This window comes from Paenibacillus agri, from assembly GCF_013359945.1.
Lineage (GTDB): Bacteria > Bacillota > Bacilli > Paenibacillales > Paenibacillaceae > Paenibacillus_AQ > Paenibacillus_AQ agri.
This window is the reverse complement of sequence record NZ_JABWCS010000210.1, coordinates 115,343-172,181: the sequence shown is the minus strand read 5'-3', so window position 1 is coordinate 172,181 and position 56,839 is coordinate 115,343. Positions and strand designations below refer to the sequence as shown.

Below are 56,839 nucleotides of genomic sequence, written 5' to 3'. Positions count from 1 at the left end.
AGTGGGACCCTGTTTTTGCTGGATTATTTCTGGAATATTCCCGGGCAAAATAACAAACTTATACAAACGGATTATCCCACTACAACGGGATAATCCGTTTTCTCGTAAGGAGGGACTATCCGTTTTTGCAAAGATAGGAAAGGTTCGTGCCTATTTTGTGAAATTATGCACTTAAAGGTGACAATAAACGCCTACATTCATTGAAGGATTGATAGAGGACCGTTATAATTAATAAGTCCGGATTTTAATTAAAAAATAAGGGAGAATTTTATGAAACGCGCAGATGTATGGCTGATTTCCATCGTTCTGGTGGCTGCGCTCGCTTTTCTCGTACCGCGTTGGTTTTCAAGTGACGAGAGTAAAGGTGGGATTGGCGACAACCTAGTGGCCAATGTGACGGTGGACGGAAAGTTATTTAAAACAGTTAAGCTTACTAAAGAAGAGCAAACCATTGATATCCGCACAGATCGGGGCTACAACATTTTGAAGGTGCATGACTATGGCATTGAAATGTATGATGCCGATTGCCCGGATAAAGTATGTCTCGGTTTTGGAAGGATTACCCGGACCAAGCAAACGATTGTCTGCCTGCCGCACCGGGTGCTGGTGGAGATCGCTAGTGTGTCGGGGGAGGATGAAGTAGATGGGTATGTCCAGTAGTGAATCAGCTACGGCGCTGAAAAGAACAGTCATTATCGCGATTTTTGCTGCAGTGGCTGTAGTGCTGAGTCTGGTTGAGGCCCAAATTCCATTGTCAGGAATGGGTATGGTACCCGGTGCCAAGCTAGGTCTGGCGAATATCATGATATTGACCTGTATTTTCTTTTTGCGCGGGCGCGATGCCTTCCTGCTCGTTGTCCTGAAGACACTGCTTACGGCATTTATTTTAGGCACTTTTTCCAGTTTATTGTTCAGCCTGTTCGGATCGCTGTTCAGTTTCGTAGTGATGTATCTGCTGATGCTGATTGGCGGAAAGCAGCTGAGCCTTATCGGAATCAGTATAGCCGGCGGGGTCGCTCACAATATCGGACAGCTGCTGGCAGCGTCGATGGTCTTTGCTTCACTGAAAATATTTTACTATTTGCCGATGCTGCTCATTACAGGGGTGGTTACAGGGGTGGCTGTAGGATTTGCTGTCCGGTATCTGGTCACCTCACTGTCTAAAATCTCGTTGTTCGAAGAGTTTCTGGACGATCCGGGAGACGCAGCGAAAGGATGACTAACATGAAGGAAGCGCATGAAGAACAAGCTAACGGAGCGAAAGCGGGACAAGTGGTGATCGAGCTGGAGGGTGTCTCATTCGGCTATGGTCCGGAGCATCCGATTCTGCAAGACATATCGTTCACCATTCCCCAAGGACAGTGGGTAAGCGTCGTCGGCCCTAACGGCTGCGGCAAATCCTCGCTGGTGAAGCTCTTTAATGCTCTGCTGCCTGCAGGGGCGGGAGAAATTACCGTCTGCGGGATGAAGCTTGAAGAGGCATCGATCGGTCCTATCCGGCAGAGCATCGGCATGATCTTCCAGAATCCCGATAACCAGTTTGTCGGGGCTACTGTAGAAGAAGATATTCTCTTTGGCCTGGAAGGACTCTGTCTATCCCACGAAGAGATGGAGAATCGTCTGCAGATCTATTCGGAGCGCTTAGGGATTGCTCATCTGCTGGCCAAGCATCCCGGGGAACTGTCGGGAGGCCAGAAGCAGCGTGTCGCCATCGCCTCTATCCTTGCGATGGAGCCAGGCATCGTCATCTTTGACGAGGCCTCTTCTATGTTGGATGAGGGAAGCCGCGACGAATTGCTTAGCATCCTGAAAGGAATGCACGCCGAAGGCAGATACACCCTTCTGATGATTACGCATGATGCGGATGAGATTCTGGCCTCGGAGCGGGTGCTTGCCCTTCACGGAGGCAGCCTGGCTGCGGATGTGACACCAGCCGAGCTGTTTCGCAATGAGGAGCTGCTGGAGAGATGTCATCTGCGCGCGCCATATGCATGGCGGCTGGCAGGCGAGCTGGAGGAGCGCGGGATTCAAGTGGACGTTCCCGGCAGTGAAAAGGAGCTTATAGAGACGTTATGGCCATACAATTACAGCAAGTAAGCTACACCTATGCCGACCGGAGCTTGTGGAAACAGACGGCGCTGCACGACATTGATCTGAGCATTCCGCAAGGCTCTATTGTAGGTATTGCTGGGGCGACAGGCTCCGGCAAGTCTACGCTGCTCCAGTTGTTCAATGGCATCTTGAAGCCTTCGGCGGGCACGGTATCTGTGCTTGATGTCACGCTGCGTGCCGGAGAGAAGTCACCCCGGCTGCTGCCGCTGCGCCGGCGCGTAGGCCTGGTTTTTCAATTCCCGGAGCAGCAGATGTTCGAGGAGACGGTAGAGAAGGATCTCTGCTTCGGCCCGCTGAACTTTGGAATGAGTCCCGAAGATGCAAAAGAACGTGCCCGTAAGGCGATGCTGGACATGGGGCTGGATCTGGACCTTCTGGAGCGCAATCCGTTTAAGCTTAGCGGCGGTCAGATGCGCAAGGCGGCTATCGCCTCTGTGCTGGCGATGGACCCTGATATTATCGTGCTGGATGAACCGACAGCCACCCTTGATCCCATCAGCCGCACAGAGCTGATCTCGCTGCTGGAACGGTTATGCCGTGAGCAGGGCCGGACGGTGGTTATTGTAACTCACCGGATGGATGAGCTGCTGCCTGTAGCAGATAACTGGGTTGTGTTAAAGGAAGGCCGAACAGCTTTTCAGGGGAACGCCAGTGATCTTGCCAAGGACCCGGCCATACTGGAACGCTGCGGTCTTACGGTTCCACAGTCGCTCCGTTACTGGCGCGCAGTCGCTGACCGATTGGGGTTAGAGGACGAGGTGCCTCGACTGACAGCTGAGAGTCTTGCTGAGCTTATTGCCTCACTGCGTACAGAAGGCAAGGGTCTTGACGGGGCTGGCGGAAAGAGGGATGACCATGAATGAGAGGCTACTGCTGGGTCGCAGCATTGAAACGGGATCATGGGTACATAAACTGGACGCCAGGTCCAAAATTACCGGGATGTTGCTTTATGTAGTAGTCATTCTGCTATCCCGTTCCTGGATGGCGATGGCGCTGCTAGCGGTATTCTCGGTGGTGGTCATGGCTTCGACCCGAATTCCGCTGAAGTATTTTCTTAAAGCAGCCAAACCGCTGCGCTATCTGATGCTATTTATTTTTATCGTACAGGTTGTATCCGTAAAAGAAGGAGCAGTGTGGCTGTCCATTGGTTCTTGGGACTTGTACGAAGACGGGCTTCGTCTGGGTGCCTTCTCGGTCATTCGTATGTTCTTCCTGATCACCTTCTCGGCGCTGCTGACCTTCACGACCACTCCCGGCAAGCTTAATCAGGGTCTGGAAGGAATTCTGTCACCGTTCAAAAGGTTTGGGCTATCGCCGGACCGCATCACGCTCATGATCGATATCTCGCTGCGGTTCATTCCTACGATTCTCGATGAATCTCAGATCATAATGAAGGCGCAGGCTTCACGCGGTGCTGATCTGAAGGAACTTCCTTTGAAGGAGAAAGGGCGGATGCTGGTGTCACTGCTTGTTCCCGTTATCGCCAGCGCCTTCCGCCGCGCACAGGATCTGGTCTACTCCATGGAAGCTCGTGGCTTCCGTATGGACGCGCCGCGCAGCCGGTATCACCGTCCGATATGGGGCGGGGCCGATACTGTTTTTATACTAATGTTTGTCGTAATGGGCGTTGCAGTAGCTTGGCTATAGCGCACGTTCTTGGCGGCAATGCATTTATATAGCAAGATCAACTTGGGAGGGAACAACTATGGCACGTTATTTTAATGGCAGAGAGATTGAATTGCTCGCACCAGCCGGCACCTTCGATATTTTTAAGGAAGTCGTTCAGTCTGGCTGCGATGCCGTCTATTTGGGCGGCCCGGTTCTCAATATGAGAATGATGCGCAAGGGATACAATCTGTCGCATGAAGAGATCGTAGAGGCGCTGGATATCGCCCATCGTCTGGACAAAAAAGTATATATCACAGTCAACAACCTGTTTAGCGAAGAGGATGTCGAGGAAGCCCGCGAGTATCTGCGTTTTCTGGATAGCGTTCGACCCGACGCCTTGATCGTACAGGATATGTCGGTGCTGGAATTGATCCGCGAGATGGGGCTCAGCCTAGAGGTTCACTCTTCAGTCATGATGAATGTGCACAACTTAGAGATGATTTACGCGCTGCGTGATCTTGGCGTCACCAGAGTCGTCACTTCACGGGAAATGGATCTGCAAACAGCCAAGCTGCTGGGCCAGCGGAGCGGAATGGAACTGGAATACTTCATGCATGGCGATATGTGTTCTGTGCACGGGGCGAATTGTTACTTCAGCTCCCAGGTGTTCGGGATGAGCAGCAACCGGGGCAAGTGTATGAAGCCGTGTCGTTGGGACTACCGGGTGAAGAAAGACGGTTATGTCTTCCCGGCGGAGTACCCGCTTGCTGTCAAAGATATGTACATGTATGAGCATATTCCTGAGTTAATTGAATCGGGCATCACCTCCTTCAAGATCGAAGGCCGGATGCGTGATAAAGAGTTCATGGTGACGCTGGTGAACAGCTATGGGGATGCGATTGACCGGTACATCGATGATCCTGTAGGTTTTGAACGTACGGTGGATTCGAAGCTGCTGTATCAGAACCGCAAACGTGATTTCTCTACAGCCTATGCTTTCGGCAAACCGGGTCTGTCCAATATTAATCGGCGTTATGAGGGAACCGGCAAGTTCTACAGCACTGGCAAAGTTTTCAGCACCCCAACAGCAGAGCGCGAACTTTCCCAAGAACGCGTAACCTTACTACGGGAGCGGATGGCACAAGCTGGGCAGAAGAGACACTCTAAACCGGAGCTTGCGGTACGCGTCAACAACATGGAGCAGGCGAGAATGGTGCTTGCACAGGGTGTAGACATTCTGCATCTTCCCGGAGATGTATTTGAGCCAGATCGTCCGTTCACGAAGCGTGAGATACAGGAGCTTGGGACATTGAAAGGTGATACGAAAATCTATCTGGGCATGCCGCGTATGATGACCGAGCTGCATTTTGACCAATATGATCAGTTGTTAAACGGTGAACGCCTGCCGATCGACGGACTGCTCGTAACCAATCTTGGAGCCATCCGGCGGTACAAAACGACTGGCTACCCAATGATCGGCGACAGCAATCTGAACGTGTACAATCATCTATCTGCCGGATTCTACGCCGGATATGGTCTGAACAAGCTTACGGTATCGCCGGAGATGACGCTGGAGCATTTCACTACCTTTGCCGCTCGCTGTGAGCAGCCGCTGGAAGTGGTCGTACATGGCACACCGGCGCTGATGTATATGGATCATGATCTCTATGAGAATACAGAAGTTATGGAGCCGATTGCTCAGGAAGACAATCTGTATGTAAGCAATGAAGTACTGGTGCTCAAAACCGACAAAGGCGAGAATCCGGTCTATCGCGACCAGCACGGACGCTGTCATCTATTGTTCGCTAAAGAGCTATGTTACCTGCCGATGCTTCAGGAGATGAGTGGGCTGGGGATTGCCAGCTTCCGAATTGAGGGAGCCACGTATACGGTGGAGCAACTGCGTGACATTATTATTTCGTACCAACATGCGCTACAAGGCTTGAACCAGAACGACGAGCTGCTCGGTGGCCTGAAGCCTGTTTATGCGGGCTATACTTTAGGGGCCTTGCAATTTAATTAAAATTTAAAGTAAACAGGGTTGGGGGAAAATAGCGGTAGTTGACGAGCTGTATTGTTATTTTTTTCACAAAGTATTTATTTTATTCACCGATCATGCCGCTATATAAGTTAAAATTAAAATAATATGTAGCTGCGAGTAATCCCAAGCCTCGGGTTATCAAGCAACAGAAAGTGAGGGAATCATCGATGGAACAAGGAAGCTATATTGGAAGAGAAGCAGTAGCTGCCAAACGCAAACAATACTTTTATCCCTGCACAGCGCATTTTTATCGCGATTCTCCACAGATCGTACGGGGAAACATGCAGTTTGTCTATGATGAGAAGGGGAAGGAATATACGGATTTCTTCGCTGGTGTCTCTGTAGTGGCTTGCGGTCACTGTAATCCGGCGATTACCGAACGGACGATAGCACAGCTTCAGCAGTTGCAGCATACAACAACGATCTATCTAACGCAGCCGGCTGTAGATCTGGCGGAGAGACTGGAGGAAGTGCTGCCAGGTGACTTGCGCCGGACTTTTTTCGTCAACAGCGGATCAGAGGCCAATGAAGGGGCATTGCTCTTAGCCCGGATGCATACCGGACGCAAAGGATTTATTGCCCTGGAAAGCGGCCTGCACGGCCGGACTAACCTGACGATGAGTGTGACAGGACTACCGATGTGGCGGACAGATCGTTATCTTGATGAGGATGTTACGTTCATTGAACGGCCCTATCATCCGGAGTTGACGCTGGATGAGGCGGCAGAGATTTCGCTGAAGAGTCTGGCACGTGTGCTGGAGGAAAAAGGAGACACCATTGCCGCAATGATCGCCGAACCGATCCAGGGCAACGGAGGCATGATTATGCCAGCATCCTGGTACTTCCGCGAGGTGAAGGCACTGCTGGATCAGTACGGTGTGCTGCTGATTGCCGATGAGATTCAGACCGGCTTTGGGCGGACGGGTGCCCTGTTTGCGATGGAGCATTTTGACGTTGTGCCGGATATCATCAGTATGGCCAAAGCGCTTGGCAACGGTGTGCCGGTAGCAGCCTTCGCTACCACGGATGAGATCGCACTTTCGCTGAACCGCCCATCTGCCTCCACCTTTGGTGGGAACCCGGTATCAGCCGTTACAGCCCTTGCTGTGCTTGATTATATCCGTACTGAGGGGCTGCAGGAACGTGCGGCCTCGCTCGGCGCTCATCTTAAGGCAGGTCTTAAGTCGCTGCAAGAACGTTACCCGGCGTTGATCTCTGATGTGCGGGGAACCGGATTTATGCTGGGTGCGGAGCTTACTGGAGTTGATGCCGCTGCTGCCGGGGCCTTAACGGACGACATTTTAGAAGAGATGAAGGACCGTGGTTATCTGATCGGGAAGAACGGAATCGACCGCAATGTATTGGCTTTTCAGCCGCCGCTTATCGTTACAGCCGAAGATATTGATGGTATGATTACAGTATTGGATGAGGTGCTGCGGCAAGTCTCGAAGTAATGTGCAAGCAACGGGTCTGACCCGTGGGCGAAGCCGCATGCAACAGGAAACGAAGAAAGAGGAATCATGCTATGGTGATATTCAATGCTTTTAAGAATGCTGCTCTAAAAATAAAAATGTTCGGCGAATTGGTCATGTTCTCCCACACGCTGTTCTCGCTGCCGTTTGCCATTATCTCAATGGTCTGGGCTGCAGGCGGCTGGCCATCCGGCCGGGTCATGCTCTGGGGACTGATCGCCCTGATCGGCGCCCGCAATGGTGCGAATGCGTTCAACCGGCTGGCAGACCGCGCTTTTGACAAAGCCAATCCGCGCACAGCCCACCGCCATCTGCCACAACGGCTACTGGTGGAGAAGGAAGTCATTCTATTTATCATTATCAACTATGCTATCTTTATTGTGGCTTCAGGGATGCTGAATCTGCTCTGTCTGGTGCTGTCGCCGGTAGCGATTCTGCTAATCTCCTCATACTCGTATACCAAGCGTTTTACGTTCCTTAGCCATCTGTATCTGGGGTTTGTGATCGCCTCGGCTCCAATCGGTGCTTGGTTCGCTGTGACAGGCAATATTGCCTTCACCCCATTTGTCATTGGGACAGTAGTTATGCTGTGGATTGCCGGCTTTGACATTATTTACGGCACGCAGGATATTGAATTTGACCGCCGGCATGGACTATGGTCCATTCCCAGCTTTTTCGGCCTGGAGAATGCGCTGCGCATCGCCCAGGGGCTGCACTTTATCATGATTATGCTGCTGCTCTTCCTGTACGTTTGGCGTGATCTAGGATGGATATATCTAGTTGGGATCGGCATAGCAACAATCTTACTAATGACCGAGCACAAGATTATCAAGCCCTCGAATCGCAAATTGATGAAGGTGGCTTCGTATAATCTGAATCAGGTGATCAGTATGGTGATCTTGTTGTGTACGCTGGTGGATTATTTTTACTTTAACTAAGGCGGAGGGGTAGGGCGTTTATATTCGATACGGGACTCCCCGTAGAAAAAGCTTGCAGGTGAGCGCCCGCTTTCTCCCGCATCAGGTCAAAATGTAAAGGCTCTGTTGGATTGCAGGATATCCATCTAACAGAGTCTTTTATTTGCATATAATTAAATTTAAACTTTACCTGTAAGGTCCGCCTTGCCTATAGTATGCTTAGAGATATTGCATAAATCATCGGTTGTTTGTAATTTATATGAAATCTAAACTAACTTCAGGAATGGGGAAGGACCTTGACGATTGCTTTACTAGTGATTGATATGCAGACCAACTTTTTGGAGGAACAAGTAGAAAAAGCTGTTGTTCATTCTGCCTGTGAATATATTAATCATGTTGCTGGTCTGCTTCGCGAGAACAACCACACTGTCATCCATGTGAAAGATATTGAAGGGGCGGATGAATCTAGCGTTGCTAAACTGGATTTTATCCCCGAGATCGTAATAGGACAGGATGATATTCAAATCAACAAAGAGTATTCTAATGCATTTTGGAAAACAGAGCTGGAAGCCGTATTAAGCGATAAAGGCATTCAGCTGGTTATTGTGTCCGGATTTGCAGCAGAGCATTGCGTACTTTTCACATATAACGGTGCACTCGAACGGGGATTTAAGGCGGCAATATTGCAGAAGGGGATACTTAGCACTCAAAATGCGGCAATCGATCAGACCTACCGACATAGACATGTTGTAGCTTACCCTGTGATTGAGTACTTGGTAAGTCAACAAGCTTCGGTAACAGCAAATTAGTATCCAAAGTAGAGAATTCATGCTAAAACTTTCCACTGACGTTGTGCTCTGTTCATTTATGTGCAATCGGTAATAAAAGAACAACAAACACGGACAACAAAAAGGATACCAGCCCATGTGCATGGGGGTATCCTTTTTGTTGTCCGTGAGGGCGGTGGGGATGAGAACCCCCGCCGCTAGTGGTCGCGCGCTGAGAAGTATTCCAGCAGCGTGACCAGGTTGGTATGCGCCGGGTAGGATGACAGCTGCTGGATAATGACAGCAGCTTGGTCCAGATAATCCCGGCTGACCTGCTCGGCCCGCAGCAGCGCATCGCTGCGGGTGATGAGGCCCAGTACATGGGCAATCTCGGCATCCGAAGAATCGAGGCCGATCATGCGGATGGCCGGGGCCAGCCCAGGGTCCTGCAGGGCGAACAGCACCGGCAGCGTGACTTGGCCATGGCGCAGGTCACTGCCGGCTGGCTTGCCGAGGACCTCAGCAGACTGCGTGAAATCCAGCAGGTCATCCTGGATTTGAAAAGACATGCCCAGCGCTTCACCGAAGTTGTACAGCAGGCTTGCGACCTCTGTTGTGCTCTCGGAAGATAAGGCGCCGACGCGCAGGCATGTAGCCATCAGCAGCGCAGTTTTGTTGCGCGACTTCTCCAGGTATTGCTCCATGGTGAAGTCGTAATCATAGGCATGCTCCAGCTGCTGGTACTCGCCCAGACAGAGCTGGGCTGTGGCAACAGAAGACAGATCATGAACATAACGATTTTTGTCTCCTGTATATTTGCTTAACAGCTCGATGACCCGGGCAGACATGTAATTCCCGATATGTACGGCGGAACCTACGCCGGTGATGACATGCAGGGCAGGTCTTCCGCGCCGAACTTCTGCATCATCAATAATGTCATCATGAATCAAGGAGGCAGCGTGAATGAATTCCGCGGCTGCGGCTAGCTGGAGAGCTCGGCGTCCGGGAAGCTTGCGGCCAAAACGGCTTCCGACGATGACCATCAATGGCCTAAGCCGTTTACCGCCGGACCCGACCAATTGCAGAATGCCTTGGGCAAGCTGCGAATTCTTGGGCACATCCTTGTCACGCGCCACCAGATTCTCGATCTCCCGGTTTATTTCCTTCAGGTCGATGTTCAAGGCCTCATGCAGCTTCATCTTAATGATCCCCACCTGTCAAATGGCTTTGCTCGTGCGTCCCTGTTGTCTTTGTTCCCTGACCAGGAACTCTTCCATTATAACAGCCAGATTCTCTTCCGCGAAGTTTCCATTTGCCCGTCTAATCTGCATTTTTTTGATCGAAGGAGCCAAATAAGCTACGAGATCCAGCTCGCGGGTTTTCACCGCAAATTGTAAGTAAAAGCTGTATAAATAGTCTCCATCCAAAATGTTGCGTGTAAGGTCGGGATGATGTGGTACACATTCCATATGGCGTTTCGCAGCCAGGGTGAGAATGATATAAATACCCAGCAAATGAACTTTGCGGCTGTATTCCAGATCATGGCGTTCCAGTACCGGGAGCAGTTGCTCACATTCCACCGGAGAGAGATGAAGCTGAATTCCGGCGATGGGTGACATGTCAGCCTGTAGCAACCGGAAGGTCTCTTGAGCGAGTTGATTATTCACAAGAATCTCTCCTTCTTGTCGGTTTTGCTGGAAGGAACCATTCCCGATCATCCCTACAAAACCACTCGTAAATAAGTAGAGTAATGTGTCCGTGGACACATTACTCTGAAGAATACACATATTAAGCTGAAAGAACATACAAACTTCACATTTTAACGATATAAATAATTAATATAATGTGAATGCTAATGAAACAAGGAAATTAGCGTCAGTCGGTGAACAGGTACCAGCGCCTTACGAGCGGAATTCTCTTCCACTGCTTCTTGAGCCAAGGCAAGACATAGTAATCCAGACCAAGCGTGCTACCGGAACCGCCGATGCAGGCAACAGCTGCTGCAGCGTACCAGAGCATTTCCGTCGAAGCCATCTTGGATGACCAGATCATAACGGCCATACCTATGGTGGCTATGGAAGAAATAGCAGTGAACAGACCGACGATCAGCATAACACCGAAGACAATCTCGGCGGCAACCATACCGATTTGGAACCATTTTGCCAGGAAAGTATAGCTTCCGTCAGCTTGATAGAACATCAAATCCATGAACCAGTTAGTAATGCTGTGTACAAAGTTTGGAACCGGCAATGCTTGAACGGCTTCTTTGGCGGTGGAAACAGCCGAAGCTGCGGATTGAGCATCCACCGTATCCTTAACGGCATTGACGGCTTCACTTGCTGCGGAAGAAGCATCTACAGCATGCGGTGCGGCAGGAATCAGGAAGATTTTATTAGGATCAACCCATATCTTCTTCAGCTTATCAATACCTTCATACAACCACATGCCACCAAGCAGAACGCGAAGCGGAACGAGCCAGAAGTTCGGCGAACGTTTGGAGAAGTGACCGCCGAGGAAGCTCTTGCGGTTCTCCACATGGAAGAATTCATGCATCATATAAGTCCATACTTTGTTAAAGCCCACAACCTGGGACAGATAGAACATATTGATAGCGTGCTTGGAAAGCATAGCCATGAAGCCGGTAAGCATGAACAGTTTGCCTGGAAGACCAACGTTTGCTACACCGTAGCGGCTACCGATCGATACCATGGTACCATGGAAGCCTGGTTTGTAGGCTTTTTTCGCCGTACCTTTAATGTCAGCTTCAATGTTGCCTGCAACGATTGGAGCTGCTTGCTCAGCATTCTCAACCATCTGCGGAACAGGACGGGTCTCGCCTTCAGGAATGAAGAAGATGTTATCCCCGACAACGTACACGTTCTTGTGATCTACACTTTCGAGATGCTCGTTCGTAACGATACGTTTGCGGCCCTCTTGTTTAACTTCACCTTCGAGGCTACCCACAATTTCAGAGCCTTCAACACCGGCAGTCCAAACTACAGTATGCGCAGCAACAACATTCTTCTCGCCGAGAGCAATGCTGCCTTTGCCTACTTCAGTGATCTTGGCACCGGTAACGATCTCTACGTTCAACCGTTTCAGGTAAGCTGTTGCTTTGGAAATCAGCTTATCTGGAAGAATAGGCAGAATCTTAGGAGCCATATCTGCAACGATCAGCCGAACTTCGGATGGATCGATATAGAATTCTTTGCAAAGCTCTTCGCGGTACTCAGCCATTTCGCCGACCAGCTCAACACCGGTAAATCCTGCACCGATGATTACAAAGGTAAGCATAGAACGGCGTACTGCCGCATTCTTTTCCTTTGCTGCTAGGGTGAACATATCGCGAATCTGGCGTTTAAGCGCAACCGCATCATCATTGGACCAGAAGGAGAAGGTATTCTCCTCTGCACCTGGAATGCCGAAGTAGGTTGGCTTGCTGCCTGTACCGATGACAAGGTAGTCATACGCATAGGTAGCTTTCTCAGATTTAAGCTTTTTACCTTTAAAATCAATATTGCTGATTTCATCCAGTACAACATCGACTTTCAATCCGGCAAAGATTTTTTTGAGATCAATCTTGATCGAATCTTCAGGAGCGCGGTTTGCAGCAACTTCATGTAGTTCAGTCAAGAGAGTGTGGTATGGATTCCGGTCAATAAGCGTAATTTCGATTTCTTTGTTGTTCTTAAATTTTTTTGCCAGTTTTTTAGCCGTGAGTACGCCGCCGTAGCCGCCGCCCAAAATGACTATTTTTTTCAAAAGAAATTCACCTCATTCGTCTGATTGGCTATAAGAGGGAGCTGTCGTTAAATTACTTTGCTCCTTCAAGCGCTTTTGCTGCCAGTGTGTAGTACTCTCCAACGTGGATCGACACACCGGAGATTGCATCTGTTTTGCCTTCGGCATCCAGAGCAGGAGCAGTGCCTTTGTTCTCTACGAAGTAAGCTTCTGCTTTGGCGATCTCTTCGTGCCACTCCGCTTGAGCGCCGCCTTTTTTCATGCCGTACTTGCCATCAATGGAGAATTGTTTCTTGTCATCACCGGCAGCATTTACACCGCTGAAGTTAGCAGCGACAACGTTCCCGTCTGCAACAGTCAGGGCTACAGTGGATTTCCAACCGGACTGAGGGTCCATTTCGCCCTCTGCAGTGTAACCGCCGTCTTTGTAAGGGCCCGCTTCGGAAGGTCCGGCAGCCAGGGCAGCTTTAGCGGCTTCAACCAATTCACCAACGTGAATGGATACACCGGAGATTGCATCTGTTTTGCCTTCAGCGTCAAGGGTAATTGCCGCAGGGTCTTGTTTGTCGATCAAAAATGCTTCAGCTTGTGCAGCTTGCTCGTGCCATTCCGATTGAGCGCCGCCTTTTTTCATACCGTACTTGCCGTCTTCAGAAACTTTCTTCTTCAGATCACCAGCAGTTTTTACATTGAAAGCATTCCAGTCAGCTTTAGTGATTTTTCCACCTTCAACAGTCAGAATAGCGTAGGATTCCCAGCCGGTTTTTTCATCAGCAGGTGCAGTTCCGTAGTAGACGCCGTCTTGATACTTGGCAGTTTCAGCTCCGGCATTTCCGGAATTTGCGGCAGGTGCAGTTGTTTCAGCGGGGGTGTTAGTTGCAGTCGCGGCGTTGTTACTGTTGTTGCTGCCACAGCCCGCAAGCAAACCAAGAATCAGGGCACTCGACAAGATTACAGAAGCTTTTTTCATTTGGTATGACCTCCAAGAAAATAGTTTAAAATATATATATTAAAATGTAAAACATTTTAACGACTTTGGAAGTGATAAAAATCACTTTATAAATGACATTTGTCACTTTAATTTTGGGGTAACTCCCCTGAATGTAACTTTTACATGACATATATCGGTTATGTATAATGAAAAATTTAATGAACTTGTTTCATCTTCGATGGCATTCTAGCACAGAAGCGATACTTAATTATGTGAAAATAATCACTTAAATTTTTAAAAATTAATTTATATATGTAGTATATCAAATTTTAGAAAATATTGAAAGCTATTTTAAAGATTATTATGTGACAAAAGACGACCTCTTTCACCAGGGGGGAAGAGTCAAGGTAGGATTCATGCTGTTAAACGAGGGGTAATAAGGCCTGTGAAGACATGTCCTATATACGTACTTTAATCCAAAAATGAGGAGATGAGCATGCTATGGACAGCAATGTATTTAAAGGGAAATGGAAGCAGCTTAGAGGCGAGGCCAAGAAGCAGTGGGGCAAGCTTACTGATGATGATCTTAATGTCATCGACGGTGAGAAGGATAAGCTGGTAGGCAAGATTCAGGAACGTTATGGACACACGAAGGACGCTGCTGAAGAAGAGTATAGAACCTGGGGACGTTCGTTCCGGGATTGATAGGCAACAATAGTATAGCAGAAGAGCGCAAATCGCATCTGGTTTGCGCTCTTCTGCTGCCGCTGAGAAGGGCTGCTTAGTTAGATGCCGGAGATTGTAGAAATAGCGCCTGTTATTCAATGAATCAGGTGGATTAATATGCTAGTATTACTGGTAGTTTCTAATATTAGGCCAGGAGTGAGGCTATGGAATATTTAAAAATATTTTTCGTGAACACAGCTGTGTTGATCACCGTTGCCTATCTGGCCAATTTATTATACAAGCATCTAATCACGTATGCATCGAAACGCGTAAAGCAGATAAGCTGGGTATTGCTGGCGATTTTCGCCGGATGGATCAGCTCTTTTTTTGGATATAGACTGGATGATCATGTCATCTTTGATTTGAGGTTCGTGCCCATCATTATCACGACAATCGCTTTTCCGCAGCCCTTTCCCCTCATATTGATCGGATTTGGAACGGGTCTGACCCGGCTGACCTTCGGATGGAACGAAGCTGCGCTGGCAGGAATGCTTAATCTATCGATTCTTGGTTTCCTCAGCGCCGGGCTCAGCTGCTGGATTACCCGTTCAAATGCTTCCATAATGAAAAAAGGCCTTATCGTCATTCTGGCAGTGAATGTCATGAACGCATTGAATATCACCATATTTGGTATAATCCCTGCCAGAGAATACATAACTGAAATTATGCCGATCACATTTCCTTCTGGATTGCTTCTCAGTATTTTATTTGCCCTGATCATCTGGGACTTCCAATTGGAGCTTTCCCGTAATGAGCAGATACGGCGTGCCAACGAGCTATTGTCCGCGCAAACAGAGGAACTGCATAAGAATGAAATCGTGCTGGAGGAAAGAGCGAAGCAATTGATGCTGGCCTCGCAATACAAGTCGGAGTTTCTGGCCAATATGTCACATGAACTGAGGACCCCTCTGAATAGCATAATCAATCTCTCGCAATTAATAGAAGAAAATGATAATTCCACTACCAGGGAAGAGATTGCTGAGTACGGCGGCATTATCCATCGTTCTGGCGAAGAACTGATGATGCTTATCAATGATATCCTTGACTTGTCCAAGGTGGAGGCAGGCCGGCTTGATATAATCAAGGAACAGGTGAATGTAAGCGAGATTCCAGAGCTATTGTCTCTTCAGTTCAGTGTGATCGCGAAGCAAAAGGAACTGGAATTTGTGGTCAGTGTAAGTGAAAATCTCGCGCCGACCATCATCTCAGATCCACAGCGGTTGCAGCAAATCTTGCGGAATCTGCTCTCCAATGCGTTTAAATTTACACAGATGGGCAGCGTAATGCTGAGCATCCGAGCGGAACAGCGCTGGGAAGACGGGCAGGATCTGAACTGGATGGTATTTGAGGTCAGGGACAGTGGCATCGGGATTGCCGAAGAGAAGCGAATGATCATTTTCGAAGCCTTCCGGCAGGCGGACGGGACGATCAGCCGAAAATACGGCGGAACAGGGCTAGGGTTGTCCATTAGTCATGATCTTGCCAGACTGCTAGGCGGCTTCATCACTGTTCAGAGCGAGGAGGGGAAGGGCAGTATCTTTTCACTGTATCTGCCTATTTAGGACAAGAGGAATTTCGGGAACGGGGCTCCAATTTTATTTGTGATTTCGCCATATTGACAGGAGATTGATGCGGAGTAGAATGAAGCCAAAGCCGCATCAAAGGAGTGTTATCGTCCCCATGAGCATCATGAGAAACAGGCAACCGGTTCATCGTCCCAAGCGTATTCGCAAAGCCTCTGTTCAGCGCAAGAATTTGCAGATAGCCACATTTGAGGGGATTCCTGCGACGATCTTCCAGGTCCTGCTTCAAGGGCAGTTTCTTACGGGCTTTCTGTTATATTTAGGAGCTACCTCCAGTCAGATCGGTTTTGTACTGGCGCTGACAACGCTGGTCAATATCGGCCAGATCGGTGTTGCGTTCCTGATCCAGAAGCTGCCCAGCCGCAAGTGGGCTATGGTCACTTTTGTTGCCCTTCACCGGATACTGTGGAGTTCTACCGGCCTGGTGCCGTTTATCTTCCCAAAAGAATACTGGGTAATAGCTTTTATAGCGTTATATACAACCGCTTTCATTGCAAATACAGCAGGCTCCGTGTTATGGAGCTCTGTTATCAGTGATCTGGTTCCGCCGAAGGTGCGCGGCCGTTATTTCGGAATCCGTAATACTTTTCTAAACGCTTTGGGCAGTCTGGTGATGTACGGCGGCGGCATCGTTCTGGACCGTTATCCCGGCGGCCATGGTTTTCTCATTTTGTACATTGTGGTATGGATTTTCTCAACGGCTAACATTATTGTCTATCTCTTCTACCCGGATGTGCCGTTCGAGAAATCTGAAGAAAACAAGTTTCTGCCGATGCTCAAAAAACCGCTTCACGACACACTGTTCATGAAGTCTACATTGTTTCTTGCTGGCTGGCTTTTGCTGCAAAACCTTGTTGTTCCACTGTATTCTTATGTGATGCTGCAACTGCTGAATATTAATTATCAAACCATGTCGTTGCTCAATGTATCACAGACGGTGTTCATGATGGCCAGCTTCTATGTCTGGGGAAACTTGAATGCGAAATATAGCAACAAACGCTTGTTGCTTTGGACGCTTCCCATTATTGCTGTTTCCTCGCTGATCTGGGGTCTGCTCTCGGTGCTGCCGATGCTGGTGGTGCTGTTCGCCGCCCATATTGTCTTCGGGGTGGGAGTTGGTGGCTTCAATCAGCTGGCCTTCAACTTTATTATTGGCGATACACCTAAAAAAGAGCGGCCGATGTATATGGCTGTGTATGCAGCGCTTACAGGGATTTCCTCGTTTTTTGGTCCGCTGATTGGCGGTAAGATCTATGAATGGATTGAGGACTGGCCGCACTGGATTCAGGTATTCGGCACGCAGTTAGTTGTCGGATTACTCATGATCGTGCTGGCTGCAACTCTCGGGCGGAAAATTCTTAAAGATGCGTAAAGGTGATATGATTTATGATGATTTTTTTGAAAAAGGAGGCTCTGCGATGTCACGAGTAGCAATGGTGCTGGGAGCCACCGGTTTGGTAGGAAAGGCAGTGACCCAGGAGCTATTGCGCCGGGGAGCCTGGGATGAGATCAGGGTGCTGGTGAGGCGTCCCATCGGGATCAAGCATCCTTTACTCAAGCAGACCATAGTGGACTGGGAGCAGCTGTCCCGTTACAGAGAGCAGTTCAGGGGAGTGCAGGTCATGTTCTGCTGTCTTGGAACGACAATCAAAACCGCAGGCTCACAAAGCAGCTTCGAACGGGTCGATCTTGGGTATCCATTGGAGGCTGCTGCTATAGCAAAGGAAGAGGGAGTGAGGCAGCTGCTGGCCGTCTCCTCGATAGGGGCCGACGCGAAGTCCCGCAATTTCTACAGCCGAACCAAGGGACGTGCTGAAGAGGGACTAATCGCGGCCGGCTTCCATGGTCTGCACCTGTTCCGCCCTTCCCTGTTGCTGGGACAGCGTAAGGAATTCAGGCTTGGGGAGCGGGTGGTAGCTCGCCTAATGACGGCGCTGGATTTTGCCATGGTTGGTAAAGCAGCCAAATACAGGGCTATCCCGGGAGAGACGGTAGCCCGGGCTATGGTGAATATTTCGCTGGCTGGTACCGCTGGTGTACATATCTATCCTAATGATGTGATACATGTAATCGGCAAGAGCTAAAGGCAGGCGGCTTCACGTCTTACGCAGATTGATGTTTGCATTAGATAGAGATCAGGACGTACAATGGGACCATAAATAATCCATGGATATGGGAGGAACACAATTATGAGTAAGAAGCAAGTAGCAACATCCAAAGCGCCTGGTGCAATCGGGCCTTACAGCCAAGCTATCGCTACTGGGAGCTGGGTACACACTTCCGGTCAACTCGGTTTGAATCCAGAGACGGGAGAACTGGCGGAAGGCGTACAGGAACAAACCCGTCAAGCGCTGAACAACGTCAAGGCTATTCTGGAAGAGGCAGGCGCTTCACTGGATCATGTAATTAAGACTACAGTGTTCCTTAAGGATATGAATGATTTTGTAGCGGTGAACGAAGTGTACAGCACGTTCTTCACAGAGCCTTACCCGGCACGCAGCGCGATTGAAGTAGCACGACTGCCGAAAGATGGACTGGTTGAGATCGAAGCGATTGCCCGCAAGAAATAATTCAAATGAAAACTTAAGCAGCGCAGGACAAGCTATTCTGCACTGCTCGTAGCTGACATGAAACGCAATAGGTAGATATAAAAGTCAGGGAGTCGCGGCAGGAATGCTGCGACTCCTTTTTGCTGTTACTCGGCAGTTGCTTGAATAAACGGCAGGCTTCAGTCTTCAAAAAGGATTCGTTGAGGTGATACAAACTATTCTGTTCCCTGCAAGGATATCCCACAGTTTAGGCTGAGTTGATAGGGAATCCTATTGCTCCCAGGTGCGGCTGTGCTTTTTGTCAATAAGAGTAATCGAAAATCCGCTTAGCTCTCCGCTTTCCATGCCAGGATTCCCTGTAACAGGCAGCTTGAATTCGGCATTGTATCTAGTACGGTCATGGGGCAGTAGTTCAAGGGTAGGAAGATGGATAATGGCCCCGGCTAATGGATGACCCTCGTGCTTGGGCGGTTGAAGGACTGCCCTTGCGGCGACTTGGCTGGCACTGTAATTGCGCACAGGCAACTGACATTGGCCGTTGTAAGTTTCTCCCTCAAGTTTGAATGAGCATCTTATTTCCTCGGGCTTTAATTCGAGTGCGTACACACCTGAAGCGAACATGCGTTGATAGCTGCTGACCAGCCAATCAGGCACATTTGTTAGCAATATCATGAAGACTATGAACAGGAGCAGCCGATGACGTGACAGAGACATGTTAAAAAAGGCGATTGAAGTTAAAAGCAAAATCAGTGATAGTACACCGGAGTATTGCAGGCCAGTCCGGGTCTCTGGTTTGCTGTATAGTGGAATCCCGAAGGTATTCAGCAGGATATTCATCCAGGAATCCGTTCCGGGATAGCGGATGCTAAGCACAATAAGTGCCACAAATAAAATCAGACCCGTCATAAATTGTCGGCGATTTAGGATTAATGGGATTCGCGAGTTGATGCATACCACCTCCTGTTAAATAATCTCAATTATAGCATACGGACGGAATTATCTCCGGTTGCAGGGGAGGTTCCGTGGAAATATGCAGAAAAAAAGCAGAAAGGTTTTTAAATCGGCGCTTTTTCGTATATGATGATGAGATGAAGTCTTTTACTTCAAGGATATCTGATCCTTTATATATTTGAATTATTTATTAGGAGATCATCAATGAATAAGCATCTGTATGCAATATGGTTAGGAGACGTTTTATTTTGCTTCTCCGGCGAGACATCTGAGCCGAAGGTGGATGCGTGGACCCGGGTGGTCAAGCGTCTGGAGCTGCAGGGAGGACTGCGTCCTTTTGCGAGCGCAGCGCTGCGCTTGGCGGAAGTGAAATATCCAGTCTTGCCTGTGGAAGGGAAGCCGGCCCGCCGCGCGTTGCCGGGTCGTACCTTTGAGGGGCTGGCCTTGGCGCCCAAAGATGCTTTTGAATTGCTGCTCGCGTGGGACGCGGAGCAATGTCTAAGCCAGGGTGTGGAGCCAGGAGGCGAGCTGCGCTACTGGGCAGCCGCGGCCCGGTTCGCCCTGGAGCTGATGGGCACGGGCGGGTTCGTTCCCGGCGCCCAGCCGCTGCGTCCGGTAGGCTCACGCCGCCGGGGCGGCGAACAGGCAGCTGCGGCCTGCTGGTCGCCTATTTTTCGCAAACCGGAGGACAGGGAGTACTTTCTTCAGCTGGCAGCCTCAATGCCGGTATTGGCACTAGGAACGCACACAGCTGAAGCCAGCGAGGTCACGTCCCGCGAAGATGCGGGGGCGTATGTGCTGTATTCTTTCTTGCAGGCGATCATGACAGCCGAGATCAAGCGGGTTATCGCCGGGATGGAAGGGGAGCTGTCCCCCTTCAAGGCTAATTATCGGCGCGGCACCTCGCCACTGACGGAGCTGTGGTGGGACAGTCTACTGACCGGCAGCCGTGATATTCCGGTACAGGGCACCCAGGCCGAGGTTGATGAATTGCTGGCCGGTGTGAATGAAACCGCGGGCAGCGGAGTTCCGCATACCGCGGCGGAAGAGGAGCAGAGCGGGCAGCTTGGGCTGGGTCTGCGTCTGGAGCCACCGGTAGAAGACGCAGAAGTCTGGCGATTGTCTTTTTGGGCAGAGAATCGGGAAGAAGGAGAGTTCTGGCTTCCAGCTCAAGCCATCTGGAGCAGTAGAGAACAGGAATTTACGCTGTGGGGCAGGCGCTACCGCAACATCCAGCAGCAGTTTCTGACGGCGCTCGGAAGTGCGGGCAAGATATCGCCTGACATCCAGGCCGGGCTTAAGTCTCCCGCCCCTGAAGGCGTAGATTTGGAGCCGCATCGACTGCATTTCTTCCTGAAGGAGACCGTGCAGCAGCTGACCGCCCGGGGAATAACGGTGCAGATGCCTTCGCGCTGGAGCCGTGAGGGGCGCCGGCGTGTCGGGATGAAGATGAAGATGCAGCCTCCTGGAGGATTAGACGGTCCACCAGCAGTTGCCCTCGGTATGGAGGAGCTGATCTCCTTCCGCATTGAGGCTTCGCTAGGCGATACCTCTATCACTGAAGAGGAATTGCAGGCACTGGTAGAGGCAGGGGTTCCTTTTGTCCGTTTTCGGGGTGAGTGGGTCGAGGTAGATCCGAAGGAGATTCGCCAGGTTCTCAGATATATGAAGCGTCATGAGAGCGGTGAGATGACTGCTGCGGACTGGATGAGGCTGGAAGCGGAGGATGGCGAAGATCGGCTCTGGAAAGGCATGTCCGTTACGGGTATGGAAACTTCCGGTCTGCTGGCTTCGATCATGCATGGCGATGTGCTTAGGGGTGAGAACCATCCCGTCCCGCATGTCCTTCAGGGTACGCTACGGCCTTATCAGGAGCGGGGCTATCAGTGGCTGGCTGCCTTGGGCAATCTCGGTTTCGGGGTCTGTCTGGCTGACGATATGGGTCTTGGGAAGACGGTGCAGGTGATTACCTGCCTACTGGATCGCGCACTTACAGCTCCTGAAGGGGAAAAGAAGGGGCCGGTGCTGATTCTGTGCCCGACCTCGCTCCTCGGCAACTGGCAGCGTGAGCTGCAGCGGTTTGCACCTTCGCTATCGCTGCACATCCATCACGGTAGTCGCCGGGTCCGCGGTGAGGGCTTTCTGGATCTGGCGGACAGCCACGACATTGTGCTGACGACGTATCATCTGGCAGGCCGGGATAGTGAGGATCTTGCAGGCGTGCAGTGGTCGACGGTTGTGCTTGATGAGGCGCAATATATCAAGAACCACCGCACCAAGCAGGCGCAGAGCGTGATGAAGCTCTCCGCACCGCATCGGATCGCGATGACGGGGACGCCAGTAGAGAACAGGCTCGGCGAGCTGTGGTCTATTTTCCACTTTTTAAATCCCGGCTATCTCGGCACCTATCATTCCTTCCGCCAGCGTTATGTATCCGGAGAAGGTGGAGAACGGCTGCGCGAGCTGCATCGTTTGGTATCGCCTTTTCTACTAAGACGGCTTAAGAGCGACCCGGACATTTCCAAAGATCTTCCGGAGAAGCTGGAGCTCAAATCGTATTGTCCGCTTACGGATACCCAGGCAGCGCTCTATCAAGGGGTTGTGGATGAAATGCTTGGGGTGATCGGCGAACGCTCCGGTATGGCCCGGCGTGGTCTCGTGCTGTCCTCCCTTACGAAGCTGAAGCAGATTTGCAATCATCCTCAGCTGTTCCGACGGGATGAAGGCCGGGGTCTGCGAAGTGAGCAATCCGGCAAAATGGAGGTCATGTTCGAGGTGCTGGACAGTATTGCCGAGCTCGGCGAGTCAGCGCTGATCTTTACTCAGTATGTTGCGATGGGCGAACTGCTTGTCAGCAGGCTGTCACGTCGATACGGAAGGGCGCCGCTGTTCCTGCATGGCGGGATTTCGAAGCGCGAGCGTGACGAGATGGTGCACGATTTCCAGAATGGAGATCAGCCGACATTCTTCGTGCTTTCCTTGAAGGCCGGCGGGGTTGGACTCAACCTGACGCGGGCCAATCATGTGGTGCATTATGATCGCTGGTGGAATCCGGCCGTGGAGAACCAGGCAACAGACCGGGCCTTCCGCATTGGGCAGCACAAAAATGTGCAGGTTCACAAGCTAATCTGCCAAGGGACGCTTGAAGAACGGATTGACGAACTGATTGAACGCAAAAAAAGCCTTTCCGAGCAGGTGGTTGGTTCTGGCGAAACATGGCTGACCGAGATGTCCAATCATGAATTGAAGGAGCTTATTGAGCTGCAGGGTCAGGACTGGATGTAGAACGGGAAGGGGAACAGGAGGGATCACATGAGTGAGTTATCAGAGCCGAAGCTGAAGCTGGAAGTCTCCCCCGGCAAAATAAATGCAATATGGGACGCTGATGACAGGGTCAGTCTGGAGGTTCCACTCTGGCCGGCGGATGCCAAAAGTGGCATCATACACATGCTGGCAGAGCAGGCCGGTGAAGTGTATGGGCTGCTTCAGGGGCGTATAGCCGATGCGATTCTTGAAACCTATCTTTTGCCGTCTGCGGCTGAATTGGAGGGAGGGAGTTACAGCCTCCTTCATGAAGGCAAGAAGGCAGAATTGCTTAAGCTGCTGAGGAACCAGTTGGCTCATGATCCATGGCTGGCTTTTGCACTGCGGGGGATGACCCAGGTGGAGCTGCTGAACGGAGTATTCGCGCTTTGGGCAGAGGAGAAGGGGCAGGAAGCTGTCGAGGACGAACCGGCAAAGTCTAGTGATCTGGCATCCGAGCTGGCCCGGCTCGAGCGGAAAGGACCGCCGAGCACCTCTGGAGAGTGGCTGGCCGAGGCAGCGGCCGAGGGCTCCCTGCATCAGCCAGGTACGTTATTCCATGAAATCGCAGAACGTGCTCTCCCCTCCGCACCGGTGACTGCGGACACGAAGGAAGAGTGGGAACGGCTTCTGCCCCAGACTCCGAAAGCCCGCGAGGGACTGCATCTGGTCATGCAGCGGGTGTCCGAAGCTGCTGTTAAGCGGGCGCAGAACATTCGCAAGGCTTGATATCGAGTTGTGAAATGGATAGTAGGGGATATTGAGCGATGGATAAGGTGCAGGTAATAAGCAGGTAATAAGCAGGAAGTGGAAAGTAAGCAGTGAGTGATAAGTAGAGAGAAGTAAGTGGTAAACAGTGAGAAGTACGTGCTAAGTAGTGCAGTGGCGATAAGTAGTGACAAGTAGCGATGGATTATTAGTGATAACTGGTAAGAAGTAAGCAATGAGTCTAAACCAAAAGAACCCTCACCCCGCTACTTAAGCTCGGGCATGAAGGTTCTTTTTAGATAGCGCAGTAGTTGTTCAATCAATACTTGTATAAGAAGCAGTCTATTGAGTCATTGAATTGATTCCTCACCTAGGTTTGAGATTCTGTTCAACTACTCTGTGTATGTTATTCTGCTCAAACAGAACAGTTCTTAAGTATTACGCAGGGCGCTACTGCTCCCGCTGTTGTCACCTTCGGTTAGTTCCAGGATCTCTCTGCGCAGGCGTAGCATTTTCTGATCGAGTTCATCTGCGGCGCGGGCGGCTTCTTTGAGTTCGTCCGCAACATGTGCCGGAAGCTGTTTATCGAATTTATAATACAGGATGTGTTCCATGCTTGCCCAGAAATCCATAGCAAGGGTACGAAGCTGAATCTCTGCCTTCACCCAGCGTGTCCCCTCGAGCAGGATCAGCGGGATAGCGACGATAACATGCAGGCTTTGATAACCGTTCGGCTTAGGATGGGCGATATAGTCCTTGATCTCCAGAACACGCATATCCTCACGCCTACTTAAATGATCCACTAAACGGTAGATGTCTTTGACAAATGCACAAACAATTCGCATACCGGCAATATCATGAATATAGTTCTCCATATTCTCAAGGCAAAGATCGTATCCCTTACGCTCCATCTTTTGGATGATACTCTTAGGTTCCTTGATCCGGGATTTAACATGCTCTATCGGACTAAAGCCGTCCCGAACCTGCCATTCTGTTCTGATGATATCAATTTTATTCTGAAGCTCATTAAGAGCATGACGGTAAAGGGCCGGTAATGCCTTGAATTCCTCAATCTGTCTGGCAAAATCCTCATTGGCCTTCCATTGCTGAAGATCCTTTACGTGTACCTGCAACTGACTCAGCGTAAGCTGTCGGCTTTCTTGTTCGTCTTCCACTGCTTCTCTCCCGATTTCGTTATGTGTGACTGACTCTATTTTAACCGATCTATATCCCCGGAAGCAAAAAAACGAACCCCGAAGGATTCCCCTCCGGTGTCCGGTCAGCGGCTGTTCAAGGATTCTTCACAAACATTCCGGGCTAAATTACGTATTACTGTTCATACAGACGCTGCATCATGAGTATCTATTTGTTCAGGGGTGTGCCCCCGCCATAACCTTTGTCTTGATAAGCGGTGTTCTCCAGCTTAGTTAGAACATTAAGGGACTTAATCATTTCTCTGGTGTCGTTGCTGCCATGTTCGTACAAATATCGGTATAAGGCAATGGTCTGATCATCAAACTCCTCGGCGGCGTCATCGTGATCGGCGGATTTAAACGGAACAAAGGCCCGGCGGAACGTATAATCATCGTCGCTCTCCAGATTAGTTAACAGATCCTGGAGGATTGTAAGCTCCTCATCGTTCAGGTGCACTTCAAACTCATTGGACTCGTTGCGGATATTCTGAATTACGCCATGGGCTGCAGAGACAAAATAACGTTTTTTTTGGTCATTGGCCGGCATCGTGAATCCCTCCATTTTCCGTTATATTGCCCTAGGGTTCATTTTTTACTATTATACACAGAACGGTAAATAATGAATCTGTGCGGTACATTTGGTATGATAGAGGCACGTTTCATTGTGGAGAAGGAGGAGCATCGATGAACTTATTGCAGCGTATCAAGGACGGTGCCAGCCGGGTTACCGAAAAAGCACAAGGTTCTGTGGAAATCGGTAAGCTGAATAGCCAGATTTCAGATATCGAGCGTGAGATGGAAGTTGAATTTATGAAAATGGGTCGGCTTTTCTACGAAGGATATCGTTTGAGAGATATGTCAGAGGCCGAAGGGAAAATGGTGGAGCTGTCGCGCGTCTGTTCAAGACACCAGGAGAGAATTGACGTATTGCGTTCCCGCATAGCTGAGCTGAAAAACGAACGGCTGTGTGCCTGTGGCCAGGTTGTGGCCCTGGACGCCAATTTTTGCCCGCACTGCGGACGCAAGCAGGAAGAACCGGCTTTTACGTATAAGGCGCCTGCCCCGCCAGAGCCGGTTTACACCGTGCATGAGGAAGAAGATGAGCATCAATACTATGGCGCTGAGGACCTGACCGATGAGGAGCGGGAAATCGCGCTGAAGATGAGTCCGGCTGGCGTGTATCCGGAAGCAGGGCTTGCAGAGGATGAACTTCCACTCGAAGAGAAAGATGAGAGCAACCCGGATGTTGACAAGGAACGTCGTCATGCCGATGAATTGGAACGTGAACGGTTGCGGCAGCTTGAGCTGGATCGGCGCATCCGTGATTGGAAATCGGGAGAACAACAAGATCCGGCAGCGACTAGCGAGGAGCATGGTGTGCGGGATATGGTGAAATGCCAGATCTGCCGCACAGATCTTCCAAAAGGCTCCATGTGGTGCCCGCGCTGCGGTTCGGAGCAAATCTAGTTTTACAGTCAGCTTAGGGGGACATAAGAATGGAACAGTTGCTGCTGCATCTGCGCAATCTGGGCTTCACAGAGATGGAGTCCAAAATTATGGTGGAGCTGGCGACCAAAGGTCAAGCTTCGGGCTATGAAGTAGCCAAACAGCTCGGAGTATCGAGATCTAACGTATATGCTGCGTTGCAGCGCCTGACACAACAAGGATATGTGCGATGCGGGGAAGGAGAGCCTGCACGGTATAGTGTGCTGAATCCGGAGGAATTGTCGACGATGATCTCCGGACGGATTCAGACCTCCCTCGCTTATATGGAGAATGAAATGCCGCGCGGCGGACCGGTAACCCCGTCATTTTACAATGTTGAGGGAGACCGCAACGTGCTTGGCGCACTGATACATCAGCTGAATCTGGCCGAGCAGGAGATCGTGGTTGACGTATGGCGAGAGGAGGCAACACTGCTGCGCAGCGAGCTGGAACAAGCTGAACTGCGGGGAGTTAGGCTCCTGTGGGCGTTTGACGGCGACAATGCCGTTGCAGCTCCGCCAGCCTGGACGCCGCTGGGCGGAAAGCCGCCGCGCAGTGATGGCCGCAAATTCTCGTTTGTGATCGATCGGAGCTGGTGCATGCTTGGCATGCGTTACAGTGACGGGACGGCACAGGCTGTCGTCACCGAACATCCGGTGATGGTGGAGCTGCTGTTGAATCATTTTACACAAGAAATGGTACTTTTCGAGCTGGAGCAGGATATGGGCGCCGAACTGGAACAGCGGTACGGTGATCGCTATAGCAGTATCTATAGCAAATATGTAATGCACAGCGAGGATGGGCAAGAATGAGGCGGAGCCTTTCGGCCCGAAACGAAATTATTTCAGGGAGGTGAAATGTATGGAATGCATCGTTCATTTTGAAGTTGTGCATCCGGAAGGTCCAAAGCCACTACGCGGACTGTTGTTTTTGGATGAAGGCGCCACTCCGGGTGAGGCTGAGCTGATTGGCATGTTCAAGGACATGAAATTCGAGGTGCGGCTGGAGGACCGGGAGAAGCTGATTTTCAAACCGGTGAATGCAGGGGCTAACTATTCTGAGATCCGGATTACCGGATATGACACGGGTAATGCCAAGGATCAGCATAAGGAAGACCATGATTTGAAATCCATTGTAGGCAACCTTTTGCCTCAGAAGCCGACCGGGCTGTAGTCTTTGAGGAAGTAAGGGTCCATTTTGTGGGAGAAGGAGGAGTACATATGGAGTTGTTGAGGCGAAAAGTAATCGATGAAGGCATCGTTCTCGGCCAAGGTGTGCTCAAGGTAGATTCTTTCTTGAATCACCAGATGGACCCGGTTCTGATGCGGGAGATCGGGCGCGAGTTTACCCGCCGCTTTAACGGGGAAGAGATCACGAAAGTGCTGACCATCGAGTCCTCTGGCATTGCGCCAGGCATCATGACGGCTTTGGAGCTGGATGTGCCGCTGATTTTTGCCCGCAAGCAGAAGTCATTGACACTGACAGAGGATATCTATGTGGAGAAGGTATACTCTTTTACGAAAAAAGAGACCAATGAAATCACCGTCTCCAAGAAATTCATCGCTCCAGGAGAGCGGGTGCTGATCGTCGATGATTTCCTGGCGAACGGCGAAGCCGCCTTCGGGCTTGCGAGGATTGTGGAACAGGCCGGAGGCAGCGTGGCCGGGATTGGTATTGTAATAGAAAAATCCTTCCAGCCGGGCCACCGGCTGCTGCAGGAAGCGGGCTATCGTGTGGAATCGCTCGTGCGAATCGCTTCGCTGACGGAAGGACAAATTGCATTTGTGGAAGACGATGAGGTGCTGCCGGGTTAGACGGCAGCACCCCGGAGTAACAAGCCGGAAACCCGGGCAGCTGCCCATGGTTTCCGGCTTGTTTCGCTGCGGCTACTCTGCGCCGCAGCAGAAGAAAGGCCAGCACGCGTGGTTCTACGCGTGCTGGCCTTATTGTCGTGCCGTGCTATCCGGCACGACGGGGATCCCCTGCCTAGCCGCTGGCTTGGCAGGATCTCTGCGCCGCGGCTGTGCCCTGCGGCGACAGCACGCGCAGCGCGCCAGGCACGCAGCGCACGGCGAGCGGCGCGAGGCCAAGGCTCTCGCCGTCACCGATGGCCTGCCGGGGCTGCTCGAAGGTCACAGCTACGCTGCGTCCTCGCAGCATGGTGACGAAGGGCAGAGACACGTGTCTGCCCTTCAGCACCGTAGGGAACAGCCGCAGGAGCTGCCCGCGGCTGCACCCGTGCACAACGCAGACGTCGAGCTGGCCGTCCCCGGCCTCCGCCTGCGGGCAGATCTGTAGCCCGCCGCCATAGCCCGGCAGGTTGCAGACCGAGACGAGCCAGGCCGTCTCGAAGGAATGCTCCTTGCCATCGCAGGCTACGTTGACCCGGCAAGGCTTGAAGGTCAGCAGCGTATGCAGGATGCCGATAATATACGCCACCTGTCCAGCACCGATGGCGTTGCAAAAACGCTTGTAGCGGCTGGTATTCACATTAACCGCTACTTGGGCGTCAAAGCCGCTAGCGACAGCGGTCAAGGTGAATCCGTCCCTGCCGGAGAGCAGGTCGCTGTCCAGCCAGCGTCCACCGGTGGCTGTCGCCAGTGCCGTCTCCGGATCCAGAGGGATGCCGAACCCGCGGGCCGTATCATTGCCGGAGCCAGCCGGAATTACGGCAAGTCGGATTCCGGTCTGATGAAGAGCGCTGAGCACGCTGTGAATCGTGCCATCGCCCCCGACAACGACCGCCGCCTCCCAATGCTCCCGCCGGGCCAAGGCCTCCAGCACGGCACGTTCTGCGCTTGCAGCATCCTTAGTGAACAGGGTCTCGTAAGAAATGAGCCGCTGCTTCAGCAGCTTCTCTACGATCCGCCATGTTCGCTGCCCTGTGCCTCCCCCGGAACGCGGATTTATGATAAATAAGTACATTTCTTTTCCCCCAGCTTCAAAGATCCAGTGTAATCTATTCTCCATTGTAAGGAGTGGAGGAGTGAAAGGGAATCTTTTTTACGCAAGAGGATAAAGATTAAATGTGGCGTAGCTGTTGTTCCGCGAAAGTTCCCGCCCAGGGCAGCCGATACCAGCGACCACCCAGCGCGTGGTAAACCATCAGGAGCCAGATCGCCAGGCCGCAAAGGGAGAGAATGGCGGCAATGAGCGGACCAATAAGCGGCAGCAGGCCGCTAAGTACATGTCCGACCATCAGCGCGCCGAAGGCGATTAGCGATTGCAAGGCATGGAAAAGCACAAAGCGGCTTTTTTTCTCCAGAGCCAGAAAGACGATGCCGCCTGCAAAAGGAAAGAAATAGCATAGCGCACCCGCGATATTGTCGGGCAGGCCTGTAGATGATCTGAAAGGGGACAAAGGGATCACACTCCTTCTCCCCATCATTCTATGAGGGCTGTGGACAAAGTATGTGATCCTCATCAGCCCATAGCAGGGATCAGATATTGCTCCACTAGTCCCCGTGGATTCTTCCACTGCCTGACTTTAGTCTCTGCGGTGAAGATCACAGCAGCATCCAGACTCGGCAGCAGCAGAATCTGCTGTCCGCCATGGCCGTGCGCAAGCTTAAAGGGTTGTCCGCTCATCGTCCCGTTCCAGAACTGGTACCCATAGTCACCGAAGGAGGGATAGCCGGATGTCTGAGGTTCGAGAGCTTCCTGTAACCATGCCTGGGGGACGATCTCTTCACCAGCCCAGAGACCAACGCTCAGGAGGCAGATGGCTGTCTTGGCCATATCCCTGGCGGTCAGGAACAGGCCGATATGGCTCATGCTATGTCCTTCAGGGCTTGAAGTCCAGGCAACATGAGTAATTCCCAAAGGAGTGAGTAAATGCTGTCTGGCATAACTGAAGGCATCTATGCCTGTAGACTCTGAGAGCATCATAGAGATCAGATGGGTATCGGTACTGCGATACTGAAAGGTCCCGATACTGCCAGGAAGAATCGGCAGACTTAGGGCAAAGGTTCCCCAGCGGCGGCTGTTGTGGAACTTGCGAATGAGTGGCTCCCCTAGTTTCTTTCCCGTGATCCAACTGAAGCCGGCGGTCATGGTCAACAAATGGCGGAGGGTGAGCTCTTCGAGCTGGGGCGAAGTCTGGGAGGGAACATGACGATGCAGCACTTCGCAGACCGGGGTTTCAACACAAGGTATGTCCCCGCGCTTGATTGCAATCCCTGTTATTAGAGAGACGAAGCTTTTGGTGGCTGAACGCAGATCATTTAGCGACCCGGCTTGATAATCGCCATAATAACGCTCAAAGATGAGCTTTCCTTGGCGTACTAATAGCATACTGTGCATTTTGGGATAGCTCTGCAGGATGGTCTGATGTGCTTGCTCCAACAGGAAGCTGTCAGTGTTTGTGTCTTCAGGGAGTGCTGTTTCGATGAAGGAGACGGGGCTATGGGGGGAATGAAGTAAATTCAATGGCTGATTCATCATAGGGGCCCCCTTTTCTTGATTCGGACAGGCATGCTAGCCGAGTTGAAATATGAGTGTATTTTACCCGGAATCCGAAAAGCTCACCCCAATTACATATCATAAAATAAAAATATTTCCCATAAGCACATTTTACATGGAAAGGTGGAAGTTGCGCCGGAATATGATACAATATAACGATAAGGCCCGAAAGGAGTGATTCAGTAAGTGGCTCTTCGGGTAATTAAAGTGTCGAGGTGCTTTCATTACAGGCATCTCAAGCTCTCAGCCCAAATCACGACGAACCTGCTTCTCCTGCAAGATGATGTATCCACTTCAATAAGTTATTGGAGCAGCGTCAAGCGGATAGTGCGAGCTACGTATGTGTAACGGATACTGACTTGCATTTCGGAGTTACGGCGGACTTTTCATCATGCATTCTCTACAACGGAGCATTCATTTTCAATGTTTTGGGAGGGAACTGATCATGGCAAGTAAAGGTCATAACGAAGTTAAGGAAAGTCTACGGGAAATGACACGTATTTTCCGGCCCAAAGATCCCAAGAAATTCGTAAAGGAGTACGTCCGAAAGTATCGGATCACGGGAGGCTATGAAGAAGAGCTGACCATGGTCGTAGAGCATGAACTGGTAAAGATGAATTCATCCGTCTCCTAAATACAAGAGAGGATCATCACCCAGACGTTCTTACGACAACATTCTGAGTAACTACATCCATGAGGATTCTCATAAACCGTGTCCGGCGGCGTGCCGCTTCAGGAAGCGGTTTTTTTTGCGTTCCAACACTGGTGAAAAGTGGAAGAAAATCCGTTGAAAGCAAGCCACGCAATGAATATACGAATTTTTCATTAAACAATCAGAGCTGTGAATTAGTCAAATGAATTAATAGACACATTTTTAAATGCAATCGCTTTCATTATAAAATCATATTTGTATGCGTTTTCATAAAACGTTATTAAATTCAGTAATGACAAGCTTTTTGGCCTTCTGAAAAGACTTTGTGAACTAGCTGTGAACGATTGACAAAACACACCCTTAAACTTATATTAATAGTGATTGTTATAATTGACAGGGAAAATACGGTAAATTATGAAATCGGGAAAAGCGGGGTAGATCTATGATGAAAACGTGGCAAGCTGTAAGGCGACTCCTTCCCATGATCGCAGTTTTTGGACTCATTCTTCTTACCGGTTGCGGACGCGCGGACTTGTCGGCACTCAGGCCGCAGGGACCGGCGGCAGAAACCTCGTACGGACTCATGAAACTGTCGATTACCATTATGGTTATCGTGCTGCTGATTGTCTTCTCCATCGCGGCATTTGTGATGATCCGGTTCCGCAGAAAGCCGGGACAGAGCGAGATTCCTGAACAGGTGGAGGGCAGCATCAAGCTGGAGATTCTATGGACCGTGATTCCGCTGATTTTAGTAGTTGTTCTGGCGGTTCCAACGGTAAAAGCGGTGTTTGCTGCCGGTAATGATCATTGGAATGACAAAAATGCAATTAAAGTAAAGGTAACAGGTCACCAATACTGGTGGGAGTTTGAGTACCCTGATTACGGCATAACTACGGCGCAGGATCTGGTGATTCCTAAGGGAAAGGATATCGCCTTTGAACTGAAGACTGCCGATGTAATACACTCCTTCTGGGTGCCATCGCTCTCTGGTAAGCTGGATACGAACCCGGCGGGTACCATTAACCGCTTCAGCTTCAGTGCGCCAAATGAAGGCGTTTACCGAGGCAAGTGCGCAGAGCTGTGCGGACCTTCTCACGGCCTGATGGAATTTAAGGTCAAGTCCGTCAGTGAAGAAGCATTTCAGAAATGGGTCGACGGTATGAAGAAACCGGCAGCGGTGCTTCTGGAAGATCCGGCCCTGGCCAAGACCTTCAAGGACCAATGTCTGAAATGCCATGCGGTAGGTGATCAGGGGATATCCGTTGGACCGAACCTGACGGGGATTGGCTCACGGGAGGCTATAGCCGGAATCTTGATCAATGATGATTCAGGAGTAGAGGGTGCTTCTGTTGAGGAGAACTTAAAGACCTGGCTGCATGATCCTAAGAGCGTGAAGCCGAACAATCTGATGCCAAGCCCCAAGGATTTGGGACTGACCGATGAAGAGATTGACGGCATTGCCCATTACCTGGCTAATTACAAATTGAACTAGTCCTTTCAACCATTAAACCAAGCAGCAATTTTGAAAAGGGGGTACGAATCTTGGCTCAAGCAGCTCCTGTCCTGAACCATTCCAAGCCGTTGAAGCATGGTCACAACGTCAAACGGCACACCGGACTGATGGATTGGATCACCACCGTCGATCACAAGAAAATTGCAATTCTGTATTTATGGGCCGGAGGTTTGTTTTTTGGCATTGGCGGTCTGGAAGCGATCCTGATCCGAATTCAGCTTATCAAGCCGATGAATACCTTTCTGAACGCTCAGCTCTTCAATGAGTTGATTACGATGCACGGAACCACGATGATCTTCCTTGGCGTTATGCCGATTATCTTCGCCCTAATGAATGCGGTCATTCCGCTCCAGATCGGGGCACGCGACGTTGCTTTTCCTTTTCTTAATGCGCTTGGCTTTTGGACCTTCCTGTTCGGCGGCCTGCTGCTCAACCTCAGCTGGGTTATGGGTGGTGCACCTGATGCCGGCTGGACAGCCTACGCGCCATTGTCTACCAGCACTTACAGTACGACACACGGAGTAGACTTTTATACCATCGGCTTGCAGATCGCGGGCTTAGGTACCCTGATTGGGGGCATTAACTTTCTGGCAACCATTATCACAATGCGTGCGCCGGGGATGTCCTACATGCGGATGCCGATGTTCGCCTGGACCACATTTATTACTTCCGCTATTATTCTCTTCGCTTTTCCGGCCATTACGGTGGGCCTGGTACTACTGACCTTTGACCGAATCCTTGGAGCCAACTTCTTCGAGGTTGGTGCCGGCGGTAACCCCGTGCTTTGGCAGCATATCTTCTGGATTTTCGGACATCCCGAAGTGTATATCCTGATCCTGCCTGCGTTCGGGATCATCTCCGAGATTATTCCGACCTTCTCGCGCAAGCGTCTGTTCGGGTACAGCTCGATGGTCTTCGCTACGATCTTGATCGCTTTTCTCGGCTTCATGGTCTGGGCGCATCATATGTTCACTACGGGTCTTGGACCGGTCGCGAACGCGTTGTTCTCGGTTTCGACGATGCTTATTGCCGTACCTACCGGAATCAAAATCTTCAACTGGCTGTTCACGATGTGGGGTGGACAGGTGCGTTTTACCACGCCGAATCTGTTCGCAGCCGGTTTCATTCCAACCTTTACAATGGGTGGTGTCACCGGGGTCATGCTGGCCTCTGCACCAGCAGACTTTCAGTTCCATGACACGTATTTTGTCGTCGCCCACTTTCACTACGTTATCGTAGGCGGCCTGGTGCTTGGCCTATTCGGAGGGCTGCATTACTGGTGGCCGAAGATGTTCGGACGCATGCTGAGCGAGAAGCTCGGCAAGTGGACCTTCTGGACCTTCATCCTTGGGTTCCACATGACATTCTTTGTGCAGCATTTCCTTGGACTAATGGGTATGCAGCGTCGTGTCTTCACGTATCTGCCGAACCAGCAGTTTGATCTCCTGAACTTGATTAGTACGATCGGTGCGGGGCTGATGGGTGTGGGAACGATTATCTTCCTGACCAACGTATTCCTGACTTCCAGAAAGCCTGTGGGTGCGCTAGATGATCCTTGGGAAGACGGCCGGACATTGGAGTGGAGTATCCCTTCTCCTCCACCGGAGTATAACTTCAAGCAAACGCCGCTAGTGCGCGGCATTGATGCTCTCTGGAAAGAAAAAACAGCCGGAAATAAAGGGATGACGCCTGCGGAGCCAGTCGGTTCCATCCACATGCCTTCCGCTACGGCATTGCCGTTCGTCATGTCCGTGGGAATCTTTATAGCGGGACTTGGGTTTATGTTCAGCAGGGATGATTTCGGCAACGCGTTTATGAGCTTTATTTTCAATAATTACATTGTAACGGCAATCGGGCTTCTCATTACATTCGGGTCGATGGTGCTGCGTTCCGTGTTCGATGATCACGGCTGGCATATTGAACCTGAAGAGCTGGAAGAGGGGTGAGGATGGAATGACAACGGCACACGCAGAAGCAGCTAATGGCACGCTTCCACACGAACCGGAAAAAGCGACCCTGGAGGGACGTAATAAAGTTCTCGCCTTCTGGCTATTTCTGGGCGGGGAAGCGGTGCTCTTCGGCACCCTGTTCGCCACCTTCCTGGCCCTGCGTAATCAGACCAATGAAGGCCCGACGGCTAATGAACTATTTCATCTGCCATTGGTTGCAGCGGCAACCTTCATCCTGCTAGTGAGTAGTCTGACAAGTGTATTCGCTATCCAGGCGATGCACCGGAATCGTCCGGCTGTGCTACGAAATTGGCTGCTCATTACAGTCGTTCTGGGACTCGGCTTTCTGGGACTGGAAATCTATGAGTTCAGTGAGTATATAAGACATGAAGAATTCGGAATGACTACAAGCGCATTCAGCTCCGCGTTCTACACGCTAGTCGGGTTCCACGGCGCACACGTTGCCTTCGGGATTGTCTGGATCGGAATTCTGATCGCTCAGCTGTCTCGCAAGGGACTGAACGTTATCACTGCGCCGAAGATTTATGTCTCAGCCATGTACTGGCACTTTATCGACGTGGTCTGGGTATTCATCTTCACAGTGGTATACCTGCTTGGAAAGGTGGGCTAGATCATGACAACGGATCAACAAACACCACAAGGCGGAGTCAAGCACCGCTACCGGCATGAAGGACCGCAAAAGCATATTGTCGTATTCATCTTCTCGATTGTGCTGACCTTGATCGCTTTCGCTGCAGTTGCGGCAGGCGGAGTCAATGCATCGTTCGCGGTGATTCTGCTGTTGGTAATGGCTGTACTGCAAGTGTTTGTGCAGATGGGGTACTGGATGCACTTGAAGGATAAAGGGCATATGCTGCCCATCCTGTTCATGATCGGTGGATTTTTTGTAGCTGGTACTTGTATTATCATGTCACTCTACTGGGTATGGTGGGACTAAAGGTGATTTGCGGAAGAGGAGGGCAGTTCATGCCCCCTCTTTTTGGCATTATGGCTGCGTGAACAATCACCTTATACCCGCTTTCCTACCAAGGAGGCATAAATAAGAGATGCTGGGATTACAATATTTTAGCTTTGCCGATTTATGGAGCCCGTTATTTTTAGCGGGGATGCTGCTGGTTACAGCGGCCTATTTTGTGTTGATTGGACCGCTGTCGTCACGGTTCCCGGGTGCTGCACCAGTATCGTTCTTCCGCAGAACACTATTTGTGTGCGGGATGGTGGCGCTGTATTTGGCACAGGGGGGGCCGGTTAGCTTACTGGGGCACATCATGTTCTCTTTTCATATGCTGAGTATGGCCTTGTCCTATCTCGTCGCGGTGCCTCTGATTATGCTAGGTATTCCCGACTGGATTTGGCGTGCTGCCCTGAAGGTCAACCCTTTGCGGCGTTTGTCGTTTCTGGCTCATCCGGTAGTGGCGGCGCTGCTGTTTAACGGATTATTCTCGCTGTACCACGTGCCGGTGATTCATGATTATGTTATGCTGCATTTTACGGTTCACCGTCTCTATTATATGATTCTCTTTCTGACAGCTGCCTTGATGTGGTGGACGCTGATTAACCCGTTACCGGAACGTAAGATGGCCTCGGGACTCGGCAAGATCGGCTTTATCTTCCTCAACATGGTGTTGCTGACGCCGGCTTGTGGACTGATTATTTTTGCTGGCGAACCACTCTACGCTACCTACAGTGATCCTGATGCATGGGCCAAAGCTATGGGCTATTGTGTGTCTGGTGATCCTGCTGCGCTCTTGAAGGCATTTGGGGGTCCAACGTTCTTCGGGTGGCTGTCGCCAAAGGTGGATCAGCAGGTAGGAGGCATCGCGATGAAGTTCATTCAGGAATTTATTTTTGCCTCTATGCTTGCTTATGTGTTCTATCATTGGTATAAAAAAGAGAACGGGCAAGACGACAGGGAAGATTCCGGAGCCTCTTCCGGTCTGGAAGGTGTCGTTTGATCCGTGATAGCTGGGAATGCCAAGGGGGATAATCATGGATATTTTTACGCTGTTTCCAACGATCAGTACATCGTTCATCGTAATTAGTGCGGTGCTGGTGGCGATTGGCTGGGGACTCATCATTAAGGGCAAACGCGAGGCGCACAAGAACACGATGATTGCTGCCGCTGTCGCTGCTCTGCTGTTCTTTATCGTGTATGTATCAAGAACGCTGTTTGTGGGGAACACCTCATGGGGCGGACCGGACGAACTGAAGACCATTTATCAAGTATTTCTGATCTTCCATATTGTACTGGCCACTGTGGCTGCCGTATTCGGGTTAACTACGCTTACGCTAGGGTTCAAGGCAAAGTATGCCAAGCACCGCAAATGGGGCAGAGTGACCTCAATAATCTGGTTCATTACCGCCATTACAGGCGTAATGGTGTATGTGCTGTTGTACATGCTGTATCCGGGCGGACATACGAAGCCGGTATGGGAAGTCATTTTGGGCGCATAGACGCCAGCGGAACAGGCCTAGTGGATTTGTATGTCTCCTGCCCGGAAGCATGCAGCCACAGGCCTGTTTTTTATCAGGAAAGTGAGGAATATGTATACTCTTTGTGTGACCGCTTTCCTGCCGGGAAGTCTCTGCTATACCGACAACTGCAGATCTGTGAGCAGCAGAAACTGATCTACGATCTGACTGTCAAACTGTGTGCCGGCGTGAGCGCGGAGTTCATCCTTGGCCTGCTGGATGGAGGTTCGTTCCCGATATGGGCGGAAGGATTGCATGGCGTCATAGGCGTCAATGACAGAACAGACCCGAGCAAGAAAGGGGATGTCCTCTCCCTTCAGTCCGTAGGGATAACCCGTGCCATCCCATCGTTCATGGTGATAGCGGATTACGTCGTTTACTTCGCTGTCTATACCTGGGAAATCTTTGGCAAGCTCGGCTCCGAGCAACGGGTGCAGCTTCAAGATATTCCACTGTTCCTCCGTTAATGGCTCTTGCTGGTCAAGAATCTCCACGGGAATGAGAGACTTGCCGATGTCGTGCAGAAAGCATCCTCGTACAAGAATGTTTTTCTCTTTCTCTATTAGTTTCATGGAGCCTGCCAGTTCCTCTGCCATCATGGCTACTCTAATGGAGTGCCTGTGCGTTTCCGGGTGTTTGTCCCGCAGAAAATTCATCCAAACGCTCACATGGGCCTCTTCCGTTAGAGCAATGTGCACCTTTTTGACTAGTGCGGCTAATTCCCCCAACCTATTCTCCCTCCTCAATCTCTTGGCAAAACCCTCACCTGATCAAGCAGTAAGCGTGCAGACTGTACGAAAATAGAAGAAAGACAGCAGAAAAATGTCGTACAATATGACTTATGCGACATTTTTAGTGCCAAATACAGGTCTGTTTCGCATTTATGCATACACACAATACTATGTAAGTATTATAGGTCATTTGTATATTACTGTATAGTTATTATAAGAGAATTATTCTATTTTTTGTCTAAATTTGTCGTAATCTATAACATCTCGCAGACAATGCTTTATTAGATAATGAAAGTGCGGACCGGACACAGAAGTGTCTGGTTTTTTGTATGGTCATGGAGATTGGCTGTGAATTATTTAGAATTAAATATTGACTATGGAAAATAAAGGACATATACTGTGTATATAGATATATACAGTAAGCACAGGTAATGCAGTGCAGAACTCATTGCTTTTCAAATTGAGATGCTAAAGCGAGGTAACTGGTTATGAAGACATTCAAGCAGTCTTGGTTCATTATTCGGGGTGACTTTCGCGGGGCTAAGTATAAGATCGTATTCACGGCAGTGTTTTCGCTTCTTTTTATGGGATATTTGGGCGGGTTGACGGCGCTAATTGTGAATGACTCACTGGGTGGGAAGGATCGGGATGTCCTAGCTGATTTCTTGCTGCTGACGATGGTTCCGATGTTAGGGTTCACTTATTCCCGCAGGGCTTTGAAATATTGGAGTGAGGATTCCTACACCAAGATGCTCATGTATCTCAAGAGTCTCCCTATTCCGATGGAGGTTATTGTGAGCAAAAGAAAGCTCCAGTCCTTCCTGTCATTCGGCATAAATGGCATCCTGTACTTTGGACTAATCTATGCCATTGGTGAACATGTTCAAGCGAACTTGAACGGGATCGAATATCTTTCCTTCGCCTTCACTTGGATTGGTTATGGACTGATGATTGCCGGCGTGTATATCTTCATTGAGCTCTTGTTCAGCGGCAAAGCCTACGGCTGGTTTACAATGCTCATCATGGGGCTCTCACTGGCGACAGCGGTGATCGTCAGGCTATCGGGTGGTAACCTGCTTTTCTTTACCGTAGAAAGCTCGAAGGAATGGGGACTGCTATCTCCGGTGATGTGGGGGATGCTGCTGGTGGGTCTAATCGCCCTACAAGTAATCTCTAAATGGACACTACACCGACTGAAAAGACGGAACTTCATATGATGAGGCTAAAATTGCAAGGAAGCATTCCAGCATGCTGGAATGAAAAGCGGGGTGTGAAACGTGTGGATACCGGTGCAGATTGACGAGAACAGCGCAGAGCCGCTGTATCACCAGATAGAGACACAGCTGCGGTCGCTGATTATCAGCGGTGTTATCGCAGAGGGAACATTGCTTCCCTCGATACGTGAATTTGCCGGAGATCTGAAATGTAGTGTCATTACAGTTCGGAGGGTTTATCAGGACTTGGAAAATGAAGGACTGCTGCGGACGCGGCAGGGCACAGGAACCTTCGTTTCTAATGTCGGGGAAGGCGCACGAGAGAATTATAAGCGAGATGCGGTGACAAAAGCGTTGGAGACCGCGGTGGATGTTGCGCATTCGGTCCAATGCACGCGGGAAGAGCTTGTAGAGCTGTTTAAAGAAATCGTGGAGCGTAAATATAAAGGTCAGGAATGAAAGGTGGAGGTACTGTAATGGCGCAATTGGCAATCGAGCTGCGAAATGTAAGCAAAAAAAGGCGCAACAAAACGATTGGTCCACTTAATTTGGGCCTGCCGAAGGGGCATATCATTGCACTTGTCGGTCAAAATGGCTCCGGCAAAAGCACATTGCTGCAAATGCTCCTCCAGTTGACTCATCCCGAGGAGGGCGAAATTCTCTGGTTCGACAAAGCCCATAGCGAAGGCATCCCGATAGAGGTGCGACAGACTATGGCCTATGTGCCAGAGAACTCGCTTACCGAAGAGAATCACTGGAGTGCCGAGGAGGCTGCAGCCTTCCGCAGTCTCTGGTACCCGCAGTGGGATCAGCCTTACTTTCAGGAACTGATGCATACCTTTGAGGTTCCACGGAATATCAAGCTGGGCAAAATGTCCAAGGGGGAGCGCCGCAAGTTCGAGATTGCTGCAACTCTGGCTGCTAAGCCGCAGCTGTTGTTGCTCGATGAGCCCTCTTCCGGGCTGGACCCTTTTGCCTGGAAAGCTATGATAGAGGCCTTGCGCAAATATATGGATCAGCATGATGCGACCATCCTGATCTCCACCCACATCGTGGATGAGGTGAGAAGGCTGGCCGATTATATTGTGCTTATGCACAAGGGCCAACTGCTGGGCATGGCTGATAAAGACAGCCTGTTCGGGGCTTGGAGTGAGGTTTGGGTGAATGTGGCGGATCAGGAGGAGCTTGCCGAGCTTGCGACGGAACTTCCGGGTACACTGAACCACACAATGGATGGCAAAGGAGTGGCCTCGTTCGTTACCGGTCAATTTGAACAAATTGAGAAACGCTTGCACCATATGGGCGTAAAGGTAGTTAAAAGCCGCGTGTTGGAGCTGGATGAGATTTTGGGCTTATGGACACAGGGATATCGTCCAATTCTGGTTGATGACAAGAAAGGGGACTGAAGATGGAAGCTTTGAAGCTGGAGCAAGTAGTGAAGCAGTATGGAGAGAAAACCGCTGTAAATCAAATTAGCCTGAAGGTAAGTGAAGGGGAGATTTATGGATTGCTTGGTGCCAATGGTGCAGGCAAGACAACAACCATGCGCATGGTGCTGGGTTTGATTTATCCCGATGAAGGCAAGATTCTCTACAATGGAAAAACATTTAACAGTGAACTTCAGCGCATCATGGGATATTTGCCGGAGGAGCGTGGATTATATCCAAAGGTAAAGATTAGTGATCAGATTACTTATTTGGCCCAGCTTCGTGGCATGTCAAGGAGCGAGGCTGACAAGAGCTTGCGTTATTGGCTGGACCGCTTCGAAGTTCCTGAGTACTACAACAAGAAGATTGAAGAGCTTTCCAAAGGAAATCAGCAAAAGATGGGCTTTATCGCCGCAGTTGTCCATAAACCTCAAATCCTCATTCTCGATGAGGCATTCAGCGGCCTGGATCCTGTAAATGTCGAACTGCTCAAGGACACAGTCAAGGAATTACGCGATCAGGGCACGAGTATTCTTTTCTCCACACACCGGATGGAACACGTCGAAGAGCTCTGCCGCAATATCACCATTCTCGATCGTTCTAATACCGTTGTGCAAGGTGAGATCCGTGAGATCAAGAAGGGGTATCCACGCGAGCAGGTGCTGCTTCGCACCCCTGGTGAAGTTTCCGGTCTGGAATCTATTGCAGGCGTAACAGCTGTGAAACGACAGGAACGGGGTTATTTGCTGACAATCAGCGAGATTGAAGCTGCACAGCGCATTTTGCAGCAGGCGATCGGACAGGGTGAAGTGGAGCATTTTGAAATCAAGGAACCGACATTAAACCAAATCTTTATCCGGGCGGTGGGTGAATCTCATGAATAAGATGGGGACAATTATCGGCTTTACCTTTAGGAATAAAGTAAGAACGAAATCATTCATGATTACTACGTTGATTATCGTATTGCTGCTCAGTATCGGGATGAACATCCCGTACATGATTAAAGTGTTCAAGGGTGATGATACCGCTAGTGGTACGGCAGGAAGTGCCGCAGTGATCGGACTTGTAGCCGACAGCGGAAATCCGGCAGCAGAACTGCTCAAGGCTTATAATCCTCCAGCAGGAATCCCGAAAATCACGCTGAATTCTTATGCCGCAAGTGATGATCCCGAGCTACAAAAGGCGCTGGATGATGAGAAGGTGCAGGGTTACCTCTCTCTGGGAACAGCATCCGCTTCAGGTCTACAGGAAGTGACTTACTTCAGCCGCGATGGCAAGCTTAAAGGGGAAGTGCAGTCCTATCTGCAAGGGGCATTGCAGCAGGTTAACGCACAGCTTATCGCCGGAGATAAGCTGACGCCAGAGCAGATTAGTGCGATGAATACGCCGGTAGCGATTGGTAACAAGCAGCTTAGCACTACAGGTGAGGTAGAAGCGGAACCATCTCATCCCGCTATCAATTACGTGATAGTATATGTGCTTTTAATTCTGTTCTTTATGTCGATTATGATGACAGGCAATATGATCGCAGCAGAAATTACTTCAGAGAAGAGCTCTCGTATTATGGAGATTCTGATCACAAGCGCTTCGCCACTGGCGCAGATGTTCGGTAAAGTTATCGGGATCTTCCTGGTTGGATTAACGCAAATTGTAATTATCGCTGCGGCAATTGCCGCCAACCTGAAACTGCCGCATAATGCGACAATTATGAGCGACTTTGACCTGAATTTCAGTCAGTTTAATATTGGTTTACTGACATATGGCATCATCTTGTATATCCTGGGATACTTCCTCTTCGCTCTTATGTACGCAGCCGTTGGCTCCATTGTCAGCCGTACTGAGGATCTCGGACAGGCGATTATGCCGATCATGATGCTGGGTTTTGCAGCTTTCTACATCCCGTTGTTCAGCATCGCTAGTCCAGATACCCTGCTGGTCAAGGTGGCAAGCTTTGTACCATTCACCTCTCCATTGACTCTGTTGCTGCGTATTGGTGTGGGTAGTATAGCTTTGTGGGAAATTATCGTCTCGCTGGCAATTCTCCTGGTAACGACGTTCTTCTTCGGCTGGCTCGCCGCGAAGATCTACCGCACCGGTGTCCTGATGTACGGTAAACGCCCGAGCATTAAGGAAATCAGAAAAGCAATGAAAGCTTACAAAATTTGATTTGGTTTCGCCCATATCCGAAAGGGGATTGATAATAATGAATGCAAAAAACGTTCAGAAGATCAATGAAGAGAAATACCAGATCGGTACGTTCCTGTTCTTTTCCGCTATGCTCTGTTTTTCCAGTGCTTGGTTGGACCCCAGTGATTCCGGGCTACGGCTTGGAATCAAGATCGGAATGGGAGTTTTGGGTGCAGTAGGCGCGGTATGGGGACTATACCAGTATGGGAAGCTGCGTCAGAAAGAGAAAAAATAATGATATGAAAAGAGAACAAAAAACCTTGTTGGCCGCTCATCCGGTCAACAAGGTTTTTTGCTGTGATTGCAGAGAGATTGATCTGCTATATTTCCATGCAGGTGTGAAATACAGCGTACAACCGCTGTATTCAATTAATCCTACGCCTTAATGATTTGTTTTCGGTAATCCTGCGGAACTAGGCCCATTTGTTTCCGGAAAATAAATGTGAAATAACTTGCGCTTTGAAAACCGCATGCAATGGAAATCTCACATATCGATCGTTTCGTTTCCATTAGCATTTCACAGCTTTTTTGGATGCGGTATCTTGTTAGGTACACGGTTGGAGTTTGGCCAACGTATTTATTGAACAATGTACAGCAGCGGCTTCTACAAACAGCTCCTGCGGCTGCTATATCATCAAGAGTGATTTTATACTCATAGTTTTGATGGATGAAACTCGTCATCTGCTGGACATTTGTCCATATTTGCACATCCTCAGAATGCCCCGATTTTTGCTGCACCTGATCTCCAATGCAAGCGCATAGTGCTAAAGCCCGTGATATTAACCGAAGTGGATTGGGCGAGTGAGACTTGTGCATTTCCTCATAAATCTCTTGTAAGGACGTTAGTACTTCTCGGTGCCACTCTATCTGATTAGTAAGTAAGATAAAGTCTTCCATCATGGCGCCGAACTTGTCCTCCCAGTACGTTTTTGCCAGAGATGAACCTTCGCCAAGAAGTGAGGGATGAATCACGACGACGATGAATGAGCAATCGGTCTGATCGTGAGAAAAACCAAAATGCAAACGAGTACTATTCACGAAAATCCCATTTCCTTGATCAATACGTATGGTATGTCCGTTAACAAAATAGTCCATTGATCCTTCGAGAACGTAAATGAACTCCACGTCCAGATGCCAATGAGCTGTAGCCGCATAATTGTGAAACTGATCCAAACTTCCTTTTCGAATATATAAGGGCAAATCAGGGATATTATAATTCAAGCGTTCGGATAAATCGGAGAATATTTCTAATGGATTTTTCAAAATGAAGTACCCCTTTAAATTATATACGATTTTTATAGGATTATATTCGATATTGGTGGAAAAGGACAGTTCATTTATTCTATCTTGATAGTGTGAATCATTAAATGAGGGGGAAGGGTTGTGGAGTGAACGAAAACAAACAAATAACTACAACTGTGAATCGTTCTTTTAATCGTGAGCTGATGACTTTGGTCATTCCCATTGCATTGCAGAATCTAATTTCAGCAACGGTTGTATCAGCGGATATCGTCATGCTGGGTATGATTAGCCAATCTGCGATGTCGGCTGTATCCCTTGCAGGACAGATCACCTTTGTATTGACCTTGTTTTATATGGGGCTCTCTACAGGGGCTGGTATCCTGACTGCACAGTATTGGGGGAAGAAGGACCAACAAACCATACAGCGCATTCTAAGCATCGCATGCCTGTTCTCATTTATTATTTCTGTTTTGTTTTTTTCTGTTTCCTTTTTATATCCGGAGAGGCTAATGCGGATTTTTACAGATGATGGCGATTTGATTATGTATGGTGCGAGGTTTTTGCAATTAAATGCGTTCTCTTATCTTGCAATGGGCATCTCGCAGATGTATCTCAGTGTGATCAGGAGTATGGAAAATGCCAAACTTAGTGCCTGGATTAGTGCCGTATGCCTGATCTTAAACATCATCTTCAACGCCATTTGCATATTTGTATTCTTTCCGGGTGAGCCCGAACTGGCTATCACGGCAGTTGCTCTCGCTACAGTTACTGCGCGTTTCATTGAACTCGGTTGCTGTCTTGTTCATTCCTTTACGCGGGGCCCCATCCATTTCCGCATACCTGTACGCGATAGTATTCAACGAAAACTATTAAGGGATTTCTTCAAATATACCCTACCCGTGCTGGGCAATTATATCGTTTGGGGTGGAGCTTTGACTGCGACGGCAGCTATTATCGGTCATGTTAGTGCTGATATGGTGGCAGCAAATTCAGTGGCGTCGGTGGTTAAGAACCTGGCCGTTGTGCTATGTGGAGGTATTGCCAGCGGTGGGGCTGTGCTTATTGGGAAATATCTCGGGAATGGACAGATTGAGAAAGCGAAGCAGGCTGGTAAGAAGATGAATCTCTATGCGCTGATATTCGGTGTGCTGGCAGGTCTTACTATTTTGATGATAAAGCCGCTCGTTTTTTACATGGTGAATTTAAATGTAATTGCACAAAATCAACTGAATGGAATGCTGTATATCTGTGCTTATTACTGTATTGCAAAGTCCTTTAATTCAACTACCATTGCAGGTATATTCACCGCCGGAGGAGATTCCAAATTTGGTTTCTGGTGCGATACTGTCGTGATGTGGGGCATCATATTGCCACTCGCTTATCTTTCTGCCTTCGTCTGGCAAGTGTCTCCCCTTATGCTGTACTTCGTCATCAGCCTGGATGAGATCATTAAGCTGCCTGTGGCGTATATTCGATACCGCCAATACAAATGGCTAAACAATATTACAAGGGATTTTGCGGAAGTCGGATAAGCCCTCTGGGATCCATGGCATCTATAAGAAAAATATGAATTATTAAGGGAGAATAACCTATGAATATTCAAGAACGAATGGCAAGCTGCCAACTATTTACTGACCATGATCATAATTATCCCGAGGAAGCTGAAGCTCTGGCCCGTGCACGTCAGCGTGGCAAAGCACTCTGTTATGAAATCAACCGCTTGCATCCGGATGATTTGGAAGGACGCAAGTCTTTAATGAAACAGCTCTTTGGGAGTATGGGCGATAATGTGTGGATGGAGCCTCCAATTCGTATGTCGTATGGTTCAAACACTACTGTAGGTAATAATGTGTATATCAACTTTAACTTAACCGTTGTAGACGATTATAAAGTGACCATTGGGAATGATGTGATGTTTGGTCCAAATGTAACGATCGCTGTGACCAGTCATCCCGTACATCCTGAAAAGCGCAAAGAGGGAGCCATGTTTGCTCTGCCCGTAGTCATCGAGGATGGGGCTTGGATTGGTAGTGGCGCGATTATTGTTCCAGGAGTCACAATCGGTGCGGGCAGCGTGATCGGAGCAGGGAGTGTCGTAACTAAGGATATTCCTGCCAATGTAATAGCCGTCGGTAATCCCTGCAAGGTACTCCGTGAGATCACGGAAAACGACAGAGAATATTATTACAAAGATATGCGTTTCGATCAGGTAGAGTGGTAGCTCATCATTCTTGAAATCAGTATTCATAAAAGGAGTTCGACAAATGAACATTAAAGATAAACTTCACAATGGTAGTTTATACTTGCCTGGCGATGAACAACTCGGTAAAGAGCAGACGATTTGCCTAGAACGACTTTATGATTTTAATATGACCCGGCCATTAGAATTTGAAAAAAGAGTAGCTCTGCTTCAAGATATGTTTGCAGAAATAGGTGAAGGTTGCTATATTGAGCCGCCATTCCACTCCAATTGGGGGGGCAAGCATGTTCATTTTGGCAGTAATATTTATGCGAATTTTAATTTGACTTTAGTAGACGACACCCATATACATGTTGGTGATTACACCATGTTTGGTCCAAATGTCACTGTTGCAACAGCAGGGCACCCAATCCTGCCTGAGCTTCGAGAGCAAGTATATCAATTCAATGCTCCTGTTTACATTGGGAGAAATTGCTGGATAGGAGCTGGTGCCATTATACTTCCCGGTATTTCTATTGGGGAGAATAGTGTAATTGGCGCAGGAAGTGTTGTTACAAAGGATATTCCTGCAAATGTCGTTGCCGTGGGTAATCCATGTATCGTTCTTCGTGAAATTAATGAACGCGATAAAATGTATTATTTTAAGGATCGCAGAATAATCAATGCATTATTTCAGGGATCACAGGATTAATGAAGAGTAGTTATAACCAAAACGCCCGAATTGTCCGTAACTTCTTATTTCTGTTATTTGCTCTACCAGGGGTAATCTTTGCTTCGTGGGTGTCCCGAACTCCGGATGTTCGCGATTTACTGCAAGTGTCAACTGCTGGTATGGGTATCCTTATATTTGCACTAGCAACAGGTTCGCTTGCTGCTTTACTTTTGGCCGGTTCGATTATAGCTCGTAAAGGTGCACGATTTGTCATATTCATTAGTTCTTTTATGATTGTCACAGGTTTTCTAACGATTGGAATCGGTACGGCTACGACAACAGTAGCTGTTGTTACAGGCGGACTGCTGTTATTTGGTTTCGGTTTTGGGGCTGCGGAGGTGGCATTAAATGTTGAAGGCGCTGCAGTTGAAAAGGAAATGAATCGGACACTCTTGCCGGCCTTTCATGGCTTTTTTAGTGTCGGAACACTCGTTGGAGCCATACTGGGAGTAGGAGCGCTCGCCATCCATCTTCCGATTCTGCTTCACTTTTCAATCCTTGCCTTGCTAATGGCAGTTATCGTTATTTATGCCGTTCGTTACTTACCAGAAGGAACCGGGAGAGAACAGAAGGAAACTGCAGATCAAAAAAGATTTAATCTAAAGCAGCAGTTTGCGGTATGGAAAGAAAAGCGGACGTTGTTCATTGGTATTATGGTTTTAGGAATGGCCTTTGCAGAGGGTTCTGCTAATGACTGGTTGCCACTCATCATGGTAGATGGTTATAGCGTCAGTGCATTGGAAGGCTCCTTTATCTATGGCTTGTTTGTTACAGCAATGACAATAGGACGCTTTGCAGGGGGATCGTTATTAGATCGTTATGGAAGAGTTCGTGTTCTGTCGGCGTGTGCAATTTCAGCCATTTTGGGATTGGTTTTTGTAATCTGGGGACAGCATTATTTGGTTGCGTCGGCTGGTGTACTCTTATGGGGATTCGGCGTTTCACTTGGCTTTCCAGTAGGTTTGTCTGCTGCAGGAGATGAACCCCGAGGTGCTGCTGCAAGAGTGAGCGCTGTGGCTACAATGGGTTATCTTGCATCTTTGGTAGGTCCACCAGTACTAGGTTTTCTCGGAGAGCATTTTGGGTTATTACGTGCAATGATTGTAGTTCTAATTGGGATTGTTGTCTCAGGATTTCTGACCCGCTCTGCAAAGCCGTTACGAAATTCGGAAAATTCACTTTACGATATGAAGGGATAGGAAATATATGAAAACAGAAAAACAAAAGATGCTGGATGGAGAACTATATGAAGCTTGGGATGCTGAGCTGGTACGTGAGCGGGCCTATGCCAGAAGGATGACACGGATATACAATCAGACAACTGAAGCGGATGAAGAGCTGAGAGTTCAGATGCTTAAAGAACTGCTTGGATCGACTGGGAAAAACATCGGTATGGAGCCGAATATCCGGTTTGACTATGGCTATAACATTCATGTAGGTGAAAACTTCTTTTCAAACTTTGATTGTACGATTCTCGATGTTTGCGAAGTGCGCATAGGAGACAACTGTATGTTTGGCCCGGGCGTTCATGTGTATACAGCCACGCATCCTGTGGATCCTTACGAACGGATCAAGGGACCTGAATACGCCAAACCTGTGACGATCGGCAATAATGTATGGGTTGGGGGAAGTGCGGTTATTAATCCAGGCGTGAAAATTGGTCATAATGTTGTTGTTGCTTCAGGAGCAGTAGTAACTAAGGACGTTCCAGATAATGTGGTCGTTGGTGGTAATCCTGCTAGAGTCATTAAAACGATCGAAATTGGATAAATAAATGATATCGTTGTCCACCCATTCATTGAATATCTTCACACTATAAAAAGTAAAGATTGACTCAGCACTCAACCTTGTTGTACCTCATGTGGGTCAACAAGGTTTTTTTGCTGCTTTTTAATGTCTGTTGGTAAGATTTCATGAAATAATAATAATTCTCATATAAAAGCTTATATTCTATTGTATATGGTTATTTATCCATGTTGGCCAACTAATGTGAAGTAAACTACTCTAAACCTGATACCATTGACCATCAATCCGTCTGTTTCGTTTCCAGGAGGTGGTAGTGTGTCTATCAGCCCAGCGACTAAATATGACAAAGTAACAGGACATGCAATTATCAACTGGTAGGAGGAATCAAAATTAAGAAGAAGATTGTTGTAATACTCTCCGCAGTGATGGTTGTTCTAGTCATTTTGAATCTCTATCAGCTGAGATTGATGACTACTTATAACAGAACAATCTCTAATGTAGATAACAATTTGATTGCTGAACTTAATGGCTTAGCGCAAAGAATCAAAGAAGATACTGTTCCTGATAGTTTGGTAATCAGCCAGGCCAGCAAGGTTGCTGCGCTTTCAGATTTTTCGAGCTTTAAATTTTACTATGGCCATACGCTTGAGACAAAGCTTTTAGAATTGCACAATAATAATCACCCCCTGCATAAGGTAACAGAAATTAAAAATACTATTGCATTGTTATCAAAAGATTTCACAAACGACAAATTAATATCGCAGTTAGATTCTTTGCTGAATGGCAATGAATAGCATGAACCGGAGCCTACCTACAATGTGGCTCCGGTTTTTTTTACCTCAAAACCATCACTATACTGCTCACCCCCTTTATTGGTGTATACTCCCTTGCCACGCGGGTCACAATAAGGGCAACCTAATTTTTGCTAAATGAGAGGTGGCTTCCATGCAACTGGTATCGGACTCCGGGAAATTGCTGGACGCTGATCTGCACAACAATATTCAGTCAATACGGGAAGCATTGGGACACAGTCCGGATTTAATTGTACGGGAGATGGTGCTGGCGGATCAGTGGGGAGTGGCCTTGCTATTTATAAACGGTCTGGCTGACCGCACTATGATCCAGACATCTGTATTGAAATCACTAACGAACCTGGGGGCATTAAAACCGGAGCAGGAATCATCCTTCAGGGATGCCCCGCTGATCTATTTGAAGGAAAAGGCTCTTACGGTGGGAGACATCGGCTATGTCAACGGGATAGACTCACTGTTCACACATCTCCTGTCGGGAGATGCAATTCTTCTACTTGACGGATATAGGGAGGGGCTCCGAATCGGGGTGACCGGGCGCGAAGACCGGACCGTGGGCGAACCCACCTCCCAGCCGAGCATTCGTGGTCCGATGGATGCTTTTACTGAAAATATCCAGACCAATATCTCACTCATCCGCCGGAGGATCAAGGACCCGCAGCTGTGGCTCGAAATCCATCCCATTGGCACGATAACGAAGACCAGTGTCGCTATTATGTACCAGAAAAATATTGTAAGCGGGCAGATCCTTCAGGAGGTACGCACCCGACTGGATGCTATTGATATCGATAGCATTCTGGAGAGCGGCTATATCGAAGAGTTCATTCAGGACAAGACGGCGACTCCATTCCCTACTGTGTACAACAGTGAACGTCCAGATACGATCGTGGCGGGAATTCTGGAGGGGAAAGTGGCGATTATCATAGATGGTACGCCGTTTGTCCTGCTCGTTCCGGCGCTCTTTGTACATTTCTTGCAGACGCCGGAAGACTACTACCAGCGCTCAGACATTAGCACCCTGATTCGGATGATCCGCTTTATGTCCTTTTTGATTGTTCTACTTGCCCCGTCATTCTACATCGCTATTACAACCTTTCATCAGGAGATGCTGCCCACGAATTTGCTGCTAAATCTGGCCGCGCAGCGGGAAGGCGTCCCTTTTCCGGCTTTTATTGAGGCGTTGATGATGGAGATTGTCTATGAAATTTTACGGGAAGCCGGCATACGGATGCCAAGAACGGTAGGTCAGGCCGTATCCATTGTAGGTACACTCGTCATCGGGCAGTCTGCGGTTGAAGCGGGCATTATCTCCGCGGCAATGGTTATCATTGTGTCCATTACGGCGATATCAAGTTACGTTATACCGGCGAACACAATGTCCATTTCGGTGCGAATGATCCGGTTTGTATTGATGGGGCTTGCCGCTTCATTTGGTCTGTTCGGCATTCTGGTGGGGGTTATTATCCTGGTGCTGCACCTGAATACGCTCCGTTCCTTCGGCGTTCCTTATCTGAGTCCGCTCGCTCCGTTTAATCTGGACGCTCAGAAAGACTCGCTGTTCCGGTTGCCTTGGCCAGCTATGCGCAACAGGCCGAAGATGTACAATCGCAAGAACCCGGTGCGACAATCACGCAAATAAATAGCTATCGTTGAGGTGCATCCATGAAGCGTATTACAGGGGGGATTTTAGCGGCAGTAATGATCCTTGTGCTGTTGACAGGGTGCTGGAGCCGCCGGGAATTGAATGAACTAGGCATTGTGTCAGGCATCGCAATCGATAAATCTGATGATCAGTATCATTTGAGCGTACAGGTGGTTATACCGGATCAGGTGAATGGCCGGATGGGCAAGCAAGATACTCCGGTGGCGGTATATAAGACGGTGGCACCGACCCTCTTTGAAGCGTTCCGCAAGCTGACAGAGACGAGCCCCCGAAAGATCTATACCGCCCACATCCGGACACTGGTTCTAAGTGAAGAGGTGGCTCGGGACGGCATTGCCAAAGTGATAGATATTCTAGTGCGGAATCCGGAGACAAGACCGGATTATTATGTATTGATCGCTAGGGATGTCTCTGCGGAAAATATCCTGAAAGTCCTGACACCGCTGGAGAAAATCCCTGCGGAGGCTTTATTCTACTCCCTGGATACTTCAAACAAGGTCTGGGCACCGGTAGCTGCGGTGACCGTTGACACGTTAATTGACCAACTAATGACTACAGGAATGAGCCCTGTGCTGCCGGGGATTTCCCTCCTGGAGAATGACAGTAGGGATACTAAATCTGAGGATATGAGACATATCGATCATCCGGTAAAACTGGGGTATTCCGGCATGGCAGTCTTCCGCAATGACAAGCTGATTGGATGGATGACCAAGGACGAAGGTAAAGGCTATAACTATATCCGGAACACGGTTAGCAGCACGGCAGGGCATTTGAAATGTCCGGATGGCAAGTATATCAGTCTGGAAATTATCCGTTCCCACACTGAAATGAAAAGCCGTCTGGAAGCGGGGAAACCAGTCATTGAGATCAGCGCCAAAGTGGAAAGCAACATCGGGGAATTGGAGTGCAGTCTGAACATCAATGATCCAATGGTGCTCGAACAGCTGCAGGCTGCTGGGGAACAGGATCTTGAAAATTTGATGAGGCAATCGGTAGAAGCGGTCCAGCGCCGTTATAAAGTCGATGTTTTCGGATTTGGACAGGTAATATATAATGCTTACCCCAAGCTGTGGAAGAAGCTGGAGCCCCAATGGAATGATGAATTCCCCCATCTGAAGGTGGTGTACAAGGTCGATGCTCATATTCGTAATACAGGTATGATCACTAATTCGATTGAGCGTCGGATGAAGGAGAAATAGACATGACTCTTACGACCATTGTCGTCGGTTTTTGTTCCCTTGCCATCGCTGCCTTCGAACTCCCTCCCTTGATTAAGAAAGGCTGGGCGCGTGAAGCATTAATTTTCATAGTCATGCTGGTTGCCGGGGCAATTGTCAGTATTGTGGCTTTAAAAGAAATTCAGACACCTAGTCCAATGCGGGTCCCCGAACTAATCTACAAACCTTTGTATCAATGGATGCAGCATATTCTACAGGTAAAGGATGATTGAGGCATGGAAAACGGGAGAATCAGCTCCAGACAACTTGCTGTGCTGGTCATCTACTTTATTATTGGGGATATGCTGTTGATCCTGCCTTCGCTTACGATATCGGCAGCTAAGCAAGATGGATGGATTTCCGGAGGGATGGGCCTGTTAATCGGATGGCCGATTGCCTGGTTTCTGTACCGGTTCAGCCGCCTGTTTCCCAAGCTGACGATTATTCAATATAACCGGCGCCTCTTGGGAAGATGGGTCGGAGGGCTAATTTCTTTATTTTATCTGTACTATTATTTGGTCACCACAGCCATGCTGCTCCGGGAAGCCGGCGATTTTCTCACTACGCAGATATTTACGGAGACGCCGATTAACGCGATTCACTTCATGATGATCGTTACGTTGGTGTGGGGGACCAAGAGTGGACTGGAAGCTATTGCCCGGTCGGGAGAGACTTTTTTTCCACTGTATATCTTTCTGTTTCTGGCACTATTCGTTCTGTTGCTGCCCCAAGCCGAATTGTCCAGACTCCAGCCTGTAATGGGTGAGGGACTTCGGGCGATTACACATGGTTCATTATACAGCAGCACCTTCACGTTCTGTGAGCTGAATACTGTGCTGATGTTTCTGCCTTATGTAGTTACCAGCAAGACTACGGAAAGGGATTATTTAATCGGTGTTTTCCTTGGAGGAATGGCTATCTGCTCTATTATTCTGCTTACCCTGCTTGTGATTGGACCGAATCTGGCCTCCAGCTATCTCTACGCTACTTATGCTGCCGCACAAAAAATCAACGTGGGGAACTTTCTGCAGCGGGTGGAAGCTATACTGGCTATCAATTGGATTTTATCGACATTTTTTAAGACCATCCTGGATTTCTATGCTTTTCTGCTCGGGACCGCACAACTCTTCAAGCTGCGTGATTATCGTCCATTGTCTATTCCTGGCGGCATGCTGTTGTTTGGGTTGGCGTTCGCGATTACGACCAATACTGTTTATTTCGATTATATTGTCGATTATTATATCTTCTGGGATTTCACCTGTGCGTTTGTCCTTCCGCTGATGCTATATATGGTGTACAAGTTCAGGAGCCAGACGATGTTAAGCAAGTAGTGAGGAAGAATCGTGGGCCGTGCGCATGTTTTCGCGCAGGGCTCTTAGCTGTATCTTCAGCTCCGGGACGGGGAGAGGCAGAAGTGGCGCTGATATCCGCCAGAGGAAGGCCTAAGCCGTAGCGCAGTGCGGAGAGGACGAGCCGGTCGCGCCGGCTGTCCAGGCTCGCCCGCCAGGCGTGCGGCGGGCGTACGTGAGTATTGCGACAGGCAGGTCCGGTAGACCTGGATGGAGCCGCCGGGCAGGGAAGAACCGGGCGTAAGCCGGGAGGACCTGCCCACGCTGTGAAGGTGTGGACCGCAGCCTTCAGCGAGCTGCGGGTCCTTCAGCAGCAGGATACACAGAGTGTAGACGCTGTCTGCGTACTGCTCCACCAGCCCGCGGAAGGCGGGCTGGGCGGAGCGGGCTGATTTTGCGGGCAAAGGGGCGGACATTGTGCGCACCTTCCTTACGGAGTGGAAGAATGTTGACATTACAGAATGGAATAATAGGCGACGGAGTGCTCCGTTAGCCAGGCCGTATCCAGGCTGACCCACGCTGGCGGTAGTGAGGAGGCCCCACGAAGTTGTTCCGCGGACAGATGGAGCAGCTTAAGCTTTCGGTTCCCCTGCCAGACCGTTCCGGCAAGAACAGGCGGGTACAGGGCTGCCTGCAAATCCTGCAAGGCGGTCTGCACCATTGCAAACTGGCTCGGTTGCCAGCTCTCGCTTGCAACCTGCGTAACCCCGACAGCTTCACTCAGGCTGCATTGCCGGATACACCGCAGAAAGGTACCCCATCTCACCAGGTGGACCCCTTTGCCCAGGATACTGCACAACCCCCAGCCGCAGCCTCTCTGACAGGACAGCTTCAAGATGATGTACAGTGGTTTTTCACAATCGGCTTTGGAGCCGTGGATAGCCCCGGAAGCAGGGATAGCAAAGATCTCTATTCGTGTCAGCTTATGATGTAGTTCTATATCCAATTTGAATCCTCCCCGAATTCCATGATCTGCAGAAGGGGTGTTGAGTGTCGGTAGCAATATAGCTATGACCGCTGTTATCAACACCAAAATACGCCAAAGCACACCCGCCTCAAGCTCTGCGGATCCAAAACTTCTGGATGTGTACCAAAATAATAATTGTTCGCCTAATTCCAATTCACCCCAAGGAGGCTTCTGATACAGCCTCGAGGTTTCCCCGTTTCCCGTGGGTCCGGGAATTCAGCGTTCTTCCATTAGCTAATGATGTAATCGTAATCCGAATCATACGCCGCACCGCTTTCTTTTGTAAAAAGAGAAAATCTTTCATAGTAACGTCTATCCGCGGAATTTCAGCAACCAAGGGAGAGAAAGGGGACTAAAAGCATGTTTATTGCCCGTTATGAGGCCTCTATCTTCCTCAAGCATCGCTTTTCATATTTACACGGAAAACGGGCGAAAACCTTGAAATCCCATCCTTTGGAGAAAAAGAATTCTGATCTGCCTAAAATTTTCGATAATCGTGACAAAAACGTGAAAATAGGAGAAATAGAGAGATTGAACATCAAGAAAGCGCTACCTGATATGAAAAGGGTTTTCTTTATGCATTATTTTGGCATCCTTGACGTTTTACAAGAATTCCTGCGCGAGAGTATGATTACATCTGTTTCAACCACAACCGAATAGTTGATCCGCTTAATTTCCGTCAAGGAAAGCGGGGGAACCAACAATCGGCAGCCGATGTGAGAGTCGGAGCCGGTTATGGGGTGAATCCTGTATGGATGCGTCAAATGTGCATCTGTACGGGTAGGGCGACTCTCACCGCCCGAATCCGACAGCTAACCTCGTAAGCGTATGTAGAGAGGATGAGTGCAATGTGACCGTTAGCGAGCCACAGAGGTAATCCTTTGTGGTTTTTTGCTGTGCTTTTATAAGCAAAACGCTTGTAAGGCAGCGTCTGGTGACGTGACACAGCCACAGATGGCTGTGCCCGAAAATGACGATAGGTCATGATCCTTTCGGAGATTTTCGTTGCCTCCTTGTTGTTGTACTAGAGCAGGAGGAGATAAGAGATATGGCGGATCAGATAGAATATGTGCTGGTATGCGCACCGACAAAAGCCGGACAGCATTTTATCAAGATTTTAAAATTTAGAGGCATCCAGGTAGCAGGGTTAACGAACAATCAAGAGGAGAAGACCCGTTTAGAGGAACTGGGAGTTGAGAACACTGTTTTAGTAGATACCCGCCATCAGAAAACGTGGTTTCGTCCATCCTTTCCTGTAGGCAAGGTGTATCTGTTCGAGAGCAGCTTTACGCTGTGCTGCCGTTACATCCAGATGTGCCGGGCCTGGACCACACAGCCCATCTTTGTCATCACATCCTCCTTGAATCCCAGATTGGTCTATAAAAGACTGGGTGCAAGTTATGTCATCTATTCCCATAGCGGGGATGCCGTTTTTTTGGCGGATAAATCATCCCGTGATCAGGGATAAACAAAGGGGCTGGAAATGATGTTGGACCTGTATATGATTGCTGCGCTGGCCGTTACGTACGGCTTATTCTATGGATTTGTGCATTGGTGTTCGGGTGTAGTCCGGGATGCAGGGGGGAATGAGCGGTGATTGTGATTATAGCGGTGACTTTGCTGCTGTTCGTTTATCTGGTATATGCGCTGATTAACCCGGAGAAATTTTAGCTACATCTAACGCTAGGAATGGGAACAGAAAAAGAAGACTTGCTAAGGAGGGACATTCATGGGCACTCTGCAAATGGTTGTAGTTATCTTAATCCTGCTGCTTCTGGTGAAGCCAGTCGGCACCTATGTGTATCATGTATTCTCTGGCGAGCCTAACCGTACAGACAAATGGTTTGGGCGTACAGAGAATGGTATCTACCGCCTAATTGGGCTGAAGCAGCGCGAAGGGATGTCCTGGAAGAAATACGCGCTGAGCTTCATTTTAACGAATATTGTGCTGGTAGCCTTTAGTTATATTATTCTGCGAGTGCAGCGTGGCTTGCCGCTTAATCCAAACGGGACTTCTGATATGGAGCAGACACTCACGTTCAACACGGTAATCAGCTTTATGACGAATACGAATCTTCAGCATTACAGCGGAGAGACTGGTTTGTCCTATTTCTCGCAAATGGCTGTGATTACGATGATGATGTTTACCTCTGCCGCCAGCGGCTTCTCCGTGGCGATAGCGTTTGTCAGAGGAATCACCGGACGGGAATCGGTGGGGAA

62 protein-coding genes and 1 riboswitch (2 of these 63 cut by a window edge) are annotated in these 56,839 nt (G+C 49.3%); of the genes, 49 read left to right on the top strand and 13 right to left on the bottom strand.

The window, feature by feature from the left end; all coding sequences use genetic code 11:
- The 10 genes from HPT30_RS15560 to HPT30_RS15515 form a co-directional block, all read left to right on the top strand.
- Positions 1–53, top strand: partial view of an HD-GYP domain-containing protein gene (locus HPT30_RS15560; protein ID WP_175372256.1) — the 3' portion only. The gene continues 1,438 nt to the left of window position 1, outside the view; the window shows 53 of its 1,491 coding nt (coding positions 1,439–1,491); its start codon lies beyond the left edge, outside the window; the stop codon is at positions 51–53.
- Positions 54–270: 217 nt separating this feature from the next.
- Positions 271–660, top strand: a complete 390-nt coding sequence (locus HPT30_RS15555) for a NusG domain II-containing protein (protein ID WP_066374703.1) — start codon at positions 271–273, stop codon at positions 658–660.
- A complete protein-coding gene (locus HPT30_RS15550; RefSeq protein WP_175372255.1) occupies positions 644–1,219 on the top strand; it encodes a Gx transporter family protein in 576 nt (191 codons plus the stop codon). The genes HPT30_RS15555 and HPT30_RS15550 overlap by 17 nt, the downstream gene beginning before the upstream one ends.
- A gap of 5 nt (positions 1,220–1,224) precedes the next feature.
- Entirely contained in the window at positions 1,225–2,097 is an 873-nt protein-coding gene (locus HPT30_RS15545) for an ATP-binding cassette domain-containing protein (protein ID WP_175372275.1), read from the top strand.
- Positions 2,073–2,975, top strand: coding sequence for an ATP-binding cassette domain-containing protein (locus HPT30_RS15540; protein ID WP_175372254.1), 903 nt, complete (start codon positions 2,073–2,075; stop codon positions 2,973–2,975). The genes HPT30_RS15545 and HPT30_RS15540 overlap by 25 nt, the downstream gene beginning before the upstream one ends.
- Entirely contained in the window at positions 2,968–3,759 is a 792-nt protein-coding gene (locus HPT30_RS15535; protein WP_175372253.1) for an energy-coupling factor transporter transmembrane component T family protein, read from the top strand. The genes HPT30_RS15540 and HPT30_RS15535 overlap by 8 nt, the downstream gene beginning before the upstream one ends.
- A 58-nt stretch (positions 3,760–3,817) precedes the next feature.
- Positions 3,818–5,743: a peptidase U32 family protein gene (locus HPT30_RS15530; protein WP_175372252.1), complete on the top strand. Its 1,926-nt coding sequence runs from the start codon at positions 3,818–3,820 to the stop codon at positions 5,741–5,743.
- A 185-nt stretch (positions 5,744–5,928) separates the two neighbouring features.
- On the top strand, positions 5,929–7,215 hold the full coding sequence (locus HPT30_RS15525) for an aspartate aminotransferase family protein (protein WP_175372251.1): 1,287 nt from the start codon (positions 5,929–5,931) through the stop codon (positions 7,213–7,215).
- Positions 7,216–7,286: 71 nt separating this feature from the next.
- The gene (locus HPT30_RS15520) at positions 7,287–8,171 is read left to right on the top strand and encodes a UbiA-like polyprenyltransferase (RefSeq protein ID WP_175372250.1); all 885 of its coding nucleotides are present in this window, start codon (positions 7,287–7,289) and stop codon (positions 8,169–8,171) included.
- A 275-nt stretch (positions 8,172–8,446) separates the two neighbouring features.
- On the top strand, positions 8,447–8,959 hold the full coding sequence (locus HPT30_RS15515; protein ID WP_175372249.1) for a cysteine hydrolase family protein: 513 nt from the start codon (positions 8,447–8,449) through the stop codon (positions 8,957–8,959).
- Between the two features lie 176 nt (positions 8,960–9,135).
- Here HPT30_RS15515 and HPT30_RS15510 read toward each other — a convergent pair whose 3' ends face one another.
- From HPT30_RS15510 to HPT30_RS15495, 4 genes are all read right to left on the bottom strand, one after another.
- Positions 9,136–10,116: a polyprenyl synthetase family protein gene (locus tag HPT30_RS15510; protein ID WP_175372248.1), complete on the bottom strand. Its 981-nt coding sequence runs from the start codon at positions 10,114–10,116 to the stop codon at positions 9,136–9,138.
- 18 nt (positions 10,117–10,134) lie between these two features.
- Entirely contained in the window at positions 10,135–10,584 is a 450-nt protein-coding gene (locus HPT30_RS15505) for a hypothetical protein (protein ID WP_175372247.1), read from the bottom strand.
- A 208-nt stretch (positions 10,585–10,792) separates the two neighbouring features.
- The gene (locus tag HPT30_RS15500) at positions 10,793–12,679 is read right to left on the bottom strand and encodes an FAD-dependent oxidoreductase (RefSeq protein WP_175372246.1); all 1,887 of its coding nucleotides are present in this window, start codon (positions 12,677–12,679) and stop codon (positions 10,793–10,795) included.
- 52 nt (positions 12,680–12,731) lie between these two features.
- Positions 12,732–13,628, bottom strand: a complete 897-nt coding sequence (locus HPT30_RS15495) for an FMN-binding protein (RefSeq protein WP_175372245.1) — start codon at positions 13,626–13,628, stop codon at positions 12,732–12,734.
- Positions 13,629–14,090: 462 nt separating this feature from the next.
- Between HPT30_RS15495 and HPT30_RS15490 the strand changes: the two genes are divergently transcribed.
- The 5 genes from HPT30_RS15490 (at position 14,091) to HPT30_RS15470 (ending at position 18,468) form a co-directional block, all read left to right on the top strand.
- A complete protein-coding gene (locus HPT30_RS15490) occupies positions 14,091–14,294 on the top strand; it encodes a CsbD family protein (protein WP_066374682.1) in 204 nt (67 codons plus the stop codon).
- A gap of 185 nt (positions 14,295–14,479) precedes the next feature.
- Complete coding sequence (locus tag HPT30_RS15485) at positions 14,480–15,877, top strand: ATP-binding protein (RefSeq protein WP_175372244.1); 1,398 nt, start codon at positions 14,480–14,482, stop codon at positions 15,875–15,877.
- Between the two features lie 118 nt (positions 15,878–15,995).
- Positions 15,996–17,270, top strand: coding sequence for an MFS transporter (locus HPT30_RS15480; protein ID WP_175372243.1), 1,275 nt, complete (start codon positions 15,996–15,998; stop codon positions 17,268–17,270).
- A 46-nt stretch (positions 17,271–17,316) separates the two neighbouring features.
- Positions 17,317–17,982 carry an NAD(P)H-binding protein gene (locus HPT30_RS15475; RefSeq protein WP_175372242.1) on the top strand — a complete coding sequence of 222 codons (666 nt, stop codon included), beginning with the start codon at positions 17,317–17,319 and terminating at the stop codon, positions 17,980–17,982.
- 105 nt (positions 17,983–18,087) lie between these two features.
- A complete protein-coding gene (locus HPT30_RS15470) occupies positions 18,088–18,468 on the top strand; it encodes a RidA family protein (protein ID WP_175372241.1) in 381 nt (126 codons plus the stop codon).
- 249 nt (positions 18,469–18,717) lie between these two features.
- Here HPT30_RS15470 and HPT30_RS15465 read toward each other — a convergent pair whose 3' ends face one another.
- On the bottom strand, positions 18,718–19,353 hold the full coding sequence (locus HPT30_RS15465) for a hypothetical protein (RefSeq protein ID WP_175372240.1): 636 nt from the start codon (positions 19,351–19,353) through the stop codon (positions 18,718–18,720).
- A 249-nt stretch (positions 19,354–19,602) separates the two neighbouring features.
- Here HPT30_RS15465 and HPT30_RS15460 point away from each other — a divergent pair, with 249 nt between their 5' ends.
- Both HPT30_RS15460 and HPT30_RS15455 read left to right on the top strand, forming a co-directional pair.
- Entirely contained in the window at positions 19,603–22,683 is a 3,081-nt protein-coding gene (locus tag HPT30_RS15460) for a DEAD/DEAH box helicase (RefSeq protein WP_175372239.1), read from the top strand.
- A 27-nt stretch (positions 22,684–22,710) separates the two neighbouring features.
- Positions 22,711–23,430, top strand: a complete 720-nt coding sequence (locus tag HPT30_RS15455) for a hypothetical protein (RefSeq protein WP_175372238.1) — start codon at positions 22,711–22,713, stop codon at positions 23,428–23,430.
- 410 nt (positions 23,431–23,840) lie between these two features.
- Here HPT30_RS15455 and HPT30_RS15450 read toward each other — a convergent pair whose 3' ends face one another.
- Positions 23,841–24,542 carry a GTP pyrophosphokinase gene (locus HPT30_RS15450; protein ID WP_246317148.1) on the bottom strand — a complete coding sequence of 234 codons (702 nt, stop codon included), beginning with the start codon at positions 24,540–24,542 and terminating at the stop codon, positions 23,841–23,843.
- 229 nt (positions 24,543–24,771) lie between these two features.
- Positions 24,772–25,149, bottom strand: coding sequence for a hypothetical protein (locus HPT30_RS15445; RefSeq protein ID WP_175372237.1), 378 nt, complete (start codon positions 25,147–25,149; stop codon positions 24,772–24,774).
- A gap of 137 nt (positions 25,150–25,286) precedes the next feature.
- Between HPT30_RS15445 and HPT30_RS15440 the strand changes: the two genes are divergently transcribed.
- Genes HPT30_RS15440 through HPT30_RS15425 form a run of 4 tightly spaced genes read left to right on the top strand, consistent with a single transcriptional unit; the run spans position 25,287 to position 27,901 of the window.
- Complete coding sequence (locus tag HPT30_RS15440) at positions 25,287–26,069, top strand: zinc ribbon domain-containing protein (protein ID WP_175372236.1); 783 nt, start codon at positions 25,287–25,289, stop codon at positions 26,067–26,069.
- 29 nt (positions 26,070–26,098) lie between these two features.
- Positions 26,099–26,899, top strand: coding sequence for a TrmB family transcriptional regulator (locus HPT30_RS15435; RefSeq protein WP_175372235.1), 801 nt, complete (start codon positions 26,099–26,101; stop codon positions 26,897–26,899).
- 49 nt (positions 26,900–26,948) lie between these two features.
- Entirely contained in the window at positions 26,949–27,260 is a 312-nt protein-coding gene (locus HPT30_RS15430) for a hypothetical protein (protein WP_175372234.1), read from the top strand.
- Positions 27,261–27,307: 47 nt separating this feature from the next.
- Complete coding sequence (locus tag HPT30_RS15425; RefSeq protein ID WP_175372233.1) at positions 27,308–27,901, top strand: xanthine phosphoribosyltransferase; 594 nt, start codon at positions 27,308–27,310, stop codon at positions 27,899–27,901.
- A 172-nt stretch (positions 27,902–28,073) separates the two neighbouring features.
- On the opposite strand, the gene HPT30_RS15420 is transcribed toward HPT30_RS15425, so the two are convergent.
- The 3 genes from HPT30_RS15420 to HPT30_RS15410 all read right to left on the bottom strand — a co-directional run bounded on the left by HPT30_RS15420 (position 28,074) and on the right by HPT30_RS15410 (position 30,530).
- Complete coding sequence (locus HPT30_RS15420) at positions 28,074–29,057, bottom strand: diacylglycerol/lipid kinase family protein (RefSeq protein ID WP_246317127.1); 984 nt, start codon at positions 29,055–29,057, stop codon at positions 28,074–28,076.
- A gap of 52 nt (positions 29,058–29,109) precedes the next feature.
- Positions 29,110–29,448 carry a DUF4870 domain-containing protein gene (locus tag HPT30_RS15415; protein WP_175372232.1) on the bottom strand — a complete coding sequence of 113 codons (339 nt, stop codon included), beginning with the start codon at positions 29,446–29,448 and terminating at the stop codon, positions 29,110–29,112.
- 62 nt (positions 29,449–29,510) lie between these two features.
- A complete protein-coding gene (locus HPT30_RS15410; RefSeq protein WP_246317121.1) occupies positions 29,511–30,530 on the bottom strand; it encodes a serine hydrolase domain-containing protein in 1,020 nt (339 codons plus the stop codon).
- Between the two features lie 463 nt (positions 30,531–30,993).
- Between HPT30_RS15410 and HPT30_RS15405 the strand changes: the two genes are divergently transcribed.
- The 7 genes from HPT30_RS15405 to HPT30_RS15375 all read left to right on the top strand — a co-directional run bounded on the left by HPT30_RS15405 (position 30,994) and on the right by HPT30_RS15375 (position 37,137).
- A complete protein-coding gene (locus HPT30_RS15405; protein ID WP_042123803.1) occupies positions 30,994–31,182 on the top strand; it encodes a hypothetical protein in 189 nt (62 codons plus the stop codon).
- Between the two features lie 460 nt (positions 31,183–31,642).
- The gene (coxB, locus tag HPT30_RS15400) at positions 31,643–32,692 is read left to right on the top strand and encodes a cytochrome c oxidase subunit II (RefSeq protein ID WP_175372231.1); all 1,050 of its coding nucleotides are present in this window, start codon (positions 31,643–31,645) and stop codon (positions 32,690–32,692) included.
- A 128-nt stretch (positions 32,693–32,820) separates the two neighbouring features.
- Entirely contained in the window at positions 32,821–34,659 is a 1,839-nt protein-coding gene (gene ctaD, locus HPT30_RS15395) for a cytochrome c oxidase subunit I (RefSeq protein ID WP_175372271.1), read from the top strand.
- A 7-nt stretch (positions 34,660–34,666) separates the two neighbouring features.
- Complete coding sequence (locus tag HPT30_RS15390) at positions 34,667–35,293, top strand: cytochrome (ubi)quinol oxidase subunit III (RefSeq protein WP_175372230.1); 627 nt, start codon at positions 34,667–34,669, stop codon at positions 35,291–35,293.
- A gap of 3 nt (positions 35,294–35,296) precedes the next feature.
- Entirely contained in the window at positions 35,297–35,620 is a 324-nt protein-coding gene (locus HPT30_RS15385; protein ID WP_175372229.1) for a cytochrome C oxidase subunit IV family protein, read from the top strand.
- Positions 35,621–35,729: 109 nt separating this feature from the next.
- Complete coding sequence (ctaG, locus tag HPT30_RS15380) at positions 35,730–36,638, top strand: cytochrome c oxidase assembly factor CtaG (RefSeq protein ID WP_175372228.1); 909 nt, start codon at positions 35,730–35,732, stop codon at positions 36,636–36,638.
- Between the two features lie 34 nt (positions 36,639–36,672).
- Positions 36,673–37,137 carry a DUF420 domain-containing protein gene (locus HPT30_RS15375; RefSeq protein WP_175372227.1) on the top strand — a complete coding sequence of 155 codons (465 nt, stop codon included), beginning with the start codon at positions 36,673–36,675 and terminating at the stop codon, positions 37,135–37,137.
- Positions 37,138–37,271: 134 nt separating this feature from the next.
- Here HPT30_RS15375 and HPT30_RS15370 read toward each other — a convergent pair whose 3' ends face one another.
- A complete protein-coding gene (locus HPT30_RS15370; RefSeq protein ID WP_246317119.1) occupies positions 37,272–37,883 on the bottom strand; it encodes an HD-GYP domain-containing protein in 612 nt (203 codons plus the stop codon).
- Positions 37,884–38,374: 491 nt separating this feature from the next.
- Between HPT30_RS15370 and HPT30_RS15365 the strand changes: the two genes are divergently transcribed.
- The 6 genes from HPT30_RS15365 to HPT30_RS15340 are packed head-to-tail and all read left to right on the top strand — an operon-like array spanning position 38,375 to position 42,949.
- On the top strand, positions 38,375–39,103 hold the full coding sequence (locus HPT30_RS15365) for an ABC-2 transporter permease (RefSeq protein ID WP_175372226.1): 729 nt from the start codon (positions 38,375–38,377) through the stop codon (positions 39,101–39,103).
- 60 nt (positions 39,104–39,163) lie between these two features.
- On the top strand, positions 39,164–39,559 hold the full coding sequence (locus HPT30_RS15360) for a GntR family transcriptional regulator (protein WP_175372225.1): 396 nt from the start codon (positions 39,164–39,166) through the stop codon (positions 39,557–39,559).
- A gap of 17 nt (positions 39,560–39,576) precedes the next feature.
- Positions 39,577–40,506: an ATP-binding cassette domain-containing protein gene (locus tag HPT30_RS15355; RefSeq protein WP_175372224.1), complete on the top strand. Its 930-nt coding sequence runs from the start codon at positions 39,577–39,579 to the stop codon at positions 40,504–40,506.
- Positions 40,507–40,508: 2 nt separating this feature from the next.
- Positions 40,509–41,411, top strand: coding sequence for an ABC transporter ATP-binding protein (locus HPT30_RS15350; RefSeq protein ID WP_175372223.1), 903 nt, complete (start codon positions 40,509–40,511; stop codon positions 41,409–41,411).
- Entirely contained in the window at positions 41,404–42,693 is a 1,290-nt protein-coding gene (locus HPT30_RS15345) for an ABC transporter permease (protein WP_175372222.1), read from the top strand. Before HPT30_RS15350 ends, HPT30_RS15345 begins: the two co-directional genes overlap by 8 nt.
- A 37-nt stretch (positions 42,694–42,730) precedes the next feature.
- The gene (locus HPT30_RS15340) at positions 42,731–42,949 is read left to right on the top strand and encodes a hypothetical protein (protein ID WP_175372221.1); all 219 of its coding nucleotides are present in this window, start codon (positions 42,731–42,733) and stop codon (positions 42,947–42,949) included.
- Between the two features lie 140 nt (positions 42,950–43,089).
- Here the strand turns inward: HPT30_RS15340 and HPT30_RS15335 are convergent, their stop codons facing one another.
- On the bottom strand, positions 43,090–43,977 hold the full coding sequence (locus tag HPT30_RS15335) for a helix-turn-helix domain-containing protein (RefSeq protein ID WP_175372220.1): 888 nt from the start codon (positions 43,975–43,977) through the stop codon (positions 43,090–43,092).
- Positions 43,978–44,102: 125 nt separating this feature from the next.
- On the opposite strand from HPT30_RS15335, the gene HPT30_RS15330 reads away from it, so the two are divergent.
- The 11 genes from HPT30_RS15330 to HPT30_RS15280 all read left to right on the top strand — a co-directional run bounded on the left by HPT30_RS15330 (position 44,103) and on the right by HPT30_RS15280 (position 54,044).
- Positions 44,103–45,488 carry an MATE family efflux transporter gene (locus HPT30_RS15330; protein WP_312876340.1) on the top strand — a complete coding sequence of 462 codons (1,386 nt, stop codon included), beginning with the start codon at positions 44,103–44,105 and terminating at the stop codon, positions 45,486–45,488.
- Between the two features lie 59 nt (positions 45,489–45,547).
- A complete protein-coding gene (locus tag HPT30_RS15325) occupies positions 45,548–46,177 on the top strand; it encodes a sugar O-acetyltransferase (RefSeq protein ID WP_175372219.1) in 630 nt (209 codons plus the stop codon).
- 43 nt (positions 46,178–46,220) lie between these two features.
- Positions 46,221–46,847, top strand: coding sequence for a sugar O-acetyltransferase (locus tag HPT30_RS15320; protein ID WP_175372218.1), 627 nt, complete (start codon positions 46,221–46,223; stop codon positions 46,845–46,847).
- Positions 46,847–48,067, top strand: coding sequence for an MFS transporter (locus tag HPT30_RS15315; protein ID WP_175372217.1), 1,221 nt, complete (start codon positions 46,847–46,849; stop codon positions 48,065–48,067). The genes HPT30_RS15320 and HPT30_RS15315 overlap by 1 nt, the downstream gene beginning before the upstream one ends.
- A 7-nt stretch (positions 48,068–48,074) precedes the next feature.
- The gene (locus HPT30_RS15310) at positions 48,075–48,638 is read left to right on the top strand and encodes a sugar O-acetyltransferase (RefSeq protein ID WP_175372216.1); all 564 of its coding nucleotides are present in this window, start codon (positions 48,075–48,077) and stop codon (positions 48,636–48,638) included.
- 443 nt (positions 48,639–49,081) lie between these two features.
- Complete coding sequence (locus HPT30_RS15305) at positions 49,082–49,408, top strand: hypothetical protein (RefSeq protein ID WP_175372215.1); 327 nt, start codon at positions 49,082–49,084, stop codon at positions 49,406–49,408.
- A gap of 151 nt (positions 49,409–49,559) precedes the next feature.
- Positions 49,560–51,062 carry a spore germination protein gene (locus HPT30_RS15300; protein ID WP_175372214.1) on the top strand — a complete coding sequence of 501 codons (1,503 nt, stop codon included), beginning with the start codon at positions 49,560–49,562 and terminating at the stop codon, positions 51,060–51,062.
- Between the two features lie 23 nt (positions 51,063–51,085).
- Positions 51,086–52,285 (top strand): Ger(x)C family spore germination protein, encoded by a 1,200-nt coding sequence (locus tag HPT30_RS15295; RefSeq protein WP_175372213.1) that lies wholly within the window; start codon positions 51,086–51,088, stop codon positions 52,283–52,285.
- Between the two features lie 2 nt (positions 52,286–52,287).
- Positions 52,288–52,536 carry a hypothetical protein gene (locus HPT30_RS15290; protein WP_175372212.1) on the top strand — a complete coding sequence of 83 codons (249 nt, stop codon included), beginning with the start codon at positions 52,288–52,290 and terminating at the stop codon, positions 52,534–52,536.
- A 3-nt stretch (positions 52,537–52,539) separates the two neighbouring features.
- On the top strand, positions 52,540–53,634 hold the full coding sequence (locus tag HPT30_RS15285) for a GerAB/ArcD/ProY family transporter (RefSeq protein ID WP_175372211.1): 1,095 nt from the start codon (positions 52,540–52,542) through the stop codon (positions 53,632–53,634).
- 200 nt (positions 53,635–53,834) lie between these two features.
- The gene (locus HPT30_RS15280; protein ID WP_175372210.1) at positions 53,835–54,044 is read left to right on the top strand and encodes a hypothetical protein; all 210 of its coding nucleotides are present in this window, start codon (positions 53,835–53,837) and stop codon (positions 54,042–54,044) included.
- A 62-nt stretch (positions 54,045–54,106) separates the two neighbouring features.
- Here the strand turns inward: HPT30_RS15280 and HPT30_RS15275 are convergent, their stop codons facing one another.
- A complete protein-coding gene (locus HPT30_RS15275) occupies positions 54,107–54,598 on the bottom strand; it encodes a hypothetical protein (protein WP_175372209.1) in 492 nt (163 codons plus the stop codon).
- A gap of 381 nt (positions 54,599–54,979) precedes the next feature.
- Between HPT30_RS15275 and HPT30_RS15270 the strand changes: the two genes are divergently transcribed.
- The 4 genes from HPT30_RS15270 to kdpA all read left to right on the top strand — a co-directional run.
- The gene (locus HPT30_RS15270; protein ID WP_175372208.1) at positions 54,980–55,279 is read left to right on the top strand and encodes a hypothetical protein; all 300 of its coding nucleotides are present in this window, start codon (positions 54,980–54,982) and stop codon (positions 55,277–55,279) included.
- Positions 55,276–55,462, top strand: a riboswitch (cyclic di-AMP (ydaO/yuaA leader). (Overlaps the previous gene by 4 nt.)
- 205 nt (positions 55,463–55,667) lie before the next feature.
- Complete coding sequence (locus HPT30_RS15265; protein ID WP_175372207.1) at positions 55,668–56,087, top strand: hypothetical protein; 420 nt, start codon at positions 55,668–55,670, stop codon at positions 56,085–56,087.
- A 125-nt stretch (positions 56,088–56,212) separates the two neighbouring features.
- Complete coding sequence (gene kdpF, locus HPT30_RS30980; protein ID WP_376767040.1) at positions 56,213–56,290, top strand: K(+)-transporting ATPase subunit F; 78 nt, start codon at positions 56,213–56,215, stop codon at positions 56,288–56,290.
- A 58-nt stretch (positions 56,291–56,348) separates the two neighbouring features.
- Positions 56,349–56,839 carry the 5' portion of a potassium-transporting ATPase subunit KdpA gene (gene kdpA / locus HPT30_RS15255; RefSeq protein ID WP_175372206.1) on the top strand. The gene runs 1,186 nt beyond the window's last position, so only the first 491 of its 1,677 coding nucleotides appear in the window; the start codon lies at positions 56,349–56,351; its stop codon lies off the right edge, out of view.

Bases quoted from the DNA above. Each gene is read 5' to 3' on its own strand.
- HPT30_RS15555 (WP_066374703.1), top strand. From the start codon at position 271: ATGAAACGCGCAGATGTATGGCTGATTTCCATCGTTCTGGTGGCTGCG.
- HPT30_RS15550 (WP_175372255.1), top strand. From the start codon at position 644: ATGGGTATGTCCAGTAGTGAATCAGCTACGGCGCTGAAAAGAACAGTC.
- HPT30_RS15545 (WP_175372275.1), top strand. From the start codon at position 1,225: ATGAAGGAAGCGCATGAAGAACAAGCTAACGGAGCGAAAGCGGGACAA.
- HPT30_RS15540 (WP_175372254.1), top strand. From the start codon at position 2,073: ATGGCCATACAATTACAGCAAGTAAGCTACACCTATGCCGACCGGAGC.
- HPT30_RS15535 (WP_175372253.1), top strand. From the start codon at position 2,968: ATGAATGAGAGGCTACTGCTGGGTCGCAGCATTGAAACGGGATCATGG.
- HPT30_RS15530 (WP_175372252.1), top strand. From the start codon at position 3,818: ATGGCACGTTATTTTAATGGCAGAGAGATTGAATTGCTCGCACCAGCC.
- HPT30_RS15525 (WP_175372251.1), top strand. From the start codon at position 5,929: ATGGAACAAGGAAGCTATATTGGAAGAGAAGCAGTAGCTGCCAAACGC.
- HPT30_RS15520 (WP_175372250.1), top strand. From the start codon at position 7,287: ATGGTGATATTCAATGCTTTTAAGAATGCTGCTCTAAAAATAAAAATG.
- HPT30_RS15510 (WP_175372248.1), bottom strand. From the start codon at position 10,116: ATGAAGCTGCATGAGGCCTTGAACATCGACCTGAAGGAAATAAACCGG.
- HPT30_RS15495 (WP_175372245.1), bottom strand. From the start codon at position 13,628: ATGAAAAAAGCTTCTGTAATCTTGTCGAGTGCCCTGATTCTTGGTTTG.
- HPT30_RS15490 (WP_066374682.1), top strand. From the start codon at position 14,091: ATGGACAGCAATGTATTTAAAGGGAAATGGAAGCAGCTTAGAGGCGAG.
- HPT30_RS15485 (WP_175372244.1), top strand. From the start codon at position 14,480: ATGGAATATTTAAAAATATTTTTCGTGAACACAGCTGTGTTGATCACC.
- HPT30_RS15480 (WP_175372243.1), top strand. From the start codon at position 15,996: ATGAGCATCATGAGAAACAGGCAACCGGTTCATCGTCCCAAGCGTATT.
- HPT30_RS15475 (WP_175372242.1), top strand. From the start codon at position 17,317: ATGTCACGAGTAGCAATGGTGCTGGGAGCCACCGGTTTGGTAGGAAAG.
- HPT30_RS15470 (WP_175372241.1), top strand. From the start codon at position 18,088: ATGAGTAAGAAGCAAGTAGCAACATCCAAAGCGCCTGGTGCAATCGGG.
- HPT30_RS15465 (WP_175372240.1), bottom strand. From the start codon at position 19,353: ATGACGGGTCTGATTTTATTTGTGGCACTTATTGTGCTTAGCATCCGC.
- HPT30_RS15460 (WP_175372239.1), top strand. From the start codon at position 19,603: ATGAATAAGCATCTGTATGCAATATGGTTAGGAGACGTTTTATTTTGC.
- HPT30_RS15455 (WP_175372238.1), top strand. From the start codon at position 22,711: ATGAGTGAGTTATCAGAGCCGAAGCTGAAGCTGGAAGTCTCCCCCGGC.
- HPT30_RS15445 (WP_175372237.1), bottom strand. From the start codon at position 25,149: ATGCCGGCCAATGACCAAAAAAAACGTTATTTTGTCTCTGCAGCCCAT.
- HPT30_RS15440 (WP_175372236.1), top strand. From the start codon at position 25,287: ATGAACTTATTGCAGCGTATCAAGGACGGTGCCAGCCGGGTTACCGAA.
- HPT30_RS15435 (WP_175372235.1), top strand. From the start codon at position 26,099: ATGGAACAGTTGCTGCTGCATCTGCGCAATCTGGGCTTCACAGAGATG.
- HPT30_RS15430 (WP_175372234.1), top strand. From the start codon at position 26,949: ATGGAATGCATCGTTCATTTTGAAGTTGTGCATCCGGAAGGTCCAAAG.
- HPT30_RS15425 (WP_175372233.1), top strand. From the start codon at position 27,308: ATGGAGTTGTTGAGGCGAAAAGTAATCGATGAAGGCATCGTTCTCGGC.
- HPT30_RS15420 (WP_246317127.1), bottom strand. From the start codon at position 29,057: ATGGAGAATAGATTACACTGGATCTTTGAAGCTGGGGGAAAAGAAATG.
- HPT30_RS15410 (WP_246317121.1), bottom strand. From the start codon at position 30,530: ATGATGAATCAGCCATTGAATTTACTTCATTCCCCCCATAGCCCCGTC.
- HPT30_RS15405 (WP_042123803.1), top strand. From the start codon at position 30,994: ATGGCAAGTAAAGGTCATAACGAAGTTAAGGAAAGTCTACGGGAAATG.
- coxB (WP_175372231.1), top strand. From the start codon at position 31,643: ATGATGAAAACGTGGCAAGCTGTAAGGCGACTCCTTCCCATGATCGCA.
- ctaD (WP_175372271.1), top strand. From the start codon at position 32,821: ATGGATTGGATCACCACCGTCGATCACAAGAAAATTGCAATTCTGTAT.
- HPT30_RS15390 (WP_175372230.1), top strand. From the start codon at position 34,667: ATGACAACGGCACACGCAGAAGCAGCTAATGGCACGCTTCCACACGAA.
- HPT30_RS15385 (WP_175372229.1), top strand. From the start codon at position 35,297: ATGACAACGGATCAACAAACACCACAAGGCGGAGTCAAGCACCGCTAC.
- ctaG (WP_175372228.1), top strand. From the start codon at position 35,730: ATGCTGGGATTACAATATTTTAGCTTTGCCGATTTATGGAGCCCGTTA.
- HPT30_RS15375 (WP_175372227.1), top strand. From the start codon at position 36,673: ATGGATATTTTTACGCTGTTTCCAACGATCAGTACATCGTTCATCGTA.
- HPT30_RS15365 (WP_175372226.1), top strand. From the start codon at position 38,375: ATGAAGACATTCAAGCAGTCTTGGTTCATTATTCGGGGTGACTTTCGC.
- HPT30_RS15355 (WP_175372224.1), top strand. From the start codon at position 39,577: ATGGCGCAATTGGCAATCGAGCTGCGAAATGTAAGCAAAAAAAGGCGC.
- HPT30_RS15350 (WP_175372223.1), top strand. From the start codon at position 40,509: ATGGAAGCTTTGAAGCTGGAGCAAGTAGTGAAGCAGTATGGAGAGAAA.
- HPT30_RS15345 (WP_175372222.1), top strand. From the start codon at position 41,404: ATGAATAAGATGGGGACAATTATCGGCTTTACCTTTAGGAATAAAGTA.
- HPT30_RS15340 (WP_175372221.1), top strand. From the start codon at position 42,731: ATGAATGCAAAAAACGTTCAGAAGATCAATGAAGAGAAATACCAGATC.
- HPT30_RS15325 (WP_175372219.1), top strand. From the start codon at position 45,548: ATGAATATTCAAGAACGAATGGCAAGCTGCCAACTATTTACTGACCAT.
- HPT30_RS15320 (WP_175372218.1), top strand. From the start codon at position 46,221: ATGAACATTAAAGATAAACTTCACAATGGTAGTTTATACTTGCCTGGC.
- HPT30_RS15315 (WP_175372217.1), top strand. From the start codon at position 46,847: ATGAAGAGTAGTTATAACCAAAACGCCCGAATTGTCCGTAACTTCTTA.
- HPT30_RS15310 (WP_175372216.1), top strand. From the start codon at position 48,075: ATGAAAACAGAAAAACAAAAGATGCTGGATGGAGAACTATATGAAGCT.
- HPT30_RS15305 (WP_175372215.1), top strand. From the start codon at position 49,082: ATGACTACTTATAACAGAACAATCTCTAATGTAGATAACAATTTGATT.
- HPT30_RS15300 (WP_175372214.1), top strand. From the start codon at position 49,560: ATGCAACTGGTATCGGACTCCGGGAAATTGCTGGACGCTGATCTGCAC.
- HPT30_RS15295 (WP_175372213.1), top strand. From the start codon at position 51,086: ATGAAGCGTATTACAGGGGGGATTTTAGCGGCAGTAATGATCCTTGTG.
- HPT30_RS15290 (WP_175372212.1), top strand. From the start codon at position 52,288: ATGACTCTTACGACCATTGTCGTCGGTTTTTGTTCCCTTGCCATCGCT.
- HPT30_RS15285 (WP_175372211.1), top strand. From the start codon at position 52,540: ATGGAAAACGGGAGAATCAGCTCCAGACAACTTGCTGTGCTGGTCATC.
- HPT30_RS15270 (WP_175372208.1), top strand. From the start codon at position 54,980: ATGTTTATTGCCCGTTATGAGGCCTCTATCTTCCTCAAGCATCGCTTT.
- HPT30_RS15265 (WP_175372207.1), top strand. From the start codon at position 55,668: ATGGCGGATCAGATAGAATATGTGCTGGTATGCGCACCGACAAAAGCC.